Below are 48,430 nucleotides of genomic sequence, written 5' to 3' on the forward strand. Positions count from 1 at the left end.
TTGCAACAACTCGAAGAGGGCGTTGGGTTGGTAGGTAAAAATGAGGTGGAAGAGGGTGTCGGTACGCATTGTTTTAGGGCTATAAAGCCAACATACACGATACAAAAATCGCAAAAAATAGGTGTGGATAAATTTTTAGGGGGAAAATAAACCCGAATGATTACAGTTGCACGCGATGAGCAGGTGTCATGTAAGCAAGGCCAATTGCATGAACGATATGGGCTGTCAGATGGGCTGTTTTCGGATGGAAGTGCTTTCATGCTACCCCTCACCGATCCTTATTACAACGGTAATATAGAGGTAACAGAAAAGGAACTTTCATAACAGGGTGATAACATGCCTGAGCACCTAAAGGGGATATTTTCACCTGTCTTTATGTTTCTCACCTAAACAACCTGTTATGCAATTTCGCAAACTGCTTTTTATTATTACCATTGTATGTGTTTCTCTGGGGCTTCAATCTGCGCTTGCTCAGCAAGGCACACTGTCAGGAACGGTAACTGATGCAGCGCTCGGTGAAACCATGATTGGGGTTACTGTTCAGATTCCGGGCAAATCAATCGGTGCTGTAACCGATCTTGATGGGAAGTACACCCTGCGTTTGGCTCCTGGCGACTATGAGGTTCAATTTTCATATATCGGCTATGTGTCGGTGCTGAAGAAAATCAGTATTGGGCCCAATCAACTTGTTAAATTGGATATTGCCATGAAGGAAGAGGCATCCACTTCTGGTACCGAGGTGGTGATCGAGGCAACTGCTATTGGTGATTCTGAAGGAGCGATGTTACGCCTGCGTCAAAAAGCTACGGCGGTGAGTGATGCGATCTCGGCAGAAGCGATCTCAAAATCCGGATCGTCCTCTGCCGCCGATGCCATGACGAAGGTGACCGGCGCCTCAGTAGTGGGGGGAAAGTATGTGTTTGTACGCGGTTTGGGCGAGCGCTATTCGAGTACCCACCTAAACGGCGTAGAATTACCAAGTGCCGACCCTGATAAAAAAGCCTTCAATTTTGACCTCTTCCAGTCTGACATGCTGGACAATATCACCACGTTAAAAACCTTTACGCCTGATAAGCCTGGTAACTTCTCGGGTGGTTTGGTGGATATTGGAACCCGGAAGTTCCCGGAAAAGCGCATGTTATCGTTCGGTATTTCGAGTGGCATCAACACTATTACCAATTTTAATGATGGTTTTTTGCGTTACGAAGGTGGTAAAACCGACTGGCTGGGTAGAGATGATGGCACGCGGGCGATTCCGTCCTTTCTCTCGGATCCCAACTTCGAGGTTCCCAGTGCCATCGAAGCACGCCGAGATGCGGCCAAAGCCCAGGTTTTAGACGAAGCCTCCAAATCCCTCACCAACATCATGTCTCCGAAGGCTGGCGCGGCCCCATTGAAAGGCGGTTTTAATATGGCACTGGGGAACCAAGTCAAAATTGCCAAACGCCCCCTCGGTTATTTGGCTAGTCTTAGCTATGATTATAATGTTTCTCGCCGAAACGGTAAATCGGAACGGTATGTGAATCCAACCGTTGGTGCAACCGAACTGTATTCGACCCTTGGTTTTTATACCGATGAGAAAAGCACCGAAGAAGCTTCGTTGGGCGGCTTATTAAACCTTTCTTATACCCTTAACCCTGCGCACCAGATTTCGGTGAATGGACTTTATTCGCGAAGTGGCGAATCGGTATCCCGCTATCAAGAAGGTTTTTGGTATCATTCTTTTGGAAATGATGATTCCAAAGTTATGCTAAATAATGTATTGGGCTATACAGAACGGGAATTGCGTTCCCTTCAGGTGAAAGGAAAGCATGTCTTAACTCGGGTGTCTGGGGCTACCTTAGAATGGTCTTTTGCCAATGCGCTCACCAAACAAGATGAGCCGGATTTACGCTTTTTTGTTTCTTTGAAAAGCACCGATGAAGAAGGCCGAACAACCTATTCGACGAACTTGGCCAATGTGTTGTTTCCGTCGCATTATTGGCGGGCACTCTCTGAAGGCAGCAATACGGGTGTCATAGACTTTTCATTGCCATTTAAGCAATGGGGTGGGCTAAAAGCCAATCTCAAAATAGGTGGTTTGTTTACTGCATCCGAGCGCGACTTTACAGAAAGAACGTTTTTGATCCGCCCGTCCAATACCCTTGCTTACGACAATAATCCGGAAGCCTATTTTGGTGCTGCCAATGCAGGGATTATTTCTCAGCGCACCCTATCCAATGGAACAACCGAATACAACTTTGGCAATGTGGTGGAATTGCCTCGTAAAGAAGCCGTTCTCCGGAATAATTATCAGGGAGATCAGACCGTATCTGCGGGATACCTGATGACAGAATTACCTTTGACCGATAAATTTCGTTTCATTGGCGGTGTCCGTTATGAAACCACCGATATGACGGTGAAAAGTGCGGATCCGGCCCTCGAAGATGCCCAACTTACGAACAAAGACTGGTTGCCTTCGGCGAATTTGGTTTATCAGATTGGGGACAAAACCAATGTCCGGGCAGCACTTACCCGAACCATTGCGCGTCCCGTCTTTCGGGAACTCTCTCGGTTTTCTAGTGCAGACTTCCTCCTTGGGGGCTTTCTGGCCGGAAATCCACACCTGAAGCGAACCCTGATTACGAATTATGACCTTCGGGTAGAAAACTTCCTACGCCCTGGTGAAATCTTGGCGGTGAGTGTTTTTTATAAAGACCTGCAAAATCCGATTGAGCGCTCTATCTATGAAGCAGGTGCCACGGAATCTATGCAATTTGTAAACGTGGACAAAGCGATCATCCTCGGTGCAGAATTTGAAGCCCGTAAAAGATTAGATGCATTGGGAGCAACTTTTGAGAACCTTTCTGTTGGTGCGAATGTCTCCCTCGTAAAGTCCACCATTACGCTTCCGGAAGCCGAGTATCTTGAACGGAAGGCACTTGATCCAAATGCCAGTAAAATTAGACCTTTGCAAGGCCAATCACCCTTTATTGTCAATACCGATCTTGCTTATTCCACCAGGAAAACAACGGCAAGTCTGTATTTTAATGTGTTTGGGGATCGCCTCACGGCTGTTTCTTTTGGGAATACGCCTGATGTTTACGAGCGTCCTTCGCCGAAACTGGACCTGATCATTTCGCACACGGTGCGTAGCCTTAAACTTAAACTCTCTGCTAAAAACTTGTTAGACAGTCCATACAAAGAAACTTATCGTTTCCTGAGCAAAGATTATACTTATTATGAGTATAATACAGGGCGTTCTTTGTCGTTGAGCGTCGGGTATAACTTCTAAATCATTGGCCGGATGGATAAAATCCATCCGGTTTTTTTCCACTTTAACATTACTGTACTCGTGTCTTTTCAGGCAGCGATAGCGGTGCTTTTTGTCTGACTATTCAATTATTCTCACCAAAACACATAGTATATGAAACGTCTGTTGCAATTTTTATTGTTAGGCTCCCTGCTTGCTCCGATGAGTAGTTGGGCACAAACCAAAGTAGTGGTAAAAGATGACATTACCACCAATACCACTTGGACCGCTGCAAATGAATATCATTTGGATGGATTGGTCTTCGTAAACAGTGGGGCAACACTCACCATTCAGCCCGGAACGGTGATTAAAGGGATTAAAAATCCCACGACTGGGGAATTTGCGACAGCCTTGATTATTCGTCGTGGGGCGAAAATCATGGCAGAAGGAACCGAAGCCAATCCCATTATTTTTACTTCTGAATTGGACAACGTTCGGGACGCTACAGACCTCCGGCCAACCGATGGTGGTCTCTGGGGCGGCGTGGTAATCCTCGGAAAAGCCACCACCTCGAATCCGGTTAATGATAAGCAGGTAGAAGGCATTCCCGCAGACTTGGATGCGAAGTACGGTGGTTCGGATGATAACGATAACAGCGGCGTTTTAACGTATGTCTCCATTCGTCATGGCGGTGCGGTTCTAAATACTTCGGGTAACGAAATCAACGGTCTTACACTTGGGGCTGTTGGACGTGGCACCAAAATCGAATTTGTAGAGGTCTTTTCCAATACGGATGACTGTTTTGAGATGTTTGGTGGTACGGTAGATATGCGGTATATGGTTGGGTCTTTTTGTGAAGACGATACGTTCGACTGGGACGAGGGCTACCGTGGCCGTGGTCAATTTTGGTTTTCGCTGAACCGTCCAGATATTGCGGGTCGTGGAGGGGAGCATGATGGCGGTCCTTCGGGTAATTTTACAGGTCAACCGTATTCGATACCTGTGATTTCGAATGCCACGTTTATTGGTTCTGGCTTAGGAACGGTACCTGGAAATGATAAAAATGACTTTGCCCTTAAATTCCGAGACTTTTCTGGCGGTAAATATTTGAATACCGTGTTTACCGATTTCCCTTCTAATGGAGTCAGTATTGAAGAAGTAACCTCCAAAGGGGGTGACTCAAAAAAACAACTTGAGGATGGCAATTTGTTGCTGAAAAATAACCTATGGTGGAACATTGGTCATGCGAATACGACGTTGGCAAACGTCACAAAAAATACGGCCTTTATCGAGGCGCACCTAACGGCGAACCAAAATGCGATTACCAATCCGGGCTTGGCGGGTATTAGTTGGGAACAGCGCAACCTGCTGGATCCACGCCCGGTGGATAAGAATGCAGCCGTAATGACCACGCCCTGGGCCTCGACCGGGGATGCATGGCATACCGATCCGAAGCACTTGGGCGCATTTGGAAATAACCTTTGGATTAAAGGATGGACGGCACTTTGGACGCAAAATATTGCAGGAGAACGTTCAAAACTTCAGAAAGAAGTCATTATCATAAAAGATGACTTGGCCAGTAGTACCTCGTGGTCTGCCAATTTTGAATACCTGCTCGATGGATTGGTCTTTGTAAACAACGGTGCAACCCTCTTTATTGAACCCGGTACCGTGATTAAGGGCCGGAAAAACCCTACAACTGGTGAGTTTACTTCTGCATTAATCATCCGTCGTGGGGCCAAAATTCAGGCAGAAGGCCGTGTAGATGCACCGATCATTTTTACATCGGAGTTGGATGATGTGAATGATGTAACAGATTTACTTCCGACGGATGGTGGTCTCTGGGGCGGCGTGGTAATCCTCGGAAAAGCCACCACCTCGAATCCGGTTAATGATAAGCAGGTAGAAGGCATTCCCGCAGACTTGGATGCGAAGTACGGTGGCTCGGATGATGAAGACAATAGTGGCGTACTCAAGTATGTCTCCATTCGTCATGGCGGTGCGGTTCTAAATACCTCTGGGAACGAAATCAACGGTCTTACACTTGGGGCTGTTGGACGTGGCACCAAAATTGAATATGTAGAAGTATATTCAAATACAGATGATTGCTTCGAGATGTTCGGCGGTACGGTCAATATGCGTTATATTTCTGGCGCTTTCTGTGAAGACGATACGTTCGACTGGGACGAGGGATATCGGGGGCGAGGGCAGTATTGGTTCTCACTAAATCGTTCAGATATTGCAGGCCGTGGAGGGGAGCATGATGGTGGTCCTTCAGGGAATTTTACAGGTCAGCCGTTTTCTACACCCATGATTTCCAATGCCACGTTTATTGGGTCTGGCTTGGGAAGCAATCCGGGTAACGATAAAAATGACTTTGCCCTTAAATTCCGCGATTTCTCTGGTGGTAAATACCTGAATACCATTTTTACAGACTTTCCAACCAATGGGGTGAGTATCGAAGAAGTAGCGTCTAAGGGCGGCGACTCAAAAAAACAACTTGAGGATGGCAATTTGTTGCTGAAAAATAACATCTGGTGGAATATTGGGAGCACCAATACCACTTTGGCGGCCATTTCTAAAAGTACGGCTTTCATTGAGGCGCACCTTACCGCCAATGCCAATAGCATCATAGATCCTATGTTGGGTGGAGTCAGCCGTGCCGCTGATGGGAAATTGGATCCCCGTCCGAAAACGGCCAATAGCCCCATTCTCACCACCAAATGGAGCGATCCAGGTGAATCATTCTTCGATAAGCAAGATTTTATTGGTGCTTTTAGGGGAAAAAACTGGCTCAATGGATGGTCTGCTCTTTCTACCATCGGTCACCTTGGCAACTTAACCAGCGTTGCCACAGAAGCCAATGAAGTCCCTGAAACGATGCTACTCGAGCAAAACTACCCAAACCCCTTCAATCCTGCAACCACCATTCGCTTCAGCCTTACGGCCAACCAGAGCGTTCATTTGGCTGTATATGATCTAACCGGAAAGCAAGTGGCACAATTGGCAAATGGCCCCTTTAATGCCGGAAATCATCAAGTTACGTTTGATGCGACAGGATTGGCATCGGGCATGTACCTCTATCGTCTCGAAACGGGTGGAAAAGTGTTTACGCGCAAGATGGCATTGCTGAAATAAGACGCTGTTCACCAAAGAGTATCACATAAAGACAAGGCCGGGATCGGTGAAGGTGTTCGCACCTAACTGGTTCCGGTCTTTTATGGTCTCTAAGGCCGTGTTTCGTGAAATCTACCGATAGATTCTTGGGCACGTTTTTTGATTACATTGGAGTGCTAAAAAACATTATTGCTCATTCAAAACCAGTCCCATGCCACCCATTGTTGCTTTAGAATCTACGGTCATCAGTCATGGCTTGCCCTATCCACAAAACATACAACTGGCTCAACGCTTAGAGGCGATTATCCGAGAGGAAGGAGTACGGCCTGCCACCATTGGTATAATTGGAGGCCGAATCATTGCTGGATTGAACGAGGCGCACATTCGGCTTTTGGCGACAGCACAAGACATTCGCAAAGTGAGCCGCCGCGACTTGCCCATTGTGGTGGCCCGAAAACTACATGGTGCTACTACGGTTGCGGCCACCATGTGGGCAGCCCATCGAGCCGGGATACAAGTGTTTGCAACTGGCGGGATTGGCGGCGTCCATCGTGGGTTGGGGGACCTTGGAACCGGAAGTTTTGATGTAAGTGCAGATTTGCAGGAGTTAGCCCAAACGCCCGTTACGGTGGTGTGTGCGGGTGCAAAAGCGATATTGGACTTACCCGCGACGTTGGAATACCTCGAAACGTTTGGTGTTACCGTTATTGGTTATCAAACAAATGAATTTCCAGCATTTTATAGCCGAGAGAGTGGCCTAACAGTGGATGTGCGTTGCGATACGCCCGAAGAAGTGGCAGCGATCATAAGGGCCAAGCGGCAACTAAATTTGCCGGGAGGTATATTGGTGGCGGTGCCTATTCCCGAAGAAGCCGCTATTCCGAAGGGCGAAATTGAGCCTATCATCGCTTTGGCCATTGAGGAAGCCGAGTTCCATAAACTACGTTCGGCGGCTGTAACCCCCTTTCTCCTCAAAAAAATAGCCGAAATGACGGGTAAACGTAGCGTAGAAGCAAATTTGGTACTCCTCGAAAATAATGCACGAGTGGCAGCCCAAATTGCACGTGTTCTCGGTTAAGTTGTCTGCACAAGCGAGGTCTATTCAGGTTCTTGATCAAGAATGGGGATCTCGGTATCTTTTTCAACCCATCCGTAGAGGGTAGGTAGCACAAAAAGGGTGAGCATGGTCGCCGTGATCAAACCACCAATTACGACCGTCGCCAAAGGTCGTTGTACTTCCGATCCTGGGCCCGCATTAAAAGCCATTGGAATGAAGCCCAGTCCAGCCACCAAGGCAGTCATAAGTACAGGTCGAAGACGGTCTGAAGCCCCTTGTCGAATGGCAAATTGAACGTCCATTCCCTTTTGCCGCAAATGGTTTAAGTGGGAAATCAGTACAATCCCATTGAGTACCGCCACCCCAAAAAGCGCCACAAAGCCAATACTGGCCGAGACCGAGAGGTATAATCCACGAATTCCGAGCAGGAAAATGCCACCAGAAAAGGCCAATGGGAGGTTTAGGAAAATGAGCCACGCATACCGAGCTTGTCCAAACATGATGTAGAGCAAGCCAAAAATGATCAATAAAGCCAATGGAACCACAATCATCAGGTGCTGCGTGGCACGTTGTTGGTCTTCAAAAGACCCCGCATATTGGAGAAAGACCCCTGGAGGCATTTTTACCTCACGGGCAATGGCGTCTTCGAGTTTAGCAACATAGGTTCCGATGTCCGTATTACGCAGGTTGATACCCAAAATCACCCTCCGCCAGCCGTTCTCGCGGGCAATCTCTCTTGCGCCTTCTTGTGGTGCAATGTGGGCCACTTGCGAAAGCGGAATAGAACCACCATTGGGTAATGGAACAGGTGCTTGCAAAATGTCTGCAAAATGTTTGCGCGCCGTTTCCGGAAAACGTAGGCTGATCTCAAAACGGCGTTGGCCTTCAAAAACTTCACTAACGGATTTACCACCGATTCCAGCCTCTATAACCGTTTGCACGTCTGCCACATTGAGGCCATAAGCTGCAATGGCTTCGCGGTCTATCTGGATGTTCAGATAGGGTTGTCCGACGGTACGTTCCAAGAAAAAATTGTCCGTTCCTGCAATTTGTGGGAGAATACGGGCAATTTGTGTCCCAGCCTTGTTTAGTTCGGTCAGATTTTCCCCCTGAATTTTCACGGCTAAATCCGATTTTACACCGCTGGTCAGTTCGTCCACCCGCATGGCAATGGGTTGGGTAAAATTATAGGCCAAGCCCGCCTCTCTGTCTAACAAAGGACGCATTTGGTCTTGAATATCGGTTTTACTAACCCCTTTTCGCCATTCATCCATAGGCTTTAATACCACCCACACATCGGTTTGGTGAACCCCCATCCAGTCATTCGCCAAGTCCGACCGACCCGTTTTGGGAACGATTGTTTGGATTTCCGGAATGCTCTGTTTGGCTTTTGCCGCAAAATCATTTGCCCGTTTCACCGATTCATCGAGGGTAATACTTGGAAGCCGTACTTGTTCCACCAGTATAGACCCTTCGTCTAATTCTGGCAGAAATTCCGTTCCTAAGAAAGGCATCCAAATGAGCGCCAGAATAAAGACGGTAAAAGCCACTCCGAGGGTTGTTTTTCGGTTGCGCAAGGCTTTTTCCAAAATCTGGACATAGCGTGGTTGGAGCCAGTCCATTACACGGTTTTGCTGGATGCGAACCCCTTTCCGAAAAACGATGGTGGCAATGGCCGGAACAAAGACTAGGGCGAGCAACAAAGAACCAAAGACAGCCGTGGCCACGGTAATCGCCATAGGTCGGAACAAGATACCCTCGGTACCGCTAAAGGTGGCAATTGGCACATATACCATAATGATAATGAGCACACCGAAAAAAATGGGCCGAGAAACCTCGTGTGCGGCCTCGCGAAGGGTCGAAAATACCGATCGTCCTTCTTCTATGTGTTGCACCTTATGAACCATATGCTCGATCATCACCACCGAGCCATCCACCACCATCCCAAAGTCTATGGCCCCCAGGGACATAAGGTTCGCTGCCAAGCCAAATTCGTACATCCCGATAAAGGCGAAGAGCATGGATAGGGGGATTACGGATGCTACAATAATGGCCCCTCTTACCTCGCCCAAAAGCAAAAGTAAAACCACAATCACCAAAAAGCCGCCTTCTAATAAGTTCTTTTCTAAGGTCCAAGTGGTACGTTGAATAAGATCCGATTGGTCGTAGAATTTTTCGATTTGGACGCCTTCGGGCAATCCCTTTTGTATAACGGTAATTTTCTCTTCAATTTTTTGAATCACATCCATGCCATTGCCGCCTCGGAGCATCATCACAATGCCCGTCACCACTTCGCCGTGGCCGTCTTGTGTAACCGCACCTTGGCGAAGCTGCGTACCGAGCGTAACCGTTGCGAGATCGCGCAAAAAAATAGGCGTTCCGGCATCTTTTATGATAATATTTTCCAAATCTCCGATGGTGCGGATTTGCCCAAAACCCCGGATGATGTATTGTTCTTGATTGTGTTCCAAATAGTTGCCACCTGAAACCTGGTTATTTGCCTCGATGGCCATTGAAATATCTTCAAGGGTGAGTTGGTATGCCCTAATTTGTTCGGGGTTTACAGTAACTGCATATTGTTTGACATATCCGCCAAAAGCATTGATTTCGGTGACACCAGATACGGTTTTGAGCTGAGGTGCAATCATCCAATCTTGAATGGTGCGCAGTTCTGTGAGGGAATGACAATCGGTTCTCGGTTCTTTAATATCCGCCGGGCACGGATTTTTTGAGCGAATCACATATTGATAGATCTCGCCAAGTGCCGTAGAGATGGGCCCAAGCCTCGGTTGAGAAACCCCTTGTGGCAAGTTCCCCGCCACGTTTTGAAGTTGTTGACTCACCATCTGACGGGCAAAATAAATGTCGGTGTCTTCCTCAAATTCTACGGTAACTGCCGAAAGGCCAAATTGAGAAATGGAACGCACTTCTTTAACCTTCGGTAGGCCGTTCATTTGCGTCTCGATGGGAAAGCTGACCAATTGCTCCACATCATAAGGGGCATACCGACCAGCCGGCGTGATCACCAAGACCTGTACGGGGGTCACATCTGGCAAAGAATTAATCGGCAATTTAAGCAAAGACATCACCCCGCCAAAGGCTGCAAGCGCCACCAATGCAAGTGCAATGTATTTTTGCCGAAGGCTGAAGTCTATCAGTTTGTTTAGCATATGGGTATCGGGGGGAGTGCAAATAAAAAAGACCCTATTCCGCAAATTCGGCCAGTCTGCTTAACGATTTTAGGGTAAAGACTTGGGTGATGGCGATGGTTTCGTCGCCTTGAAGGCCCTCTGAAATTAAGGCAGCGTCTCCAAGCAATCGGAGGACTTTTACAGGCCGACGCTCGTACCGATTTTCGGCTTTCTGCACAAAAACATGGGCATCGTCCCCTTCGTACTCAATTGCCGATAGCGGAATTTGGGTGGCGAAATCATCAACGAGGGTGGAGAACTCCACTTGAACCAACTGGCCAGGCTTCGGGAAGCCGTTGAGCGTTTGGCTTTCCAATAATACGCGCACCGCATGACGCGCTTCGTCCATGGTGGCTTGTACCCCAACCACCGTCATACGTATCACTTCTGTCTGGCCTTGTAGCCGAACGGTGGCTTCGTCGTTCACCTGAATGCGTGGTGCTTGCTCTGGTGAAACAAAGGCTTCTACCATCACCTCCGTTGTTGGGATCAGGGTCATCATCTGTGCATAGGCTACAACCGATTGGCCTATTTGTACATCCTGGGTGTTTACCATGCCAGAAACAAGGGCATAGACTGGAAGCGTAGGCTGCTGAATCTTTCGAGAAGCCCATTGTTGCAAATACGACCGACCAATGCCGGTGGCCGTGAGTTTCGTTTCTGTAACCCGAATTTGCGTGGTGGCACGCATTTTTTCGGCCTCGGCCCGTTGTACTTCTGATTGAGGGACTAAGTTTTTTTCGTATAACGCTTGTAATCGTTCCCACTCCAGTTTTCGATAGTGAAGATCGGATTCCGCTTGTAGGTATTCCGCTGCCAAAGTTGCAAATTCAAGGCTTTCTAACTCGGCCACTACTTGGCCTTTTCGTACCATTTGGCCTTGATGTGCATACAAACGAATAATTCTGCCGGAAATAGGCGCACTCACGACGCCGGTTCCATGATGATTGGGGATGGCTTTGCCTTGCACCGAAATCGGAATTCCCAAACCGTTCTTAACAACGCGGATGCTCTGAATACCAAGTTGGCTGACTTGTTCGGGGGTAAGAACCAATTCATTAGGGGAAGAGGCAGCAGCCTTGGGGGGAGGCGTGGAAGCGGTAGAATCTGCAGATTGACAGCCTGTACCAAACATGCCAAGGGTAAAATACAGTAACAAAAAAAAGCGTTTCATGATTTCAAGCATTGGGTGCATAAGAGCAACGTTAGGGCATAGGGAGCAAGCCCGTTGCGAGTTCGGCCTCTGCATAGGCCAAAATAGCCTGTTGCATGAGTTCCATATGTTCAATTTTAACAAGATGTTGTCGTGTACGCTGAGCAAGATATTGAATCACATCTATGCGCTTCTCGCGATACATGGCTTCGGTTTGCGCCATACTCTCGGCAAGGGACGCCTCTACGACTTGGGCAAGTTGGAGGGTTTCTACCAGCAATCGGTATTGCGTACTCGCCGTTAGTACCTCGTTCCTAATTTTCTCTTTTTGGGCTTCATACAGAAAATTAATCCGTTCCAATTCATGGTCGAGGCGGTTGATTTCTGCGGTCCCATTGTTGTACCAACCTGCGTTTCGGATGGGCAAGGGCATTGCAGCCCGAAGACCCACAACGGGCGTAAAGCGATCTAAATAGGTGTTGTCTAAAGCAAAAAAAGCCCCAATTTGAAGGTTAGGTGTTTTGTTTTGATAAGATAAAAGACGTAAACCAGTCGTCAAATCCCGTTCTTTTGTTAATTGCTTTAGTTCGGCACGGGTTTGCCATGCTATTTCCACCAGTTGCGTATCATCCGGCAGTGCGGTTGGCATGGCAGGAACGACCAGTTTTAAATGAGGCCCCAACTCCATCTCGGCCACCAATGTCAACGCCCGACGGGCTTTTTCGGTTTGTATTTCAGCCTGTCTTACCGCAATATCGGCGCGATTTGCATCCAGGGCGGCCATCGTTACGTCAAATCCGGCTGCTTGTCCCATCCGAAACCGCTCCTTAAGTGCATCATGGAGTTGCTTGGCCTCGGCTGCCTTTATCCGAAGTAAGATTTGTTTCTCTTGTGCAAATGCGGCCTGCAAATAACTCCTTCGGACTTCCGCATACTGTTTTTGTATGATTCCCTGCGCCACTTGTTGGGCCATTGCCACTTTTGCTTCACCAATCGTCCTTCGTGAAGTCACCTGATTCCGTAATTCAAGGGTATGCATCCCACCAATGGTCAAGGAATACAGCCGACCACCCATCACCCGCATCATCGAGGCATCCATTTCCGGTAAATTCGGAAACCGTACCGATAGCCCCGTTTTTTCGGCCTCGGCACCAGAAACCTCAGCCCTTGCGGCTTTTATGATCGGGTGACTCCGTCTAACATAGGCCCAAACACTGTCTAAAGGAAGTGAAGTTGGTTGCGCATGAAGAATGGGCGGGAGGAAGAGGAAAAAGAAAGCAGGGAAAAAGCGTAAACGCTGCATGGCCAGTTAAGGTTTAGTCCTGCCGCAAAGTTACTTCTCAACTATATGCGCTTTAATTACAAAAAAATGAGAATGGAACACCATAAAAAAAGCCCCAAAAGGGGCTTTCTGCAATCTACTATGTAAAATAGTCTCCTTAGGGCTTAATCGGGCGAAGAACCACAATCCCAACTTGCGCTTTAATGCCCATGCTATACTCCTGTAAATCGGGTGAAATCTTGACTTTCCCACTTCCAGAAGATGCGTGCATAAAGCCTTTGGAGCCATCCGGGTTCGCAACCACAAAGCCGGTATGTGTTACATCTAAACCGTTAAGGTTGGTAGCGGTTGCCAGAATATCGCCTGCTTGGAGTTTGCTGTAAATCTTGCGTAGGTTGGTTTTTGGAACATAGAACAACTGAACGCCTTTAAGCCGTTGCTCCATTTGCACAATTTCTTGATACAAGGCATCGTTCCCAATTAATTGCGGGTAGCTGCCTCGGTGCGTGCTCATAAAGTTTAACGTTTGTTTAGACTGCACAAGGCCCGCTCCTTGCCCCACTTCTTTGGTCACATCTTTAATGCGGTTGTGCGCACTATTTTCTAAAATCCAATCGGTGAAATAATGTAGGCGCGTACCATATCCTTGTTTACCATCTTTATACCGAATAGCACGAAGGGTAGCCTCAAAGTTTTGGTAATTGGTATCGTTTCGGGCAATTTGTGTAGAGAGGGCGGTCACGGTTTCCACCAGCAACAAACAGTCGAAGGCAGAAAAATTTACCACCAGCGGTTCTTTGGAGGTATCTTTATCCAGTAAACCACCTACATAGGGTTGGCCGATGAATTTCTTGCCGACCTCCACCAAGATTTCGTTGAAGGGTCTTGCGCCGAGTTGTTGCGTAGCAGCCCAAGCCATCAATGCGTTAAAGGCGGCTTCTTGGGCATTATTTGTGGAGGCAGTAGGGGAGTCTGGAATCATTTCTGTTCCGTTCAACTTGTTTTCTAGGGCAGTAGTTACCGCTTTTGCGTTCCGATTGGCTTCTTCAATTTTGGCCATTTGCCCGCGTGTGGGGTCTTGACAGGCCATGAAATGAATCATGAGCAAAATAATCCACAGTGGAGACAAGGTGGGGAATAGACCAGAGAAAGAGGCCAAGGTAGCGGTTTTCATGTCGGTTTGTAGCAGGTGATTGGATATATGTCTTCGTACATCATACACGGCATACGGTTCCGGTTTTTTTGATTTTTTTAAAGGGTGCTTCATCGGTGGTCCCTGTGGTCAATAGAAACGCGGGTTGCAGAATTTTGCAAGTTTTATTATCCGTTTGTGATCTGTTCGATCCGTTTTTATCCGTAGTCCTTCCCTTGTTTCCAAAGATGAAATACACAAAATAAAAAAATCGTGGCCATTGGTCATCTTTTGATCAGGCCGTGTAAACTCATCGGAACGCTGATAGACAGAGGAAAGGCTGTACAGGGAATGATCCTTTGTATGGCCTTTTCTCGTTCTAAGCATTAGAATCGTTTTGCACAACCGCTAAACCAACACAAAGCCATGAAAACTTCCCGTTTGGTTGTGACCGCCGAGTTATTTGCGTTAGCGCTGATGCTTTGGGCTTATCTGGTCATGCAACTCTAACTTCGCGAGGGCATGGATGTCCTTGTCCTGAGCAATTAAAAAGGTACCGCTTTAGATCGTTCATCCCCTTTGGATGGGTTGAAGACAGGTATTTTAATGCTGTAGGCTTCTGTTTTTATCGGTGACAGAGCCTTCTTTTGTTGGGAATTGGGTTGGCTGAAGAAATCCATGAAAGTATCTTTGCCATAAATTCCGATGAAGGGTGGATCATTTGCTTTTCTACTTCGTATTAAATTGATACTTTATTCACCACCCCTGACTCTTCTAAATTAAAATAATGATGAAAAGCAACATTCAATTTGCGATTAACGATCAAATACAAGCCGAGTTTGAATCTGCCTATCTCTATCTGGCAATGGCTGGTTATATGGAATCCCTAAACCTAAGTGGTTTTGGGCATTGGCTCCGTTTGCAGTGGCAAGAAGAAACCTTGCATGCCACAAAACTCTTTGACTTTCTGCTCAAACGGGGTGGAAAAGTGGAACTTAAAGCGATTGCTGCCCCACCTGCGTCTTTTGGTACACCACTTCAGGTTTTCGAGGCAGTATTGCAGCACGAACAACACATTACCCAGCGCATTCATAAATTGTATAGCTTAGCGGTTTCTGAAAAAGATTTTGCCTTGCAAACACTGATGCATTGGTACATAGATGAGCAGGTGGAAGAAGAAGATAATGCATCGCAAATTATTGAAAAACTTAAACTTATTGGTGGATCTGGACCGAGTTTATACCTTTTGGATGTAGAATTGAAAAACCGCCAACCAGAGGCTGAAGCCGCAAAATAAAGGTTAGCTCATCAAGCAATAAAGACTGTTCCGTTTGGGCAGTCTTTTTTTGTTCCCTTTTTCTACTCATGGCTTTAATGTTTGTGTGGAAGCGCTACTGAAAGCGGTTTTATGTAAACATTTTAAAATTATACACTTAAAAAACGTTTTTATGCTAAAGCAAGACATCTTTTTGCCAGCTAAATCGTTAAACCACATGCATAGCGAATAGGTATTCCCAAATGGGTAACCATGTCGCACTTTGTTTCACAAAACCATATGGTATGAACGCATTTATCCCATATTCCCTGTGTCGGTATGATCAATTTTTTGAATCTCCCAAAAAGCCAGCGAAAAAGCGTGCAGACAAACGCCTGTCCTTTAAAGCGCCTTCGCCCTTAAATCCATTAAATAGGCGGTTTAAAAAATGGATTAGTAAACAGATCCCTTGGCCTTTGGTTGTGCGCCCAAGTATGTAATACTTTTTTGGGTAATTAGTTGGGAAGTCCGGAGGGGTGTAGTACCTTTCCGGACAAACCTTATGCGCATGGCAGTACGATCTCGTTTTAAGATGTTCTCCGATCCAGTACATGGCTTTATTTCGGTACCCAAAGGGCTAATTCTTGATTTGGTGGAAACACCGGAAGTGCAACGATTGCGTCGAATACGGCAATTGGGGCTTGGACATATGGTTTTTCCGAATGCAGAACACAACCGTTTTGGTCATGCCTTGGGCGCAATGGCCTTGATTTCGGATGCCCTGCAACATCTTTCTGAAAAAGGAACGCTGGTTTCCAAAAAAGAAGCTGAAGCGGCTATGGTTACCGCACTGCTACATGACGTGGGGCATGGGCCGTTTTCGCATACCTTGGAGCATGTTTTTTTTGAAGACTTCCACCACGAACAGATGAGCCGAGCGCTGATGGCCGATCTAAATGACCGTTTCGGTGGTAGATTACAACGCGCATTGGATATTTTTGATGATTGCTACGAACGGCCTTTTTTTCACCAACTTATTGCCAGCCAATTGGATATGGATCGGTTGGATTATCTCCGTCGCGATTCCTTTTTTACGGGTGTGGCCGAAGGCGTTGTGGGTGTGGAGCGCATCATTAAAACCATGCGGGTACATCCTTTGGAAGGCGGCCCAGATGCCCGATTGATGGTGGAACGGAAAGGTCAATATGCCGTGGAAAACTACCTGATTGCACGGCGGCTAATGTATTGGCAGGTTTATTTACATAAAACCGTTATTGCTGCTGATATTGCATTGAAATCGGTTATCGAATATGCTCGTAGGTTGGCGTTAAAACCTGCTTCTCCGGCGTTTGCCTTTTTCCTCGGTCAGCGGCTGAACGAGAAAGACGTTGAAGACCCGAATGTGCGGAGGCAGTTTTGTGCGCTCGATGACACAGATGTGGAGTTTAGCATCAAAGTTTGGACGCAGGCGCACGATCCCGTTTTGTCTGACTTGGCCGACCGATTTGTGAACCGAAGGTTACTCCGTGTACAATTTGGCGAGCAACCACCTTCAGAAACGGTGCTCCAAAAAATTCGGTCACGTGTTATAGACTGGCTTACGAAGACCAAGCACCTATCGGGTACCAAGGCCGAAAATGTCTTACCTTTTTATTTTGAACATAAATTGGTACGGGTAAAAGGCTATGGAAAAATAACAGATACAATACAAGTAGTAGATCGGTATGATCGGGTTATGGAACTTTCTGCTGTGGCCGATAACGCCATCATCCGGGCCTTGGCAGAACCACAGGAAAAATGGTATATCGCCTTTCCTAAGGAGGTGGAAGTGGAAGATGTGTGGATGAACTAATCCGGAGCCGATACCCTTAATGGTGTAGAACCCAGCTCGGAGGCTTGTGCAAGCGCTATTGTCAAGGACTCGAAAGAAGGCCAATTTGTACGGGTTAGTTCAAAGACTTCCGGCCCGAAGTTTACGGTGCAGCGGTCTGGGCTTTTGGCCATAAATCCCGTAACCCAAAAAGGTGCCCCGGAAAGCCCTTGAGAAACCTCCCAAATGGTTCGAATGTGTGCCACGTCTTCTTCAATGATGATCTCTGCTGGTTGACGGTGTACATATCCGGTTAGCCAGCCATAAAGTGCCAGCGCACCCAAGCCCAATCCGCCAAGTAAATATGGTAAACCATCATGTCCTTGCAGGGCGGTTAGCAAAGTGAAAAACATCAGGGTTCCCATCCAGCCCAGCCATAAGGGGAGCCACAGGGTCTGGGTAGATTTTATATAGGAAGAACCCTCCTGAAAAAATGCGGAACGAAAATAATGGGGCGGCGATGCGATAAGAGTAGTCGTTTCCATATGGCGTGTATGCAGTATTGTTTCCTTAAAGTCTGAGACGTCTAAAGGTTCCGGTTTAAGGCGGAAATTATGCGCATACAAGAATCTCACCTGAAGCCATGTGACCAAATTGTTAAGCGAAGCGGCAAGAAAATACATTCACCTTCTAAAGTCCTTAAGTCATGACTCAGCTATACAAAGTTATGGCTATCTGTTTTGTCCTCACAAACATAATTGTTGATAATAAAACAGTAGCACAAAATTTGCCTGCTCAAATGCAGTTCACTTCAGGCGGTACCATGTTGAAAACAGGAGGCCGTGACTTGGGCGGTTTATACGACGAAAGCATCATCCGAACCATTGAATTGAATTTCTCCGAATCCAATTGGTGGGCGCTACTCACCCAAAATTACGCCTCTAAAACGGATCTGATTGGTACAATGACCGTAGGTGGGCAGACCTTTCAAAAAGTAGGTGTTCGCTTTAAGGGACAAACCTCTTATAATACCGGAACTTCCCAAAAAAAATCGTTTAACATTACGCTGGATGCGCAGGTAGAAGACCAAAACTGGTTGGGCTACAAAACCTTGAACCTGAACAATGCGTTTGATGATCATTCATTTATGCGGGAAGTGCTATACCTCAAGCAAATCCGGAAGCACATTCCGGCTGCACAAGCGAATTATGTGAAGCTAATGATCAACGGCGTAGATTGGGGAATTTATGCCAATGTACAGCAGTTGGACAAAGCCTTTATCCGAGAATGGTTTCGGAACGACAATGGGACCCGGTGGCGTGCAGATGCACCCACAACCGGAACGGGTGGACCTGGTGGGCCTGGGGGTGGTGGCTGGGGCGATGGAACAGCTGCCATCAACTATTTAGGGACCGATACCACAGCCTACCAAAAATACTATACCCTGAAATCAACAAAAAGGAGCAAGCCTTGGGAGGATTTGGTGCAGGCCGCTGCCACTCTCAACAATACGACATTGACAGACCGTACCACACAATATCCGGTTTCACTTGATGTGGATCGGATTCTATGGCACTTGGCCAGTGAAGACCTGTTTTCGGATGATGATAGCTACATCTACAAAGGGAAAATGGACTATTATCTGTATTGGGATAAAGAAACAGGACGATTGCTGACGCATGAATACGACGGAAATAGCGTTATGAAGTCCAATACTTCATCATGGAGTCCGTTTTATAATGAAACCAAGGTCAATTACCCGCTCATGAACAAAGTCTTGGCTGTACCCGCTTATCGCCAGCGGTATTTGGCTCATCTGCGGACTTTGATGAAAGATGCGTTCGATCCAGTTTCGATTGGGGCACAGATTGATACATATTTCAACTTGATTAAAGAGCCGATAAATGCAGACCCCAAAAAACGCATGACCTACACAGCTTTTACGAATGAAATTCAGGTGCTAAAAAATTTTGTCAATAACCGGAGAACGGCACTATTGGCCAATGCAGAGGTGAGCCGGACCGGAATTACCTTAGATGGCGTAACCCTGACATCCGATTTGGGTGCTGGGAAAGCGCCTGCGCCATTAAAACCTGCCCGGATTACCGTCAGGGCAACCGGAAATGCCAAAGGGATAAACCTATATTTTGGAAATGGTTTGGAGGGTACATTTACACAAGTGGCTATGGTTGACGATGGCTTACATAATGATGGGGCAGCCGGTGACCAAGTCTATGGAGCCGAAATTCCGGGCTATGGTGCGGGTTCCTGTGTACGATATTATTTTGAAGGCATTGCAAATGATGGTTTTCAAACAGCAACGTATCTGCCGGAAGGAGCTGAACACGAACTGTATGTTTATCAAGTACCCATTCAAGCGATCTCAGCTACAACGGTGGTCATCAATGAACTGATGGCGCAAAACACAAAAACAGTTGCCGACGAAGTTGGGGAGTATGAAGACTGGATCGAACTATACAATACAACGAATTCTAATATTGACTTAAGTGGTTATTTTTTAACGGATAAAGAAGATAATATAGGAAAATGGACGTTGCCTAATGGCACCATTATTCCGGCAAACGGATACCTAATTGTATGGGCAGACGAGAACGGAAGCCAAGGTGCGCTCCATGCAAACTTTAAGTTATCGGCATCCGGTGAAGCAGTTATCTTGTCTGATCCTGCCAAACAAATTGTGGATCAGGTAACATTTGGTGTACAGGAAGCAGATAAAAGCTATGCCCGAAACCCAAATGGAATAGGTAATTTTGTGATACAAAATCCAACATTCAAAAACGACAATACCGGAACAACCGCTACCCAAACCGAACCCATTGCACGTTTTCAACTCGCCACCTACCCTAATCCGGTCCGCGACCAACTTCATGTAAAAGTTCAATCGGTCTCTAACAAACCTGTTGCCCTTAAACTCTATAATATTCTGGGCCAGATGGTTTGGCAGGGCGAAGCACAAGATCAGATTTTGGTAAACCTGTCAGGATTTCCAACAGGTCTGTATATCTTGAGAAGCCCAAGCCATCAACAAAAAGTGATGGTGGTGCGCTAATGGTCTATTAAAGCATCATAAAGGACGGATCTTTTGGGATTCGCCTTTTTTTGTGTCTTTTCCCGTTAAAATTCTTTTGCTCTCATGGCTCCGGAATAGCGATCTTAGACCATATGTTACCTAACCACACCTTTTATACCTCTCACGAATCGGAACCTCTCCGAAACCTCGTGGTACTGGGTTCAACCGGTTCCATTGGTACACAAACCCTTGAAATTGCCTGCCTCTTTCCGGAGAACATTCGTATTGTAGCGCTTACGGCGGGGAAAAATGCGGATCTCCTCATTCGGCAAGCCCAACAGTTTAAGCCAAAATTGGTGGTCATCGGGGATGAAACGCAGTATGCATACGTTCGTGAAGCCCTACATGGAACGCCCACCAGGGTGGCAACTGGCGCCGAAGGGATCGAAGAAGCTGCAATCCATCCGGATGCAAATTTGGTGGTGGCAGCCATGGTCGGCTATGCGGGTTTGGCACCAACGATTGCTGCGATGAAAGCCGGAAAAGATATTGCCCTTGCCAATAAAGAAACCTTGGTGGTGGCCGGCAAACTAATTGCAGAACTGGCCCGACAAACGGGAACCGCTGTATTACCTGTGGATTCCGAACACTCCGCAATTTTTCAATGCCTGTTGGGTGAGCCTGAAAAAGCGGTAGAAACCTTAATCCTGACGGCCTCTGGAGGCCCCTTTCGGACACGCTCCGCCTCCGACTTTGCCACCATCACCAAAGCCGAAGCCTTAAAACACCCAAACTGGGACATGGGGGCAAAAATCACCATAGACTCCGCAACCATGATGAACAAGGGGCTGGAAGTGATTGAAGCCCGGTGGCTGTTTGATATTGAACCTGAAAAAATTCAAGTAGTAGTGCATCCACAATCCATTATCCATTCGATGGTCTTGTTTTGTGATGGCTCTACGAAGGCCCAACTTGGCGTACCAGATATGAAAGTACCCATTCAATATGCCCTGACCTACCCCCGACGTTGGGCGGCACCACATGAACGGCTTAACTGGTCTCAGATTCGGTCGTTGGAATTTGAAACCCCAGATTTTGATAAGTTCCCATCCCTCCGTTTGGCATTCGAGAGCCTAGACAGGGGAGGCGTGGCCCCGGCAGTGCTCAATGCGGCTAACGAGGTGGCAGTGGGGTTGTTCTTACAAGAAACCATTCGTTTTGCCGATATTCCAGCCCTTGTGGAAAAAGCCCTTGGACGGATCCAGCATGAGGGAGGCATAGATTTAGACGTGCTTCGGTCTGTGGATTCTGAAACAAGACGTTTTGTTGGGGAACTTGTTTAGCCGATAGTGCATTTTAACCCCGCCTTTCGTATTTTCCGAAGTTTTAACAACCATCCAAAAAATTCATGCAGGATATATTGAGTTCTTTAGGCTCTGTTGGAAATGTATTAACCTATGTTTTCTGGGTGATTCTCGCACTGTTTATTCTGGTGCTGGTTCATGAAATGGGGCACTTCCTCTCTGCCAAAGCATTTGGAATGCGGGTAGAGCGGTTTTCAATCGGTTTTCCTCCCAAGATTCTTGGTAAACAAATCGGTGAAACGGAGTATGTAATTGGGGCAACCCCTTTAGGGGGGTACGTCAAAATCTCTGGAATGATTGATGAGAGTATGGATACCGGCTTTGTGGAAGGGGTACCTGAGCCTTGGGAATTCCGGGCCAAGCCAGTCTGGCAAAAGATGGTGGTCATAACCGCCGGGGTTATTTTTAACATGATTCTCGCAATCATTATCTTTTCTACCCTCAAACTTACGTATGGCGAACCATATATCCCGATTGAGCAAATTGCGCAGTTTTCGGTGGAGGAAGGCTCTTTGGCCTATGATATGGGGCTGCGGACGGGGGACCGCATCGTTGCCGTGAATGGGAAACAGGTGAAACGACATACCGATATCTTGAATATTGGTGTCTTGATGGCCGATAATCCTTCGATTACAGTGAATCGGAATGGTAATAAAATTACCTTGAATGCCCCTCCGGCGATGGTTTCTAAACTATCCAAAGCACAAGGAAATTTTGGGATCACGCCCTATTTCCATTCTCGCATTGGCGAAGTGGTTCCAGACATGCCCGCAGAAAAAGCAGGGCTTAAGGCAAATGACAAAATTGTGGGGATTAACGGAAATCCGATTCGCTTCTGGGAAGAAATGACGGATGCGCTTAAAAACTCCCAAGGCAAACCGCTGGACGTTAAATGGGTACGGAGTGCGAAAAATGGCGTCAATGATACGCTTTCTGCGACCATCGTTCCCAAGAAAGAAGGCGAGTCATACTTATTGGGTGTTGGACGATCTGCAACTGCAATTGAATACTTTTCGTTGGGAGGAGCCATTGCCGCAGGTACACGCGAAACCTGGACCAATGCTACGGGAACGCTGCTGATGTTCAAAAAACTGATCATGGGTCAGGAAAATGTCCGGGATGCGCTTGGTGGCCCTGTGATGATTGCGCGAGAAACCAAACGCGCAGCAGACCAAGGGGCTTATTCTTTCTGGCGTATCGTGGCCTTGCTTTCCGTCACCCTTGCCGTTGTCAATATCCTGCCTATTCCGGCGCTGGATGGTGGACATCTGGTCTTTTTGATCTATGAAGCCATTGCCCGAAAAGAACCTTCGCCGCGCTTCCGGATGATTGCACAGCAGGTGGGGATGGTTCTCTTGCTTGCATTGATGGTTTTCTTGGTATTTAATGATGTCTTACGCATTCTGTAATTAAAAAGACCTTATCTTCTCTTGATTAAAGCTCCTGCTTTGGTTTTAAGGCAGGAGCTTTTGTTAAAAGAACCGAAACTTCCCTATTTGGGAGGGAGACCACATGGAAACCGAAGTTATTCGTCTCTCTAAGACAGAACAGACCATAGAAGACCGGAATCGTCAGCATTCTCTTAAGAAACAGGGTGAAATTCCGGAACACATCGCCATTATTATGGATGGAAATGGGCGATGGGCAAAAAAACAAGGTTGGAAGCGTGTGTTTGGGCATCGGGAAGGCATTCACTCCGTTCGCGACATCACCGAAGCGTCTGCGCAATTGGGGGTAAAATTCCTAACCCTATATACCTTTAGTGCCGAAAATTGGAACCGTCCGCAAGAAGAAGTGAGGGCATTAATGGAATTGCTTGTTACAACAATCCGTAAAGAGGTTCCTGTTTTGGATGAGAACAATATCCGTGTCAATACCATCGGAGACAGAGAGGCATTACCTCCTCTGGCCCGACGGGAAATGGACGAAGCCATGCAGATTACCGCAAAAAATACAGGTATGACACTAACCCTTGCACTTTCTTATAGCGGAAGGCAAGAAATTGTAGAAGCGGCTCGTAACATAGCAAAAAAAGTGTCTAACGGCATGTTGTCTGCCGAGGCTATTACGACTGATATTCTAGCACAACACCTGTACACCGCCACAATACCAGATCCATCCCTTATGATTCGCACAGGAGGGGAAATGCGTGTGTCCAACTTTTTGTTATGGCAAATTGCCTATACGGAATTTTATATCACGGATACCTATTGGCCAGATTTTCGGCGGGCTGAGCTATACCAGGCGGTGGCCGAGTATCAGCAGCGCGATCGGCGCTTTGGTGGAGTGAAAACCTAAATTAGCCCCCACATACAATAACACGCGATGTGTATCCGTTCTTTTCCGGATACCATTTTGTCAAACCGGATGATTCTACGGATGCGCGGGTTATCCATCCCTTTTGTCCCTCTTAGGTTAACAGACTTTGAAACACCCATTTTGTATGTTCAGAATTTTAAGTAGTTTAATACTAACCTTTTGTTTATTGATCAATTTGGTTCATGCCCAAACGACCCAACCAGAACCGAAATATCGCATTCTGGGCATTACCGTTGAAGGGGCTTCCGACGAGAATACCCGTCGGGTGGTGTCTCAGTCGAGTGGTCTTGCAGTAGGGCAAGAGGTCACCATTCCCGGAGACGAAAAGTTTTCGGATGCGGTTAGAAGGTTATATCGTCTGGGATCTTTTTCCGATATTTCGGTGGTGGCAGAACGGATCATTGATCAGGGTGCCTACTTGGTCATTCGGGTTAAGGATGAGCCGTTATTGGGGGAATATGCAATTACGGGTGTCCGAAAGTCCCAGAATGACGAACTCCGCAAGAAAATTGATTTATTACGAGGCAGACCTGTTAAGCCTGCGGATGTTGCCGTTGCTCGTCAACGCATTTTGGACCATTTTCAAGCCAAGGGAAACAGCTTGGTAAAAGTGGAGGTGGAAACCAAAATGGGTGATGATGGACGGAAAAACCTAACATTTAAGGTTGAACGTGGCCCCACATTGGAGGTCAAACAAATTGAAATCGTTGGGAATGAGTCCATTTCAAGCGCCCGCATCAAACGTAAAATGAAAGACGTGAAGGAAGATAAGTGGTGGCGCTTTTTTAAAAAAAATACGTTTAACCGTGATAAGTTCGATGAAGCCCTTACTAAAGTGGTGGGAATGTACACCGAAAGAGGGTTTTATGCTGCTCATGTCGTGAAAGATTCCGTGTTTGTCTTTAGAGATGAAAAAGGAAAACCAGGCATGAAAGTTCGTTACGTACTGAATGAAGGTCCAAAATACCACATCCGTAAAATTGATTGGAACGGCAATACCGTTTATACCGATGATCAACTCTCCGTTGCATTGGGTCTTCAGAAAGGACAACCTTATAATTCTAAACGGTTGGAACAAAACCTGTATATGACCAAAGAAGGGTCCGATGTTTCCAGCCTTTATATGAACCGAGGATACATGCAATTCCGTGTGATGCCAGAGGTTTTACAAGTCCCGGGTGATTCATTGGATCTGGTGTTTGATCTCTTCGAGGGGGATGTATTTCGGTTCGGGCAAATTAATATTGCGGGCAATTCTAAGACGAAAGACCACGTAGTCCGCCGCGAACTCAATACCGTTCCCGGCTCCATCTTTAGCCGTAGTGACCTGATAGACAGCCTAAACCGTCTGTCTCAACTCAAGTACTTTGACCAGCAAAAATTGTATGGGGCCGATGCCATTGGTCAAAATATTGATCCCGAAAAAAAGACGGTGGACATTACATATAATCTGGCAGAGGTCAGTACAGATCAACTTCAGTTTTCTGGCGGCTGGGGAGGTTCTACGGTGGGGCTTATCCTCCAACTGGGAGTGACCTTTAATAATTTTTCTATTCAGAATACCTTTAATAAAAAGGCATGGAAACCGCTCCCTGCCGGAGATGGTCAGCAGTTTGCCGTCAGTGTTCAAGCAAGTGGTCGTTCTTATCAAAGTGGTAGCATTTCGTTTACAGAACCTTGGTTTCGTGGCAAACCACGTCCTATCGGTTTGTCGGTTTCTTATAACCGGTATAACCTAAATGCCTTACGCTATAGCAGCTACTATGGCCTTCCGATTGAGCAAGAGGAAACAACCGATAAACGGGAATTCTCAACGATTTCGGCCCAAGGGTCTTATGGACTTCGTTTGGCTTGGCCTGATCCTTACTTCCAGACTTCTTCCGCATTGGCGTATCGGCGGTATAACGTAAATTTCACCGGGGTAACGTCCTATTATGGATTACCTGTGGGCATTAATCAAGAGGTCTCTTTTACCCAGAGTCTGTCGCGAGATACACGGTTTCCAGCCATTTTCCCAAGAGAAGGCTCTAGTGCCGTCCTTTCGGTCTCCGTTGCACCGCCAATCTCTAATTTTATTCAGTACCACAAATGGAATTTTAAAAGCAATTACCTGATTCCCATAACCGGAGGTCTTTCTTTTTCGGCCAGTGCAGACTTTAGCTATGTGGGTTCACTAAATAGCAAAAAGCCGAACTTCGGCCTCTATCAAGTGGGTGGAGGGCCAATGGATTCACAGTATAATTATGATTTTGGGACGGAACGGGTGTTTTTACGGGGGTATCCTCTTTCCACAATCACACTGTTTCAATCGGACGGCTCACGAATTGGCGGAAGTTTATTAAACAAATACACCACCGAGTTGCGCCTTTTGGCTGTTCGCTCGCAGCAATTTACGCTTGAGCCATATGTGTTTTTTGATGCGGCCAATGTATATGATGGATTCGCCGCATGGAGCCCGTCCAGTTTGTACCGCTCTCTCGGAGTAGGTGGGCGGATATTTTTACCAATTCTTGGCATGGTGGAAGTTAGCTATGGGCGTAACCTTGATCCGTTTATTGATGGAACCAGCATGAATAAAGGAAGTTGGAGGCCTCAATTCACGATTGGTGGAAGTTTTTAACGGATAAAAGAGAGAAAATCTTTTTTGTCTTTTCGTGAAACAATGCGGCACCCTCATCACCCAAGCTGTATCTTTCATTATCTAAACCATTTTGCCATGAAGAAAAGTATCTTCCTTATCGCGTTTATCGCACTTGTCTGGAACACGGATAGCGTTTTGGCACAACAAAAAATTGCGTACATTCGCTCCGAGTTCATTCTTGGTAAATTACCGGAATATGCCAGTGTGCAACAAAAATTAGATCGCCTAACCCAAGACTGGGAAGGAGAACTACGCCGTAAAAAGCAAGAAAATGACGAGCTATTCCGTGAATATCAGGCGCGAGAGCTATTATACACCCCCGAAAACCGAAATGCCAAACGCCAAGAAATCATCGAAAAGGAACGGGTACTCGAAGACCTGAGACGTCGCTATTTTGGACCAGAAGGAGAGTTGTTCAAACAACAAGAAGGCTTGATGAAGCCCATACAAGAGCGTGTGCTTACAGCAGTCGAGAAAGTGGCCCAACGAGATGGCTATGACTATGTATTTGATAAAAATGGCGACTTTGTATTTGTCTTTACGAAAGATCAGTTCGACCTGAGCGAACTTGTTTTGAAAGAACTGGGGATAGATTTGCGTAATATCAATGCACAGCCTCGCCCTAACCGAGACTGATCTCCTATTGAACCTTGTAACCTAAATCTTTGATAAACCAAACATCATGAACCACATTAAAAAGGCGTTTTTCCTCTTGGTCGTGCTCCTAGGAGTAAGCCAATCCCCAGTAGCAGCACAAACCCCAAAAATCGGTTATACTGAGCCGGGGCTTATTCTAACCCAAATGCCGGAGTATCGCTTAGTTTTACAAAAGTTAGATGCCGAATACCAGATGAGCGACGCCGAAATCCGCCTCAAAGCCCAGGAGTTTCAGACTAAATTGGACGACTATCAGCGGAAAGCCGCTTTTATGTCGGACTCTACGAAGGCACAAACCGAACGGGAACTCACTTCGTTGCAGGAAGCGGTCCAGCAAATGCAGCAGGACAAAACCCAATTGCTGCGTCAAAAAGAAAGTGAAATGCTTCAACCACTTTTTGACAAAATCTCGGAGGCCATCAATACCGTTGCAAAAGAGAAAAATTTAGAATATGTCTTCTCTACACGAGTTTCGGAGTCTGGGCCAGTGTTGCTTTATTCCAAAGACGAGTCTGCCGACATCACACGGGCCGTAATGGAGAAGTTGGGCATCAAAGTAGAGGCAGCAACTCCTGCCGCCAATAAACCTGCTTCCAACGGGAACAGGCCTGCCCCTTCGGGCAACAATAAGCCCAAAAACTAAACGATTGGTATTTAACGGCTCTTTCCTTTTGGCAAGGGCCGTTTTTTTTGTTGTGCCCAGTCCTAAAATTGCCTAAATTCCGCAATAGGTAAAAACCATTCAGCCCTTTTACCGTCCTTTTCCCACCATGTATGAATTATAAAACTTGCAGCCAAGAGGTTACGAAGTGCTCTGTTTTTGCGGCTTCAAAGACACCCTTTTGTTTTTTATGCAAAACAAAGCGCTTTTTTTAACGCTAAAGGTTTAAAAAATCGTACATAGTGTTGTGGCTGATTGCGAAATAAACTATTTTCGCCGAAACGTTTTCTTTAAAACCCTATTCCATTAACCTAAACATCATAACAAAGGTATGGCAACCAACACGAAAACCGCCAAAAAGACCAGTGCAGGCTTTCCGGTAGCACTTGTAATCCCAGTGATCTTTATCATAACCTGGTTGATTTACTTGTTCGTACTCGGAGACGGAAGTAACTTCCAAGGTGGCAACAATGCAAACGAACCATTACCGGGGAATTATCTGGGCGTGGTGTATAAAGGGGGCTTTATTGTACCCTTCCTGATGGGATTCTTACTTATTGTAGTCGTCGCGATGCTCGAACGCTTCTTTACGCTGAATAAAGCCAAAGGAAAAGGTTCTATCGCTGCTTTTGTACGTAAAATCCAAGCCTATCTCCATGCAAATGACGTAGAAGGCGCCATTGCTGAATGCGATAAACAACGCGGCTCCGTAGCAAACGTCGTTCGCAATGGCTTGGTAAAATATGGCCAAATGCAAAACGATTCAAGTTTAAGCATGGATCAGAAAGTAGGTGCTATTGCTTCTGAAATTGAAGAGTCCACCTCGTTGGAATTACCGATCTTGGAAAAAAACCTTCCAATTTTGGCCACCTTGGCACCTACCGCCACTCTCCTCGGTCTGATCGGTACAGTACTTGGGATGATCAAAGCTTTTGCTGCACTTGCAAACGCTGGTGCACCAGATGCTGGCGCGCTTGCTACAGGTATCTCGGAGGCCCTGATCAATACTGCTCTGGGAATTTCCACTTCCTTCTTTGCCATTATTGCATACTCTTACTTCACAAATAAGATTGACCAGATGACCTATGGCATTGATGAAGCCAGTTTCTCGATGCAACAAACGTTTACCAACATGAACCGTTAACCAGACGGTTTCTCTGAACCCGTCCACATTTAACCCTAACGGATTATGCCAAAAGTCAATATTAAACGTAAGAGTACCGTACTCGACATGACGGCGATGGTGGACGTTTCTTTCCTGTTGCTTACGTTCTTCATTATGACCACCCAGTTCCGCTCGCCAGAGCCGATCATTGTGGATACGCCGTCTTCGATCTCGGATACCAAAGTACCTGATATGGACATTATGACCATTTCAGTGGACAAAGAGGACAAAATCTATTTTACCATAGACAATCCTAAGTACCGAGAAGCCTTGCTCGACAATATGCGCACCAAGTACCCCCAACTCCAACTAAATGCAACCCAAAAGAAGCATTTTGTTTATGGAAGTTCGGTGGGTTCACCCATTAGCCAATTGCCAAGTCTCCTAAATAATCCTCCTGCAGAACATGCCAAAATTAAACAATTAGGAATTCCTGCAGACTCCACCAACAATGAGTTGGGGAATTGGATTGTTCAGGGCCGATTTGCGAACCCCAAAGTTCGTATAACGGTTAAGGCGGATGCGAGTGCAAAATATCCGACCATCAAAAAGGTGATTAAGACGCTGACAGAACGTGACATCAACAAATTTAACCTGATTACGGACTTGGAAGAGAAACCCAAGAACTTGTAATCTGTCCTTTTTTAACCGCTAAATGTAAACAAAAATGGCAGATATAGAACCGAGTGGTGGTCAGGAAAAAGGTGGGAAGAAACGATCTAAAAAGTTGTCCACCCGCGTTGATTTTACGCCGATGGTGGACCTTGCCTTTCTCTTAATCACCTTCTTCATGCTGACTACTACGTTTGCCAAGCCGCAAGCGATGGAAATCAACATGCCGGAAAAGGAAAAGCCTGGAGACCCGGCTCCTCCCGAAGTAAAAGCATCCACCGTGATGACCTTACTTTTAGGGAAAAATAATAAAATCGTTTATTACGAAGGGTTGCCTGAAGAAGGGGCTAATACGAAAACTGAGGTGACCGACTTTGGTGCCAATGGAATTCGGAAAGCCCTGATCAAGAAAAAACAAGAGGTAGATGCCCGTGAAGACAAAAAGGACAAAACCCTTGTTTTGATTAAGCCTTCTGACGACAGCAATTACCGGAATTTGGTGGATAGCATTGATGAAATGGCCATTACGGGCATTAAGCGTTATGCGATCATCGAATTGCAACCCGTAGAAAAAGACTTGCTAAAAAAAGCTGGTTATTAAAACAATAAGTTAACTCCCGTTTCGTTATAATGATAGATTACGTAATCTTTCCTATTTTTACGAAACGTTAACCCAATAATGAATATGGCTACAGTTAACCCGCAAGAAGTCCCGGAACTTATGGAGCTTATCTTCGCCAATCGCAATAAAGCGTATGGTGCTTATGAACTTCGTAAGATATTTCCGACCTTTTATCGTCGTGCGGCAGTACTTGGCATCTTGTTGGTGGGGACGGCTATTAGTGCACCTTTGTTGATCACCAAATTTGGCCTTAACCAAAAGGAAAAGGAGGTAAACGTAGTGGCGAAGTTGGAGAACCTTCCGCCGCCACCGCCGATCAACGATAAAAATGAGCCGCCACCACCGCCCCCTCCGGTACCACCGCCCCCCGTCCGTCCGACGGTTCGGTTTGTGGAACCTGTTGTGAAACGTGATGCCGAAGTGCGCGACGAAGAACCACCTCCGATGATTGAGGAGATGGAGAACAAAGACATCAGCACCAAGACGCAAGAGGGCGATATTAATGCAAAGCCCGTGATTGAAGATGTGGTGTATGTAGAAGCCCCACCTAAGGAAGAGGAAAAGAAAGTTGTTGAAGCACCGAAGGAAGAAAAGCCTAAAGAGCCAGAAATTTTCACCTTCGTAGAGCAGCAACCAGAATTTCCAGGTGGAGCGGCTGCGATGAACGAATACCTCCAAAGCAATATTCAATACCCCGAAATTGCGCGTCGTGCAGGGATCGAAGGCCCCGTATTCGTCCAGTTTGTTGTGGATGAATCAGGTCGGATTTCTCAAGCGCAAGTGGTGCGGAGTATTGGCGGCGGTTGTGACGAGGAAGCCCTGCGTGTGGTGAATGCCATGCCTGCTTGGCGTCCTGGGAAGCAAAATGGTCAGCCTGTGAAAGTACGATATACTGTTCAGGTTCGCTTCCGTCTTCGTTAATACAAGGGTAGTACACCTTTTTTTAAGCCTCGCAGCATCAAATCTGCGGGGCTTTTTTTTAAAACTTTTTTATGTGCCATACGAGCGCGGTCATTATCAAGCCGAATGGGCGTCAGCCGTGTATAGCATTTTGCAGATTCAAAAACTGGACAGGCGTGCCGTAGATTACTATCTTGGTGAGACAAAAGTTAATATAAACCAACGACCTATACTTGATGCCTAAAATTGTTGTTTTAGACGGCTTTGCCCTCAATCCTGGTGACTTGTCATGGTCGTCACTTCAAAGCCTTGGAGAGACGACTATTTACGATCGAACCATGTCATACGAGGTAGCGGAACGTTGCCAGAGCGCGGAAATTATTGTTACCAATAAAGTGCGCTTGGAAGCCGCTCTGATCAAAGCCCTTCCGCATCTGAAAGCCATTATGGTTTCGGCAACGGGCCATGATGTCGTGGATGGCTATGCGGCACAACTCCGGGGCATTCCCGTTTGCAATGTAGCGGGATATGGGCCTGATGCCGTGGCACAACACACCTTTGCGTTGTTGCTTTCGCTTATTAATCGTGTAGGAGAATACCAGAATGATGTACAAGCAGGTGGGTGGACACAACGTGGCGATTGGTGCTATTACCTATATTACCCTATTGAATTATCCGGAAAAACAATAGGATTAATCGGATTTGGGCAAATTGCCAAGCGCGTGGCCCGCATTGCTATAGGATTTGGAATGAAGGTAGTGGCTTATACACCGCGTCCGAAGCACCACCCCTCGGTCCATTTTTTGCCATTAGACGAGGTTTTTCAAATAAGCGATGTTGTTAGTTTGCATTGCCCTTTAACGGCCTCCAATGCAAACATGGTGAATGCAGGGCGACTTGCCCTCATGTATCCTTCTGCGTATCTTATCAACACGGCGAGGGGCGGCCTTGTGGATGAAAAGGCGCTACAGTTGGCCCTGTTTCGGAAACAAATAGCTGGTGCGGCACTCGATGTTTTGTCGGTAGAGCCTCCGCCCATAGACCATCCGTTGCTCGGCATAGAAAACTGTATCATAACCCCGCATGTTGCGTGGGCTGCATACGAAACCCGCAAACGACTTCTTGGCCTAATGGTGGAAAATATTCGGGCATTTTTGGCTGGCAAGCCTATAAACGTAGTCAATGGATGAAGATTATCCATTATTGCTTTATATCGAGTTTAGTGTGGGGAGCAGGGTGTATCCCAAAAACACCATCGCCCTTAACCGTTTCGGCAGCGGCTTCTCTTGCCGACGTGATGACAGCGTTGGCTTCGGCATACAGCAAAGAAGCCCCGCATCAAGCCATCCGGTTAAATTTGGGCGGGAGCGGTCTTTTGGCGCGGCAGATAGAGGCCGGTGCAAAAGCAGATTTATTTATCTCGGCAGATGTGAGTTGGGTGCGTTATCTGGCGAAAATAAAAAAAATAACGATAGTTGATACCAGTTCGATCGGAAATTCCTTGGTAGTCTTTGTTCACACCAAGGGCATGACCCTTCAACATGCCAAGCGCATTGTCCTTGCAGACCCCAGGTCGGTTCCTGCGGGCCGTTACGCAAAAATGGCCTTGTCGTGTATGGGCCACTGGACCGCTCTTTCCCCCAAAATGATTCCGGTGCAAGACGTAAAAGCGGTCGTTCGCACCTTGCAACTCCGTGCGGCGGACGTCGGTTTTGCCTATGCTACCGACGTACTCCCCCATTTGATCCGAATACCGTACCCCTCAGAAAACTGTTTACCCAAGATCCGGTATGGCATTGCGGCAACCAAAGACGGTTTGGGTTTTGCACAGTTCCTTTTGTCGGACGAAGCGAAAAAAATCTGGAAGAAATATGGGTTTAACGTATGATAGATAATGACTTGTCTTCGGTCATACTGCGTTCATTATGGGTGGCTTCTATGGCGGTAGGAGTGGGGGTGATTCCGGCGGTTTTCTGGGCCTTTCGGATGTCGCGCAAACACAATCTCTTCTGGGTGGTGATGGAATATTTTTTATATGTTCCAATGGTCTTTCCTCCGGTGGTCATTGGATGGTGGCTACTACAAATAAAATTTTTACAGTTTAATATTTGGGGGGCAGTGGTGGCCGCCTGTGTGGTTGCTTTTCCGTTATTAACCCAAACCATGCGGGCGGCCTTCGACCAAATAGACCCTTCATTAGAAGATGCCATGCGGGTGGATGGCGGGGGAAAATGGCCTATTTTTCGTTATTTATACCTTCCACTTGGATTGCCCGGTATGCTCGCAGGGGCGGTTTTGGCCTTTGCACGTGCCCTGGGCGAATTTGGTGCAACGATGGTGGTGGCAGGCAATATTCCCGGAGAGACCGAAACCCTGTCTCTGGCAATATATGCAAGTCTTCAACGGCCCAATGGAGAGATGTTTTTGTATCCGTTATTGTTTGCTTGTTCCCTGCTGTCTGTCGCAGCCGTATTGGTTCATGCCTTACTCCGGCAACTTACACGAAAACGATTGGGACAGATGTAATTCGCAACTGAACTACGCCTATATGGGGCTTAGGGTGAAAGGATGCAATGGCTTATTTGGAAACAAACACCAGACGTTTGTTTTGTCCAAAATCTATTAATAGCCACATAATAGGTGTAAAATAAAATTAATCTTTTGTAAGTGTAAGTGTAAGTGGTGTGGTACATATTTTATGCAGAAGCATTATATCGTGTTCTAGACTTATTGGTTGTGACTCTAATTTATCTTTTTAGATCCCCCATTAGCCCATTATAGAAGAAATGATGTACACGTTTATTCGGCCTATTTTTATTTTGCTTGTGCTTATATCGGGCCAATCGGTTGCAGTTGCTCAAAGAATCAGCCCCACTCCAACCGACTCTGTTCGTGTGGTGCGAATAGAACTAAAAGACGGATCGGTCTTGTTTGGGCAGGTCGCATCCGATGAAGGCGGGCTTTTGGTCTTGAGGTTTGCCTATGGCGAGACTTTGCGCATTCCACATACCCTGATCATCCGGCGCGAGGTGCTTGCTCAATCGCTTTCAGGGCAAATCATCGAAATTGACCCCAACCAAACCCGTCTTCTGTTTGCGCCCACGGCGCGTCCTATTCCGAAGGGTGATGCGTATATTGCTAATTATTACCTTTTCCTGAACTTTGTGGGGTATGGAGTCACCGATCGCTTTACCATGGCGGGTGGCTTTTCCATGCTACCAGGCGCACGCATTGCCAACCAAGCCTTTTATGTTGCCCCCAAATACACCCTCTTACAACAAGAACGCCAACAAGTGGCCATCGGACTTTGGGCGGGAGCAGCCGGATTGTCGGAATCCTCTCAGATGGTGGGCGGCATCCCTTATCTAAACTACACCCGTGGATCGGCGCAAAAATCGTTGACGCTGGCGGTGGGCTTGCCTGTCTATCGCCAAAATGAATATGAGTATGACCCCATAACCCAAAGGGATGCCCATAAGTACGTCTGGAAAGCGGGTAAAAACCTGATTACCGTACTTGGTGGCGAGCGGCAATTAGGCCGAAAAACCAAATTAGTGGGCGAGGCATGGATGTTTTGGGGCAAAGACACCCCAGCTCCGCCAGAAAACTTGTTTGTAGCCCCAGCCCTGCGGTATTACAACCAAAACTTTGCCCTCGATTTTGGTATGCTGTACATTGGCCCCTCTTCCGATATTATCGCCATTCCCTATTTAGATGTGGTCTATCACTTCCGCAAAAAACGGGAGTAGAAAGAGTTTCCTTTATTTGTAACTTTTAGTGTTGAGGGTACTTATCTGTTAATATTTAAAGAAGTCAAAATGTTTACTTGTGAATTAATATCTAAATGGATTATCTACTAAGTACAAAAACGAAATGAATCACCACGTATCTTTAATCTTTTTTAAATAGTTATGAGACTTCAAAGTTTTCTTCTGTCAACATTAATCACTTTTCTTTTTACTAATGCAGTAGCTCAATCTCAATCACCTTCCACTTCAGTTGTGACTTGGTCTGGTATTCATCCTAATGGGCAGACTTTTGGTTCTGGAGGCGGTAACATTGCAATAAGGGATCACTTAGGCAATAGAAATGTAACATTAACAGGAGGATGGCAGTGGCTAGGGGTTCCTACAGAAGCTGTTGACACGGGACATAACAGATTACGTTATCAAAGCATTTTACAAGACTTAGCAAGCCGAATTATAGCTAACTCTACTAATAATTCTTCTGCCCCAGTGATGTTTGAAATGGAAATAGGGGTGCATTCCGTTAATGTAAATACGTCAGATTTGGCAAGCGGTGTCTATATATATCGTATTAAGACAGATTTATCATCTGTTCATAATCGTTTTACAGTTTTGAAATGATTATTAGAGGTGGCTTTTAATTTTAATCTCTAAGAAATTAATAGTCACTATTTTGTTATTGGATAAGTATAGGGTAAAAATGTGTTTTAAAAAAATACTCCTACACAAAACCTTACAGTTAATTTCCCATGCAACAGACACTAAACGAGCGCGTAGAGCGCGAAAAAGCCGCCCACACCGAGAAGGATGTTTTGGCGGAGAACCTACGTATCAAAAGTCGTTTTCCGCACTTAGATATCTATCCATCCAAGAAACGGTTGTTTCAAAAAATGGATGCCTATCTTGGCGCGGTAGAAGGGCTATCCGTTTTGGATTATGGCTGTGGACGCGGGGCTTTAAGCATGAAGCTCTTGAACAACCATGCACAAAAAGTTTGTGGTATTGATATTTCGGAAGTCTATATCAAAGATTGCATCGCCCAAGCAACTGCGGCAGGTTATTCGCCCCAATCGTATGATTTTCAGGTGATGGATGCACACCAACTCACGTTTCCGGATGAAAGTTTTGACTTGATTGTGGGGTATGGAATTTTGCACCACTTAGAGCCGCTCGTGGCTTTGAACGAAATTTACCGCGTGCTAAAGCCGAGAGGCCGTGTTTTATTACAAGAACCCTTAGCCGATAACCCACTGTTGCGTATTTTTAGACACTTTACTCCCGAGGCGAGGACGGAAGATGAGGCTCCTTTTACTAAAGAACAAATTCAGGAATTCATGTCTCTGAACAATTGGAAGTCTGAATGCGTCTATTGTGGACTCTTAGAAATGCCTGTTTCGATGTTTACTTCTGTGGTTATGCCCCAATCGCCCTATAATTTTTTGGTAAAAGCGGCAGATAAAATGGAATCTTGGTTTCATCGGAAAAACCTATTGTCTTCCTGGAATCAATATATCCTGCTTAATTTTGTGAAGCATTAAAACAGGGTTTGATGGCATAGCGGAGCGACATACGAAGCAGATGCACGTATATTTTGATCCCGAAGGGACTTGATGCTTGTAGAAATTTGATGAAAGTATTGGATACGACTCCGTCGAGGTTGCATGTAGTGAAGCTTGTGCCATTGGTTATAAATTTGCACTTCGTCTAAGGATCATTCTTGGAGTGCTTTGGCCAAAGTAGATTGCTTGGTAGTGGGCATGGTAGTTGTGGCGTATGAAGTAAGTGAACCGTGAATATATAAGGCAAGGTAGGAATAAATGGCAAGCCATAATGGGTGAAAATGCTTGTTCTAATTTGAAGAAAGTAGAGGAAGGTAATAAAGTTGGACATTTTTAGAACAGTACTTCCGTTTCTACCAATATTTTTTTGCCGCTTGCCCGCCGGTACTGTATATTAATGATCTAAAACCTTCAATTACATGGCCAATATCGTTTTAACCGATACCGATTTGCAACGGGTACGTACTGCTGTTCAGCAAGCAGAATCTCGAACTTCGGGCGAGATCGTGCCTTTTATCGTAAAAAAAAGTGATGCCTATTCTAGTGCAGCGTGGCGTGCATCCGCTTTTGGAATGTTGCTGGGAGCCTTAATTGGCTTTGGACTTTCGCAGTTTAACAATACGTGGGGCCTCGGCTGGCTCTATACCAACTGGGGAGTGGTATTGTTGATGCTCCTTTTTGCTGGTGGATTTTTTGCCCTCGCTCATTTCCAAGCGGGAGTAAAGCGATTTTTTGCGGGCTATCTGGCGCTGAACAAACGGGTACAGCAACGGGCTGTTCAGGCGTTTTTGACCGAAGAGGTGTTTAATACCGAAGACCGGACGGGCATTTTGCTGTTTATCTCTTTGATGGAACACCGTATTTTGGTGATGGGGGATAGCGGCATCAATGCCAAAGTGCAACAAGAGGACTGGGAAGAGGTGGTGGCGCGTGTAAAGCGTGGAATTAAACAGAATAGTTTAGCAGACGGCTTGGTAGAAGCTATTCAAATGTGTGGAGACTTATTGGAGCGAAAAGAAGTGAAAATTAAGCCGAATGACCGCAATGAACTATCCGACGACCTGAGAATCCAAGATCATTAACAACGCCAGTATCAGCCCTTCCGCCACCCAAACCCCATATTACCCTTACACGCCCGCTCCGAAATTCCACTCCGAGGAACAAAAACAGCACCGAATCTGGGCGAATAACCTTCATTTCTCCGTATCAACCAAGTGTGGTTCATGTCCTCGCACGTTACACTTGGGCAGGTGACCGCCGCGTGAAGCAATTCAACGTTGTTGCTGAACAAAGGATGGATTAAACGTTTAAGTAAGATGTTGCCGGAACTTGCCATCTACTTAAACGGTTCTTGTGACGCATTCCCCGTATTCACAACTATTTATGAGGCTGGGCCGTTTTCGATTTCTACTTTTCGTTCTGATGTTCTTCTTTGTTTGGGGTTCATCCAACGACAATTTATGGGCACAAACCCCCACACCAACTCCTGTAAAACCGGATTCATTAGGCAGAAAAAAACAGGCCCCCAAGCAACCCATCCAGTTTACTGCCGACTCGCTCCGCATTGTGTTTGATGATAAAAAAGGAGATATTGCGCGTCTATCTAAAAATACCAGTGTTGTTTATGACCAAATAAAGGTGGCTTCCCCACTAATCCGGTTCTACTTCAAGGATCAATTAGTGGAGGCTGTTGCTATCTCGCCCAGTCCAGACAACTTCCCGAAATTCACCAGAGGTTCCGAGACCTTTTCCTCCGAACGGCTCTCCTTTAACTTGAAAACTGAACAAGGACGTTTTGTAAATAGCCGCACGAAAATGCAAGATGGATTTGTGTTGGGACGGGTAGTGAAGGTACGTTCGGATAGTACGGTTTTTGTGCAACATGGCCTTTATACCACCTGCGACGATCCGTCTCATGTGCATTACGCTCTCGAAGCAAAGAAGATGAAAATTGGACGGAATAAATGGATTTATACAGGGCCTATACGGTTGAATTTGTTAAACATAAAACTCCCAATCATACTGCCTTTTGGGGCCATTCCTACGTTAGAAGGAAGACGCAGCGGGCCTTTAACCCCTACCTACGGGCAAGATAACCAACAAGGGTTTTACCTCAAAGATTGGGGGTGGTATTGGCCCATCAGCGATTATATGGATGCACAAGTGCGGTTCGGGATTTGGTCTCTCGGAAGTTTTCAGGTTCGTCCAACCTATCGGTATGCACTAAGAAACCGATTTAGTGGTTCTGTGGATCTGACCTATCGCTATGTTGTAACGGGACAACGATATGATGCCGACCGCAATCCACGATCCGCTTGGGATTTAGGATTGAACCATGCCCAAAAAATTGACCCTTATTCCGATGTATCCGCCAATATTCGCGTTGGTAATAGCCGTCTTTTGCGGGTACTTTCCGAAAATTTTAATGATCGCATTCTCTCTGAATCTAATCAAAACTCAAATTTTAGTTACAACAAGCGCTGGACGCATAAAGGCCGCTCGGTTTCTTTGTATGGCAGTTTGTCGGATAATCTAACCACCCGTTCTGCAGCTCTTACCCTTCCAGCCCTCCGGTTTAGTCAACGCTCCCAGACCCCTTTTCAGCGTAATTCTAATACTTCTACGCAAAATGCACGGGTATATGAAAATCTTCAATATGATTTAGACGCAGACCTCAATACCAACTATCAGTTTAGGCCCGTTACCGGAGATACCACGGATAACCGCTGGTGGGAGGGGTTGTTTAATTCTGACGCATACCGAAACACTACAAGGCTCGATCCCGCACAGCGATATTACCTCACTGGGACAGGGAATTTCCGCGTTTCGATGCCTTATACCATGAGAAAAACCCCACTTCGGGGTAAAAATATGGAGCTTACGTTGTCCCCTAACCTGAGCCTCCGTGAATACGTGGCTTCCCGCGAAGAAGGACGGCTGCGTATTTGGGGAAACACAGATCCGGTGACAGGTGTTCGCGCATATCGAGACAGTACGTTCTACCGGACTGGTATGGTGTTTTTTCATGATCTTAACCTTAGCTTTTCCGCAGGTACGGTGGTTTATGGCACTTTTCCATGGAAAATCGGTACATTAAATGGATTCCGTCATGTTATGCGGCCATCCTTATCGTTTTCTACAAGACCTACGTATGAAAATTCACCTTGGAGTTATTTTAAAAACCTCACGGATACCGATGGGAAAACGGTTTATGATACACAAAATCAGCCGATAACGTATGCCGTAAATAGCAGTATCCCATCGGGAAAATCCCGCACATTAGGGCTTTCGGTGGAGAATGTGCTCCGAACCCGCACCGTCAAAACGGATTCCACGGGCACTGTCCGTAAAAATGCCTTTGACCTTCTTAATTTTGGATTTTCTTCTGGATACAATTTTGCTGCCGATTCCCTCCAGTGGCAAGACATCAGTATGCGGGGATACACCAATATTGCAGGCCGACTAAACCTGAATTTCGGGGGAACCCTTTCTCCTTACCAGGGCCTTACTTCTTGGAGTACCTCGTTCTCCACCTCATTGCGTAGCCGTCAAAATACTACGGGCGTTGGCCAAAAGAGTGACAAGAAAAAGACCGAACTAACCAGTGATTGGACCAATTATCCCATTCCTTGGACGCTGGGACTGAATTTTTCTTATGGCTATACAGCCGCACTTACGACAGGTGCAAAAAGCCAGCATAGGGCCATTTTGGATGCAAGTTTTAATTTCCAACTCACCGAAAAATGGCGGTTGGAGGGACGTAGTGGTTTTGATTTGGTATCGGCATCGGTTACGTCAACCGACTTATCGGTATATCGCGATCTCCACTGTTGGGAAATGGCCTTTTCAGTACGTCCTTTTGGTAAATATCAGTCTTTTCAATTTCGTCTCAATGTGAAAAGTGGGAAATTGCGTAGCATCCTTCGTTTGGAACATCCCAAATCCGATATTCGAAGTTCACTGACCGATATTATACGATAGACATTAAACTTTTTGGTGTTTGGTACGATTTTAGATATAGATCGTATCAAACCACCTAACAATGCAAACCTCTCTTTTTAGATTATCTCCGGCTTTAGCAGGGTACTTCTCCAAAGGGCGCACCTCTGTTGGCCGTAGTGAAAAAACAAAGCAAGATCAATCCCTATGCTTTTCTGTCTGTCAGTTGTTCGATCACGATTTGGCCCATCTTTCATTGAATGGTCTTCATTTTTATATACGGGACGGGATTCTCACCGTTCAGGGAACACTAAAAGACAACATTGCAAAAGAAACGGTGTTTAAACTCTTGGAAAGTATTGCTGGAATTAAAGAGATTGTGGACATGATAGACCTTTTGGAGGCATAAAAAAAAAACGGATACCCGCTTCGGATACCCGTTTATCAGGCTGAAGACGGTCTTATTGCCATTTCCAAAGCCCTTCTTTCATGTTCAAAAAACCCATCTTGGCATAAAATCTTGAAGTGGTTTTGGCGTCATACAAATAAATCTGCGTCCCTTTAAAGTTTTCCCGCACTTTTTCCAGCAACATACGCCCAATACCCAGCCCTTGCACATCTGGTTCAACGGCAAAATCACAAATATAGGTATTTAAAACCCCATCGCTCAGTACACGGGCCAGCCCCACTAAACGTCCTTGAACCCAAGCCGTCACCACCAAAGAAGATTGTTCAAACATGCGCCATAAGGCAGCGTGGTCTTCTACTGGTCTTTGTAGCGGGGCCCGGCGATACAAAGTGGCGATCCGGGCAGGAGTGAGGTCATGCAGTCCAATCTTAACCTCGATGTTAATATTGGTTCCCTTGTAGTGGTCGCGGGACCGCGTAGCAAATCTTTCCATATCAATTAAGGTTAGGAGAGTGGGTGTTGAATAGGGTGCCAGCGGGTTGGGAAAATGGCAGAAGAAGCCGTTAATACCACTTCTGGCGGCAGGGCAATGCGCAGGGAAGTTCCATTAATTTCAACCCGCCATTCTGAAAAAGTTCCAGAAAAATAGCGTGAAACAATTTTTATTGGAAAGGAAATTGTGTGATTTTCCTTAATTATCCAGTTTTCGGGCTTAATTGAGATTATAAAATTAGGATCCGGTGTAATACCCCATTCGGTAAGGAGTACTGGATCTTGGACTAAGTTGCTGTTTCCAATAAACGTGGCCACAAAAGCATTTTTCGGACGGAAATAAACCGACTCTGGCGTGCCCATCTGCTGAATACATCCTTGGTTCAACACCACCAATTGATCTGAAAGTGCCAGCGCTTCATTTTGGTCATGCGTTACATACAAACTGGTGGTTCCGACGGATTTTTGAAGTTGTCGGATTTCAAAGCGGGCTTGTTCTCGTAAAGATGCGTCCAGATTAGAAAGTGGCTCGTCGAAAAGTAAAACCTCTGGCTCCATCACCATGGCCCTTGCCAAGGCCACCCGTTGTTGCTGGCCTCCAGAGAGGGTAGGTACAGGCTTTTCGGCAAAGGAAGATAGCCCCACTTTCCGCAGTGCTTCATCGGTACGGGTACGCACTTCCGAACGAGAAAATTTTTTAACCCGTAAACCAAAAGCCACATTCTCCCGAACGGTCATAGAGGGAAACAAGGCATAGCTTTGGAAAACCATAGCGGTTGGGCGTTTCTGCGCCGGAAGATGGGTTACATCCTGCCCATCCAACAAAATCCTTCCGGCAGTTGGTTGCTCAAACCCGCCAATCATCCGCAAAAGCGTTGTTTTTCCACAGCCACTTGGCCCCAAAAGTGAAAAAAACTGACCTTGGGACACACTAAACGAACAATCATCTACAGCAAGATGATCGCCAAATCGTTTCTGTAACGCTTCTACTACTACAAAAGACATGCTGTGTGTGCGTGTATAGGTGAGAGCATGATTATGGAAAAATACGCCGTGTACGAAACCAAAAGGATGAAGTTTTATGTTCGGCTTAGCAAGAATAGGCTGGCAAATGGGGGATGAAAGATAGGAACTTGTCTTGTAATATACATCTAATGTAAACTGTATGATATGTAAAAATAGCATTTGTCATTTTCTTGTATGGTGGCATATGATATTATAGCCTGTAGTGGTCCCAGTGCATCCATTTGTGACTTGATATATTCGGTGAGATTGTTTAGTTTAAGTAAAAATAGTTTCTTTATAGTTGCTATTATATTTGATTTGTAGTTGGGCGATTTGCTTTACAATTTGCCTGCAGCATGTAAAAAAAGCAAATTGGAAGCAACAAGAAGGAAAAAATAATGCCCAGTGGCTACTATATTTTCCGTATTCAAATAGAGGATCATCAAATCACAAAACCTATTTATGCTATAAAATAAATTTCCTGTTTTTAATACCTATTTATCGGATAAATGACATGAAAAATAGGCTTTTACTTTTATGCCTCATGTTTTTTCCCTTTTACACGCAAGGACAAGTCATTTGGAAAAATTTGGGGCAACCTCAAGGCTTGGTTATACCATGTTCATTCTATACGGACAGTAAGAAATTGGTCTCATGTGGGCTTTCTCTTGGAGATATGCGCATAAGTTTTCCTTATGTTTCGTCTGATTTGGCGACGAGTTGGCAATCTATCTTGACAAGTAAAAATGATGAAAATGTCAAATACGCAACTGCCATGAGCACCCAAAATGAACGTATAAAACGAGATAAAAAAGGATTTTAATCTACAGTCCAATTTTTATACGACCGATAGAACGTTTGTTTGGAATTTTGATATTTCGCCTGAAAATGAAATATGGATTGCTACAAATAAAGGGTTGCTACGATCTAAAGATGGGAATAAGAGCTATCAAACGGTGTCTTTTTCCAATATAAACACTACCGCGATTACCTTTACCGACAACGGTGAAATTTGGGTAAGTACGCAAGATGGTATTTTTAAATCAGCAAATCAAGGGATAGATTGGAAAAAAATTAGCAGCCTTATTGATGATCATATACTGTATTTTGATCGGTTAAGTCGGCAAATGTTGGTTGTTAACAACACCAATTCACAATTGGAGTTTTCTGCTAAAGGTGGAAAAGTTGAATATACGCGATTTTCGGAAGATGGCAGTTTTATTGCCACCCATGTTTTTGAGAATAATTCTATTTATGATGTGTTCCGTGCTACGGAAAAACATCTTTATATGGCAACATAAACAGGTTTGTGGCGTTCACAAGATAATGGAGTTAGTTTTAAAAAAACTACTGTATCACTACCAACGTATCATTTTACCAAAGCAGAGAACTATCTTTTTGCCTCAACATTTAGTGGGCTTTTTCGAGCTTCTTTAATGGATACCTCTTGGGTCAAAAAAAGGCGTATCAGGGCTTACCATTACTTCGCTTGCTTCAAATGATTCGCGCCTATTTGCAACGACAAGTACTGCAGCTTTTGGACTTTATTATTCTGATGATAATGGTATTTCGTGGTAGGAGAAGACAATCCTTAATGAAAAAATGAATAGCGTTTCGGCCTTAAAAAACCATGTTTGTGTAGAAACACTTTCTGGTACATGGTGTTCATTTGACAATGGTAGTACTTGAAAAAAAACGTCGGATAATGCTGGTGATCTGTATTTGATGTCCGCTAAAACGTGGTATATTCGAAAATATAAGATTATTTGGCATTCGCAAGATCAAGGTGCAACTTGGATAAGGCGTGATATTCCCACAAATATAGGATTCAACAAAATTATTGCACCAAACGAGACTTCGGTTTTTGCTTCTGGAATTGAAGGGACTTTTCATTCTAAAGATCAAGGGGCAACTGGGGAAAAATTACCGATTCATTGTTTGCCAACTTGTTCTATCATATAAAGCAATCGCAATGGTGTACTCATCATGTCAAATGGTTGGAAAACACATTATTTTTCTATGGATTATGGTTCATCTTGGCAAAAATTTTCTATTCCTGAAAAAATGGCAATAAGCAACAAAGGACAAATTGCTATAGCAACGCGGGATAATATATATTTGTAAGGAGATTTTAAAACATGGTTGTCTTCGACTGATGAAACGTCTGTGTGGAAGAGCAATAAGGGAGAAATTACGTCGCTTTATTTTGATGACCATAACTTTCTATATTTGGGGATGAGTGAAATTAGTTTACATCGCAGCTCAATGCCTATTTCATTGGTTGCCAACGAAGATGAAGGCGAGTTGCCCCGATCTATCACGCTTTCGCAGAACTACCCCAATCCGTTCAACCCAAACACGACAATTAACTTCACGCTTCCACAAGCAAGCGACATCGTGCTTGAAGTATTCGATCTTCTTGGCAAGCGTGTGGCTCTCCTCGAAAAAGGCTGGCAAACCGCAGGAATGCACCATCTTCAACTCGATGTCAAAGACTTGCCAAGCGGTACATACATCTATCGTTTACAAGTGGGCAACCAAGTCTTTTCTCAAAAAATGACCATCCTAAAATAAGACAAAAGACGTTTTCTAAATCTCCTTTCTTGTTGCTTAAAGGGCCATATTTTTCAGATATTGCGCACTATCTCCGATGTTGGCAAAAGGATCTTGTGGGTTGTCGTGTTCCACAAAGAAATGTTTAAACCCTGCCAAACGTGCTTGCTTAAATATCTGAGCAAAATTGATTTTCCCTTTTCCTACCGCCACCATATTGCCCTGATCGTCCATATCTTTTACGTGGCAAGCTGGGAATCTTCCGGAATATTTCTTAAAATAGAATAAAGGATCTTTTCCGGCTTTTGTGATCCAAAAAAGATCTAGTTCAAAGCCTACTAAATTGGGTTGAGTATTGTTTAGCAATAAGTCGTATGGTATAAAATTGTCAACAGATTTAAATTCAAAATCATGATTATGATAGGCGAATTTTAATCCAGCATTTTTACATTTTTCGCCTGCGACGTTTAAACGATCAGCCCAGCGTTTCCAATCACTTAATTTTAAATTTTCGGAAGGAATCCATGGCAAAATAAGAAATTGGTGGCCAATAATTTGAGCTTCTTCAATTTCTTTTGTTAGATCACCTTTTTCAACGGCGGTATGTGGGATATGTACTGCGGGGGCTGACAGTTTATTCTTTTTGAGTAGTGCTTTAATTTCTTGTGGTGTTTTGTTAAAATATCCTGCAAACTCCACTTCTTTATAGCCTAATTTGGCTACAGTGATAAGGGTATTTTCCACACTTTTTGCCATTTCGGCACGCACGGTATAAAGTTGAACACCAAACCGTTTGAGTTTTGCAGATGCGTCATTCGGGGCTATTTGGGTCGCAAGATTGGCCATAGCGGCACTAAAAATAGAGGTTTTGAGAAAAATTCTGCGGTTCATTGTAGGAAAAATTGGTATTTTAAAGTTCGTTTCGTTTCATTTTCTCGACCACGTAATGGCAGGCACGTGCTGTGAGGGCCATATAGGTGATGGAAGGATTTTGGCAGGCAGAAGAAGCCATTGCGGCCCCATCGGTAACAAACAGATTGGGGACTTCATGCGCTTGGTTCCAGCCATTTAAGACAGAAGTTTTAGGGTCTTTGCCCATCCGAGCGGTTCCCATTTCATGAATGCCATGTCCGGGAATAGAGCCATTGTCAAAGGTATAGACCTCTTTTCCACCTGCTGCTTCGATCATTTCGGCGGCGGCGGCGAGCATGTCTTGACGCATCTTCCTCTCGTTATCACTCCAATCGGCTTCAATATGCAGCATTGGAATCCCCCACTGGTCGTTTTTTTCGGGGTCTAACCAGATGCGGTTTTCGTATAAGGGCAACGTTTCCCCAAATCCCATCAGACTGAAGCCCCAATCACCTGGTTCGCGTAATTTGGTTTTAAGGGCAAATCCAAACTCTTCCAAATCATTGCCACGTTTCCAAGAGGCACGTCCAGCACCTCCTTGGTAGCCATATCCACGTACAAAATCCGGTCGTTGTTCACCATTTAGGTTTCGGAAACGCGGAATATAAATGCCATTTGGACGTTTTCCAGTATAATACCGATCATTAAATTCTGGGAATTTAGCCCCTGCGCCCAACTGAAAGTGGTGGTCCATCAAATAATGTCCTAAAGTTCCAGATCCATTTGCAAGGCCATTCGGAAACGTCCGTGATGTTGAATTAAGCAAAATGGCCGTAGAACCAATGGTGGAGGCGCACAGAAAAATGACTTTGGCTTTGTAGATTCTGGTTTCTTTTGAGAGGGCATCAATGACTTGCACGCCATAAGCACGGCCTTTTTGCTCGTCGAAGAGCACGCTATGTACGATGCTGTTGGCCCGAATCGCCAGTCGTCCGGTTTTGAACGCTGCCGGAAGGGTAGAACTTTGGCTGGAAAAAGAGGAGCCTGTAGAACAACCGCGTTCACATGGGCCGCAGTAATGGCAAGGAGTGCGTTCTCCGATCGGTTCGGTGAGGTTGGCGCAGCGACCAATGGTCATTTTCCGATCGGTAAAATTTTTCTCTATGCCTGCTTTAACGTGCTTTTCCACCGCATTCATCTCCATCGGCTTCTGAAAAATCCCATCGGGCACGTGTGGCAATCCCAACGCCTCCCCACTAATCCCAACGAAGCGCTCCACGTAGTCGTACCAAGGGGCAATATCCCGATAGCGGATGGGCCAGTCCACGCCATAGCCATCTTTTGCATTGGCTTCAAAGTCTTGTTCGCCCCAGCGGTAGCATTGCCGCCCCCACATGAGGGAGCGCCCACCAAGGTGATAGCCGCGAATCCACCAAAAGGGTTTTTCTGGATTTTGGATGTATGGATGGTCTTTATCGTTAACGAACATGTGTTCTGTGCCCTCATAAAAGGCATAGCAGGTACTTTGAACCTCGTATTCTTCTTCGAATTTTTTTCGTTCCCCACGTCCTCTAAAGGGAAATTCCCACGGAGATTTGTGTTCGGTTACATAGTCTTTTTTGTGTTCTAAATAGTTGCCACGTTCTAACATCAGGACATTCAGCCCTTTTTCGGTCAACTCTTTGGCAGCCCAGCCACCCGTAATACCCGAACCAACCACAATGGCGTCGTATTCGGTTTGGGTGGAGACATATATATTGGGTTTTTGGAACATGGTTTTGGTGAATCAGGCCCACGCACGGCCAATTTGGGAAAGGGGTGCATCTGGAATATAGGCTCCATGCGCAGCAGAGTATTGCAGTTCTTGGGTAGCGCCAATTTCGGAGGTATAATATCCTTCCAGTGTGAGGGATTTTAAGGTCTTGAAAAACTGCCCGTTTGCGCCCAATCCCGACTTTGCGGCTTGTGCATACCGTCTTAGCAACTTGTCTTGCTCCGTTGGTAGTAGTTTGGTAATTGGTCTTCCAAACTGATGAAGGGCAATTTGCTCAATACCCTCCAGTCCTGCCAAGAACTGACCTTTTTCGTCTTCCTTCATCCATAGAGACAAAATCCGGTCAATGTACTCATTGACCTTTGCTTCCTTAGCGCCCGGTGTATCGGAAGCCGGAATAATCCGCTCGGTTATGGCTATTAAGCGTTCATTTTGTGCTGCCGTAAGGGTTTGAGGCACGAACGGGGTTGTACTGGCTGGTTTTGAGGGCGCGGCTTGGACATGATGATGGTCGTGTGTGTCATGCGCACCGAAACCTGTTAGGATTCCTAGGCCCGGAACGGCCAAAAGTCCGCCGAGTATTCGTGTAGAATTTCTAAGGGCTTGTCTTCTGTTCATGAAATTAAATTGATTGGAAAACGCTTTCAAAAAGATACGATGAAGTAGTGTTGGATGCAATGCAAAAGTGATTTTTGTAAATCATATTAAAATATTGTAAGTAAGATGCTTAAATAAAGTGTTTTTATAGTTATTTTTTGTAACTATTTAGGAGGTCTATGACAGACATTTGTCATGCCTGTTGTATTAAATTTGAATCATGCCCGATCAATTACCTCATATCGACTTATCGAACATACCCGAATCGTTGCATCCGTTGCTGACGACGTTGTTGACTATTAT

The 48,430-nt window shown here is 45.7% G+C and carries 38 protein-coding genes; 28 read left to right on the forward strand and 10 right to left on the reverse strand.

All coding sequences use genetic code 11. The features are described from left to right. The first annotated feature begins 156 nt into the window (after window positions 1-156). The 4 genes from JNN12_17460 to JNN12_17475 all read left to right on the forward strand — a co-directional run bounded on the left by JNN12_17460 (window position 157) and on the right by JNN12_17475 (window position 7,427). Window positions 157-324, forward strand: a complete 168-nt coding sequence (locus JNN12_17460; GenBank protein MBL7980128.1) for a hypothetical protein — start codon at window positions 157-159, stop codon at window positions 322-324. 76 nt (window positions 325-400) lie between these two features. Beyond that, on the forward strand, window positions 401-3,274 hold the full coding sequence (locus tag JNN12_17465) for a TonB-dependent receptor (protein ID MBL7980129.1): 2,874 nt from the start codon (window positions 401-403) through the stop codon (window positions 3,272-3,274). A gap of 132 nt (window positions 3,275-3,406) precedes the next feature. After that, the gene (locus JNN12_17470; protein ID MBL7980130.1) at window positions 3,407-6,370 is read left to right on the forward strand and encodes a T9SS type A sorting domain-containing protein; all 2,964 of its coding nucleotides are present in this window, start codon (window positions 3,407-3,409) and stop codon (window positions 6,368-6,370) included. Window positions 6,371-6,560: 190 nt separating this feature from the next. Continuing rightward, the gene (locus JNN12_17475; protein ID MBL7980131.1) at window positions 6,561-7,427 is read left to right on the forward strand and encodes a pseudouridine-5'-phosphate glycosidase; all 867 of its coding nucleotides are present in this window, start codon (window positions 6,561-6,563) and stop codon (window positions 7,425-7,427) included. Window positions 7,428-7,447: 20 nt separating this feature from the next. Here the strand turns inward: JNN12_17475 and JNN12_17480 are convergent, their stop codons facing one another. The 4 genes from JNN12_17480 to JNN12_17495 form a co-directional block, all read right to left on the reverse strand. After that, complete coding sequence (locus tag JNN12_17480; GenBank protein MBL7980132.1) at window positions 7,448-10,576, reverse strand: efflux RND transporter permease subunit; 3,129 nt, start codon at window positions 10,574-10,576, stop codon at window positions 7,448-7,450. A gap of 34 nt (window positions 10,577-10,610) precedes the next feature. Beyond that, entirely contained in the window at window positions 10,611-11,771 is a 1,161-nt protein-coding gene (locus JNN12_17485; GenBank protein ID MBL7980133.1) for an efflux RND transporter periplasmic adaptor subunit, read from the reverse strand. 31 nt (window positions 11,772-11,802) lie between these two features. Further along, complete coding sequence (locus JNN12_17490; GenBank protein MBL7980134.1) at window positions 11,803-13,053, reverse strand: TolC family protein; 1,251 nt, start codon at window positions 13,051-13,053, stop codon at window positions 11,803-11,805. Window positions 13,054-13,189: 136 nt separating this feature from the next. Next, the gene (locus JNN12_17495; GenBank protein ID MBL7980135.1) at window positions 13,190-14,206 is read right to left on the reverse strand and encodes a DUF1460 domain-containing protein; all 1,017 of its coding nucleotides are present in this window, start codon (window positions 14,204-14,206) and stop codon (window positions 13,190-13,192) included. Between the two features lie 745 nt (window positions 14,207-14,951). Here JNN12_17495 and JNN12_17500 point away from each other — a divergent pair. Together JNN12_17500 and JNN12_17505 are read left to right on the forward strand one after the other, a co-directional pair. Continuing rightward, the gene (locus tag JNN12_17500; GenBank protein MBL7980136.1) at window positions 14,952-15,461 is read left to right on the forward strand and encodes a ferritin; all 510 of its coding nucleotides are present in this window, start codon (window positions 14,952-14,954) and stop codon (window positions 15,459-15,461) included. Window positions 15,462-15,987: 526 nt separating this feature from the next. Beyond that, window positions 15,988-17,271: an HD domain-containing protein gene (locus JNN12_17505; protein ID MBL7980137.1), complete on the forward strand. Its 1,284-nt coding sequence runs from the start codon at window positions 15,988-15,990 to the stop codon at window positions 17,269-17,271. Here the strand turns inward: JNN12_17505 and JNN12_17510 are convergent. After that, complete coding sequence (locus tag JNN12_17510) at window positions 17,268-17,774, reverse strand: hypothetical protein (protein MBL7980138.1); 507 nt, start codon at window positions 17,772-17,774, stop codon at window positions 17,268-17,270. The genes JNN12_17505 and JNN12_17510 overlap by 4 nt on opposite strands. 254 nt (window positions 17,775-18,028) lie before the next feature. On the opposite strand from JNN12_17510, the gene JNN12_17515 reads away from it, so the two are divergent. The 20 genes from JNN12_17515 (at window position 18,029) to JNN12_17610 (ending at window position 40,854) form a co-directional block, all read left to right on the forward strand. Next, window positions 18,029-20,299 (forward strand): CotH kinase family protein, encoded by a 2,271-nt coding sequence (locus tag JNN12_17515; GenBank protein MBL7980139.1) that lies wholly within the window; start codon window positions 18,029-18,031, stop codon window positions 20,297-20,299. 113 nt (window positions 20,300-20,412) lie between these two features. After that, the gene (locus tag JNN12_17520) at window positions 20,413-21,603 is read left to right on the forward strand and encodes a 1-deoxy-D-xylulose-5-phosphate reductoisomerase (GenBank protein MBL7980140.1); all 1,191 of its coding nucleotides are present in this window, start codon (window positions 20,413-20,415) and stop codon (window positions 21,601-21,603) included. Window positions 21,604-21,668: 65 nt separating this feature from the next. After that, a complete protein-coding gene (rseP, locus tag JNN12_17525) occupies window positions 21,669-23,033 on the forward strand; it encodes an RIP metalloprotease RseP (protein ID MBL7980141.1) in 1,365 nt (454 codons plus the stop codon). A 103-nt stretch (window positions 23,034-23,136) separates the two neighbouring features. Further along, on the forward strand, window positions 23,137-23,922 hold the full coding sequence (locus JNN12_17530) for an isoprenyl transferase (protein MBL7980142.1): 786 nt from the start codon (window positions 23,137-23,139) through the stop codon (window positions 23,920-23,922). 145 nt (window positions 23,923-24,067) lie between these two features. After that, window positions 24,068-26,563 carry an outer membrane protein assembly factor BamA gene (bamA, locus tag JNN12_17535; protein ID MBL7980143.1) on the forward strand — a complete coding sequence of 832 codons (2,496 nt, stop codon included), beginning with the start codon at window positions 24,068-24,070 and terminating at the stop codon, window positions 26,561-26,563. Window positions 26,564-26,659: 96 nt separating this feature from the next. Then, window positions 26,660-27,220 (forward strand): OmpH family outer membrane protein, encoded by a 561-nt coding sequence (locus JNN12_17540; protein ID MBL7980144.1) that lies wholly within the window; start codon window positions 26,660-26,662, stop codon window positions 27,218-27,220. A gap of 46 nt (window positions 27,221-27,266) precedes the next feature. Beyond that, on the forward strand, window positions 27,267-27,884 hold the full coding sequence (locus JNN12_17545) for an OmpH family outer membrane protein (protein MBL7980145.1): 618 nt from the start codon (window positions 27,267-27,269) through the stop codon (window positions 27,882-27,884). 349 nt (window positions 27,885-28,233) lie between these two features. Further along, window positions 28,234-29,046 (forward strand): MotA/TolQ/ExbB proton channel family protein, encoded by an 813-nt coding sequence (locus JNN12_17550; protein ID MBL7980146.1) that lies wholly within the window; start codon window positions 28,234-28,236, stop codon window positions 29,044-29,046. Between the two features lie 45 nt (window positions 29,047-29,091). Continuing rightward, window positions 29,092-29,700, forward strand: coding sequence for a biopolymer transporter ExbD (locus JNN12_17555; GenBank protein ID MBL7980147.1), 609 nt, complete (start codon window positions 29,092-29,094; stop codon window positions 29,698-29,700). Window positions 29,701-29,734: 34 nt separating this feature from the next. Beyond that, on the forward strand, window positions 29,735-30,280 hold the full coding sequence (locus JNN12_17560) for a biopolymer transporter ExbD (GenBank protein MBL7980148.1): 546 nt from the start codon (window positions 29,735-29,737) through the stop codon (window positions 30,278-30,280). A gap of 84 nt (window positions 30,281-30,364) precedes the next feature. Further along, a complete protein-coding gene (locus JNN12_17565; GenBank protein MBL7980149.1) occupies window positions 30,365-31,222 on the forward strand; it encodes a TonB family protein in 858 nt (285 codons plus the stop codon). 215 nt (window positions 31,223-31,437) lie between these two features. Next, the gene (locus tag JNN12_17570) at window positions 31,438-32,391 is read left to right on the forward strand and encodes a D-2-hydroxyacid dehydrogenase (protein MBL7980150.1); all 954 of its coding nucleotides are present in this window, start codon (window positions 31,438-31,440) and stop codon (window positions 32,389-32,391) included. Beyond that, window positions 32,388-33,089 carry a molybdate ABC transporter substrate-binding protein gene (gene modA / locus JNN12_17575; GenBank protein MBL7980151.1) on the forward strand — a complete coding sequence of 234 codons (702 nt, stop codon included), beginning with the start codon at window positions 32,388-32,390 and terminating at the stop codon, window positions 33,087-33,089. The genes JNN12_17570 and modA overlap by 4 nt, the downstream gene beginning before the upstream one ends. Continuing rightward, complete coding sequence (locus tag JNN12_17580) at window positions 33,086-33,727, forward strand: ABC transporter permease subunit (protein ID MBL7980152.1); 642 nt, start codon at window positions 33,086-33,088, stop codon at window positions 33,725-33,727. The genes modA and JNN12_17580 overlap by 4 nt, the downstream gene beginning before the upstream one ends. Before the next feature lie 260 nt (window positions 33,728-33,987). Further along, entirely contained in the window at window positions 33,988-34,950 is a 963-nt protein-coding gene (locus JNN12_17585; protein MBL7980153.1) for a hypothetical protein, read from the forward strand. 162 nt (window positions 34,951-35,112) lie between these two features. Beyond that, window positions 35,113-35,568 (forward strand): hypothetical protein, encoded by a 456-nt coding sequence (locus JNN12_17590; protein MBL7980154.1) that lies wholly within the window; start codon window positions 35,113-35,115, stop codon window positions 35,566-35,568. 128 nt (window positions 35,569-35,696) lie between these two features. Continuing rightward, on the forward strand, window positions 35,697-36,485 hold the full coding sequence (locus JNN12_17595; protein ID MBL7980155.1) for a class I SAM-dependent methyltransferase: 789 nt from the start codon (window positions 35,697-35,699) through the stop codon (window positions 36,483-36,485). Window positions 36,486-36,925: 440 nt separating this feature from the next. Beyond that, complete coding sequence (locus tag JNN12_17600) at window positions 36,926-37,588, forward strand: hypothetical protein (protein ID MBL7980156.1); 663 nt, start codon at window positions 36,926-36,928, stop codon at window positions 37,586-37,588. A gap of 340 nt (window positions 37,589-37,928) precedes the next feature. Beyond that, a complete protein-coding gene (locus tag JNN12_17605) occupies window positions 37,929-40,487 on the forward strand; it encodes an LPS-assembly protein LptD (protein MBL7980157.1) in 2,559 nt (852 codons plus the stop codon). Between the two features lie 61 nt (window positions 40,488-40,548). Continuing rightward, window positions 40,549-40,854: a hypothetical protein gene (locus JNN12_17610; protein ID MBL7980158.1), complete on the forward strand. Its 306-nt coding sequence runs from the start codon at window positions 40,549-40,551 to the stop codon at window positions 40,852-40,854. Between the two features lie 52 nt (window positions 40,855-40,906). Here the strand turns inward: JNN12_17610 and JNN12_17615 are convergent, their stop codons facing one another. Together JNN12_17615 and JNN12_17620 are read right to left on the reverse strand one after the other, a co-directional pair. Then, the gene (locus tag JNN12_17615; GenBank protein MBL7980159.1) at window positions 40,907-41,347 is read right to left on the reverse strand and encodes a GNAT family N-acetyltransferase; all 441 of its coding nucleotides are present in this window, start codon (window positions 41,345-41,347) and stop codon (window positions 40,907-40,909) included. 11 nt (window positions 41,348-41,358) lie between these two features. Beyond that, window positions 41,359-42,351 carry an ABC transporter ATP-binding protein gene (locus JNN12_17620; GenBank protein MBL7980160.1) on the reverse strand — a complete coding sequence of 331 codons (993 nt, stop codon included), beginning with the start codon at window positions 42,349-42,351 and terminating at the stop codon, window positions 41,359-41,361. Between the two features lie 956 nt (window positions 42,352-43,307). Between JNN12_17620 and JNN12_17625 the strand changes: the two genes are divergently transcribed. Together JNN12_17625 and JNN12_17630 are read left to right on the forward strand one after the other, a co-directional pair. Then, on the forward strand, window positions 43,308-43,652 hold the full coding sequence (locus JNN12_17625; protein ID MBL7980161.1) for a hypothetical protein: 345 nt from the start codon (window positions 43,308-43,310) through the stop codon (window positions 43,650-43,652). A 964-nt stretch (window positions 43,653-44,616) separates the two neighbouring features. Beyond that, window positions 44,617-44,925 carry a T9SS type A sorting domain-containing protein gene (locus JNN12_17630; GenBank protein ID MBL7980162.1) on the forward strand — a complete coding sequence of 103 codons (309 nt, stop codon included), beginning with the start codon at window positions 44,617-44,619 and terminating at the stop codon, window positions 44,923-44,925. Window positions 44,926-44,961: 36 nt separating this feature from the next. Here the strand turns inward: JNN12_17630 and JNN12_17635 are convergent, their stop codons facing one another. The 3 genes from JNN12_17635 to JNN12_17645 are packed head-to-tail and all read right to left on the reverse strand — an operon-like array spanning window position 44,962 to window position 48,148. Continuing rightward, on the reverse strand, window positions 44,962-45,795 hold the full coding sequence (locus JNN12_17635; protein ID MBL7980163.1) for a sugar phosphate isomerase/epimerase: 834 nt from the start codon (window positions 45,793-45,795) through the stop codon (window positions 44,962-44,964). A 19-nt stretch (window positions 45,796-45,814) separates the two neighbouring features. Then, window positions 45,815-47,530: a GMC family oxidoreductase gene (locus JNN12_17640; protein MBL7980164.1), complete on the reverse strand. Its 1,716-nt coding sequence runs from the start codon at window positions 47,528-47,530 to the stop codon at window positions 45,815-45,817. Window positions 47,531-47,542: 12 nt separating this feature from the next. Beyond that, window positions 47,543-48,148 (reverse strand): gluconate 2-dehydrogenase subunit 3 family protein, encoded by a 606-nt coding sequence (locus JNN12_17645; GenBank protein ID MBL7980165.1) that lies wholly within the window; start codon window positions 48,146-48,148, stop codon window positions 47,543-47,545. Window positions 48,149-48,430 lie beyond the last annotated feature (282 nt).

The sequence above is a fragment of the Bacteroidetes Order II. bacterium genome, from assembly GCA_016788705.1.
Taxonomy (GTDB): domain Bacteria; phylum Bacteroidota; class Rhodothermia; order Rhodothermales; family UBA2364; genus UBA2364.

Coding starts and splice junctions, on each gene's coding strand:
- modA (MBL7980151.1), top strand. CDS start 32,388: ATGAAGATTATCCATTATTGCTTTATATCGAGTTTAGTGTGGGGAGCA.
- JNN12_17460 (MBL7980128.1), top strand. CDS start 157: ATGATTACAGTTGCACGCGATGAGCAGGTGTCATGTAAGCAAGGCCAA.
- rseP (MBL7980141.1), top strand. CDS start 21,669: ATGCAGGATATATTGAGTTCTTTAGGCTCTGTTGGAAATGTATTAACC.
- JNN12_17590 (MBL7980154.1), top strand. CDS start 35,113: ATGAGACTTCAAAGTTTTCTTCTGTCAACATTAATCACTTTTCTTTTT.
- JNN12_17540 (MBL7980144.1), top strand. CDS start 26,660: ATGAAGAAAAGTATCTTCCTTATCGCGTTTATCGCACTTGTCTGGAAC.
- bamA (MBL7980143.1), top strand. CDS start 24,068: ATGTTCAGAATTTTAAGTAGTTTAATACTAACCTTTTGTTTATTGATC.
- JNN12_17470 (MBL7980130.1), top strand. CDS start 3,407: ATGAAACGTCTGTTGCAATTTTTATTGTTAGGCTCCCTGCTTGCTCCG.
- JNN12_17610 (MBL7980158.1), top strand. CDS start 40,549: ATGCAAACCTCTCTTTTTAGATTATCTCCGGCTTTAGCAGGGTACTTC.
- JNN12_17605 (MBL7980157.1), top strand. CDS start 37,929: ATGTTCTTCTTTGTTTGGGGTTCATCCAACGACAATTTATGGGCACAA.
- JNN12_17640 (MBL7980164.1), bottom strand. CDS start 47,530: ATGTTCCAAAAACCCAATATATATGTCTCCACCCAAACCGAATACGAC.
- JNN12_17635 (MBL7980163.1), bottom strand. CDS start 45,795: ATGAACCGCAGAATTTTTCTCAAAACCTCTATTTTTAGTGCCGCTATG.
- JNN12_17505 (MBL7980137.1), top strand. CDS start 15,988: ATGGCAGTACGATCTCGTTTTAAGATGTTCTCCGATCCAGTACATGGC.
- JNN12_17515 (MBL7980139.1), top strand. CDS start 18,029: ATGCAGTTCACTTCAGGCGGTACCATGTTGAAAACAGGAGGCCGTGAC.
- JNN12_17530 (MBL7980142.1), top strand. CDS start 23,137: ATGGAAACCGAAGTTATTCGTCTCTCTAAGACAGAACAGACCATAGAA.
- JNN12_17565 (MBL7980149.1), top strand. CDS start 30,365: ATGGCTACAGTTAACCCGCAAGAAGTCCCGGAACTTATGGAGCTTATC.
- JNN12_17555 (MBL7980147.1), top strand. CDS start 29,092: ATGCCAAAAGTCAATATTAAACGTAAGAGTACCGTACTCGACATGACG.
- JNN12_17500 (MBL7980136.1), top strand. CDS start 14,952: ATGATGAAAAGCAACATTCAATTTGCGATTAACGATCAAATACAAGCC.
- JNN12_17600 (MBL7980156.1), top strand. CDS start 36,926: ATGGCCAATATCGTTTTAACCGATACCGATTTGCAACGGGTACGTACT.
- JNN12_17615 (MBL7980159.1), bottom strand. CDS start 41,347: ATGGAAAGATTTGCTACGCGGTCCCGCGACCACTACAAGGGAACCAAT.
- JNN12_17510 (MBL7980138.1), bottom strand. CDS start 17,774: ATGGAAACGACTACTCTTATCGCATCGCCGCCCCATTATTTTCGTTCC.
- JNN12_17570 (MBL7980150.1), top strand. CDS start 31,438: ATGCCTAAAATTGTTGTTTTAGACGGCTTTGCCCTCAATCCTGGTGAC.
- JNN12_17520 (MBL7980140.1), top strand. CDS start 20,413: ATGTTACCTAACCACACCTTTTATACCTCTCACGAATCGGAACCTCTC.
- JNN12_17495 (MBL7980135.1), bottom strand. CDS start 14,206: ATGAAAACCGCTACCTTGGCCTCTTTCTCTGGTCTATTCCCCACCTTG.
- JNN12_17645 (MBL7980165.1), bottom strand. CDS start 48,148: ATGAACAGAAGACAAGCCCTTAGAAATTCTACACGAATACTCGGCGGA.
- JNN12_17545 (MBL7980145.1), top strand. CDS start 27,267: ATGAACCACATTAAAAAGGCGTTTTTCCTCTTGGTCGTGCTCCTAGGA.
- JNN12_17620 (MBL7980160.1), bottom strand. CDS start 42,351: ATGTCTTTTGTAGTAGTAGAAGCGTTACAGAAACGATTTGGCGATCAT.
- JNN12_17560 (MBL7980148.1), top strand. CDS start 29,735: ATGGCAGATATAGAACCGAGTGGTGGTCAGGAAAAAGGTGGGAAGAAA.
- JNN12_17465 (MBL7980129.1), top strand. CDS start 401: ATGCAATTTCGCAAACTGCTTTTTATTATTACCATTGTATGTGTTTCT.
- JNN12_17580 (MBL7980152.1), top strand. CDS start 33,086: ATGATAGATAATGACTTGTCTTCGGTCATACTGCGTTCATTATGGGTG.
- JNN12_17595 (MBL7980155.1), top strand. CDS start 35,697: ATGCAACAGACACTAAACGAGCGCGTAGAGCGCGAAAAAGCCGCCCAC.
- JNN12_17480 (MBL7980132.1), bottom strand. CDS start 10,576: ATGCTAAACAAACTGATAGACTTCAGCCTTCGGCAAAAATACATTGCA.
- JNN12_17475 (MBL7980131.1), top strand. CDS start 6,561: ATGCCACCCATTGTTGCTTTAGAATCTACGGTCATCAGTCATGGCTTG.
- JNN12_17630 (MBL7980162.1), top strand. CDS start 44,617: ATGCCTATTTCATTGGTTGCCAACGAAGATGAAGGCGAGTTGCCCCGA.
- JNN12_17550 (MBL7980146.1), top strand. CDS start 28,234: ATGGCAACCAACACGAAAACCGCCAAAAAGACCAGTGCAGGCTTTCCG.
- JNN12_17485 (MBL7980133.1), bottom strand. CDS start 11,771: ATGAAACGCTTTTTTTTGTTACTGTATTTTACCCTTGGCATGTTTGGT.
- JNN12_17585 (MBL7980153.1), top strand. CDS start 33,988: ATGATGTACACGTTTATTCGGCCTATTTTTATTTTGCTTGTGCTTATA.
- JNN12_17490 (MBL7980134.1), bottom strand. CDS start 13,053: ATGCAGCGTTTACGCTTTTTCCCTGCTTTCTTTTTCCTCTTCCTCCCG.